Origin of the sequence: Holdemania massiliensis AP2, from assembly GCF_000327285.1 — a bacterium.
Lineage (GTDB): Bacteria > Bacillota_I > Bacilli_A > Erysipelotrichales > Erysipelotrichaceae > Holdemania > Holdemania massiliensis.
In genome coordinates, this window is record NZ_HE998567.1 from 563,036 (window position 1) to 620,706 (window position 57,671).

At 46.6% G+C, this 57,671-nt stretch carries 53 protein-coding genes; 7 read left to right on the forward strand and 46 right to left on the reverse strand.

Going from position 1 to position 57,671, the window contains the following annotated elements; all coding sequences use genetic code 11:
- The first annotated feature begins 137 nt into the window (after nt 1-137).
- The 4 genes from BN162_RS02680 (at nt 138) to BN162_RS02695 (ending at nt 2,593) form a co-directional block, all read left to right on the forward strand.
- Nucleotides 138-809 carry a zinc metallopeptidase gene (locus tag BN162_RS02680; protein WP_020223519.1) on the forward strand — a complete coding sequence of 224 codons (672 nt, stop codon included), beginning with the start codon at nt 138-140 and terminating at the stop codon, nt 807-809.
- Nucleotides 810-898: 89 nt separating this feature from the next.
- Nucleotides 899-1,648, forward strand: a complete 750-nt coding sequence (locus BN162_RS02685) for a sugar isomerase domain-containing protein (protein ID WP_020223520.1) — start codon at nt 899-901, stop codon at nt 1,646-1,648.
- Between the two features lie 117 nt (nt 1,649-1,765).
- On the forward strand, nt 1,766-2,014 hold the full coding sequence (locus BN162_RS02690) for a hypothetical protein (protein WP_020223521.1): 249 nt from the start codon (nt 1,766-1,768) through the stop codon (nt 2,012-2,014).
- A gap of 114 nt (nt 2,015-2,128) precedes the next feature.
- Nucleotides 2,129-2,593: a hypothetical protein gene (locus BN162_RS02695; protein ID WP_020223522.1), complete on the forward strand. Its 465-nt coding sequence runs from the start codon at nt 2,129-2,131 to the stop codon at nt 2,591-2,593.
- Between the two features lie 292 nt (nt 2,594-2,885).
- Here BN162_RS02695 and deoB read toward each other — a convergent pair whose 3' ends face one another.
- The 12 genes from deoB to nusB all read right to left on the reverse strand — a co-directional run bounded on the left by deoB (nt 2,886) and on the right by nusB (nt 15,595).
- On the reverse strand, nt 2,886-4,067 hold the full coding sequence (deoB, locus tag BN162_RS02700) for a phosphopentomutase (RefSeq protein WP_020223523.1): 1,182 nt from the start codon (nt 4,065-4,067) through the stop codon (nt 2,886-2,888).
- The gene (locus tag BN162_RS02705) at nt 4,057-4,974 is read right to left on the reverse strand and encodes a tyrosine-type recombinase/integrase (protein ID WP_020223524.1); all 918 of its coding nucleotides are present in this window, start codon (nt 4,972-4,974) and stop codon (nt 4,057-4,059) included. The genes deoB and BN162_RS02705 overlap by 11 nt, the downstream gene beginning before the upstream one ends.
- Before the next feature lie 34 nt (nt 4,975-5,008).
- The gene (locus BN162_RS02710) at nt 5,009-5,629 is read right to left on the reverse strand and encodes a stage II sporulation protein M (RefSeq protein WP_020223525.1); all 621 of its coding nucleotides are present in this window, start codon (nt 5,627-5,629) and stop codon (nt 5,009-5,011) included.
- Between the two features lie 45 nt (nt 5,630-5,674).
- Nucleotides 5,675-6,871 carry a DNA polymerase IV gene (gene dinB, locus BN162_RS02715; protein ID WP_020223526.1) on the reverse strand — a complete coding sequence of 399 codons (1,197 nt, stop codon included), beginning with the start codon at nt 6,869-6,871 and terminating at the stop codon, nt 5,675-5,677.
- A 190-nt stretch (nt 6,872-7,061) separates the two neighbouring features.
- Complete coding sequence (gene spo0A, locus BN162_RS02720; RefSeq protein ID WP_020223527.1) at nt 7,062-7,907, reverse strand: sporulation transcription factor Spo0A; 846 nt, start codon at nt 7,905-7,907, stop codon at nt 7,062-7,064.
- Nucleotides 7,908-8,070: 163 nt separating this feature from the next.
- On the reverse strand, nt 8,071-9,075 hold the full coding sequence (gene spoIVB / locus BN162_RS02725) for a SpoIVB peptidase (protein ID WP_020223528.1): 1,005 nt from the start codon (nt 9,073-9,075) through the stop codon (nt 8,071-8,073).
- 172 nt (nt 9,076-9,247) lie between these two features.
- Nucleotides 9,248-10,918 (reverse strand): DNA repair protein RecN, encoded by a 1,671-nt coding sequence (gene recN, locus BN162_RS02730; RefSeq protein WP_020223529.1) that lies wholly within the window; start codon nt 10,916-10,918, stop codon nt 9,248-9,250.
- A 24-nt stretch (nt 10,919-10,942) separates the two neighbouring features.
- Entirely contained in the window at nt 10,943-12,808 is a 1,866-nt protein-coding gene (gene dxs / locus BN162_RS02735) for a 1-deoxy-D-xylulose-5-phosphate synthase (protein WP_020223530.1), read from the reverse strand.
- A 24-nt stretch (nt 12,809-12,832) separates the two neighbouring features.
- On the reverse strand, nt 12,833-13,675 hold the full coding sequence (locus tag BN162_RS02740) for a polyprenyl synthetase family protein (protein ID WP_020223531.1): 843 nt from the start codon (nt 13,673-13,675) through the stop codon (nt 12,833-12,835).
- Nucleotides 13,672-13,893 carry an exodeoxyribonuclease VII small subunit gene (gene xseB, locus BN162_RS02745; RefSeq protein ID WP_020223532.1) on the reverse strand — a complete coding sequence of 74 codons (222 nt, stop codon included), beginning with the start codon at nt 13,891-13,893 and terminating at the stop codon, nt 13,672-13,674. Before xseB ends, BN162_RS02740 begins: the two co-directional genes overlap by 4 nt.
- Nucleotides 13,890-15,221 (reverse strand): exodeoxyribonuclease VII large subunit, encoded by a 1,332-nt coding sequence (xseA, locus tag BN162_RS02750; protein ID WP_020223533.1) that lies wholly within the window; start codon nt 15,219-15,221, stop codon nt 13,890-13,892. The genes xseB and xseA overlap by 4 nt, the downstream gene beginning before the upstream one ends.
- A complete protein-coding gene (gene nusB / locus BN162_RS02755; protein ID WP_040451131.1) occupies nt 15,218-15,595 on the reverse strand; it encodes a transcription antitermination factor NusB in 378 nt (125 codons plus the stop codon). Before nusB ends, xseA begins: the two co-directional genes overlap by 4 nt.
- 141 nt (nt 15,596-15,736) lie before the next feature.
- Here nusB and BN162_RS02760 point away from each other — a divergent pair, with 141 nt between their 5' ends.
- Together BN162_RS02760 and BN162_RS02765 are read left to right on the forward strand one after the other, a co-directional pair.
- Nucleotides 15,737-16,294: a DUF5662 family protein gene (locus tag BN162_RS02760; RefSeq protein WP_020223535.1), complete on the forward strand. Its 558-nt coding sequence runs from the start codon at nt 15,737-15,739 to the stop codon at nt 16,292-16,294.
- Between the two features lie 326 nt (nt 16,295-16,620).
- Complete coding sequence (locus BN162_RS02765) at nt 16,621-18,222, forward strand: hypothetical protein (RefSeq protein ID WP_020223536.1); 1,602 nt, start codon at nt 16,621-16,623, stop codon at nt 18,220-18,222.
- A 204-nt stretch (nt 18,223-18,426) separates the two neighbouring features.
- Here BN162_RS02765 and BN162_RS02770 read toward each other — a convergent pair whose 3' ends face one another.
- The 16 genes from BN162_RS02770 to BN162_RS02840 all read right to left on the reverse strand — a co-directional run bounded on the left by BN162_RS02770 (nt 18,427) and on the right by BN162_RS02840 (nt 37,145).
- Nucleotides 18,427-20,532, reverse strand: a complete 2,106-nt coding sequence (locus BN162_RS02770) for a LamG-like jellyroll fold domain-containing protein (protein WP_020223537.1) — start codon at nt 20,530-20,532, stop codon at nt 18,427-18,429.
- Between the two features lie 56 nt (nt 20,533-20,588).
- Nucleotides 20,589-21,827, reverse strand: coding sequence for an amidohydrolase family protein (locus tag BN162_RS02775; protein WP_020223538.1), 1,239 nt, complete (start codon nt 21,825-21,827; stop codon nt 20,589-20,591).
- A 155-nt stretch (nt 21,828-21,982) separates the two neighbouring features.
- Complete coding sequence (locus BN162_RS02780; protein ID WP_208854735.1) at nt 21,983-22,864, reverse strand: nucleotidyl transferase AbiEii/AbiGii toxin family protein; 882 nt, start codon at nt 22,862-22,864, stop codon at nt 21,983-21,985.
- A gap of 56 nt (nt 22,865-22,920) precedes the next feature.
- Nucleotides 22,921-23,547, reverse strand: a complete 627-nt coding sequence (locus BN162_RS02785) for a DUF6088 family protein (protein ID WP_020223540.1) — start codon at nt 23,545-23,547, stop codon at nt 22,921-22,923.
- Nucleotides 23,548-23,627: 80 nt separating this feature from the next.
- Nucleotides 23,628-23,771, reverse strand: coding sequence for an HAD hydrolase family protein (locus BN162_RS18540; protein ID WP_020223541.1), 144 nt, complete (start codon nt 23,769-23,771; stop codon nt 23,628-23,630).
- Nucleotides 23,772-24,123: 352 nt separating this feature from the next.
- The gene (locus BN162_RS02790; protein ID WP_020223542.1) at nt 24,124-24,960 is read right to left on the reverse strand and encodes a Cof-type HAD-IIB family hydrolase; all 837 of its coding nucleotides are present in this window, start codon (nt 24,958-24,960) and stop codon (nt 24,124-24,126) included.
- A gap of 118 nt (nt 24,961-25,078) precedes the next feature.
- Nucleotides 25,079-26,386: a glutamine-hydrolyzing GMP synthase gene (gene guaA / locus BN162_RS02795; protein ID WP_020223543.1), complete on the reverse strand. Its 1,308-nt coding sequence runs from the start codon at nt 26,384-26,386 to the stop codon at nt 25,079-25,081.
- 96 nt (nt 26,387-26,482) lie between these two features.
- Nucleotides 26,483-27,985: an IMP dehydrogenase gene (locus BN162_RS02800; RefSeq protein WP_020223544.1), complete on the reverse strand. Its 1,503-nt coding sequence runs from the start codon at nt 27,983-27,985 to the stop codon at nt 26,483-26,485.
- 144 nt (nt 27,986-28,129) lie between these two features.
- Complete coding sequence (lpdA, locus tag BN162_RS02805) at nt 28,130-29,479, reverse strand: dihydrolipoyl dehydrogenase (protein WP_020223545.1); 1,350 nt, start codon at nt 29,477-29,479, stop codon at nt 28,130-28,132.
- A complete protein-coding gene (gene lplA, locus BN162_RS02810) occupies nt 29,473-30,465 on the reverse strand; it encodes a lipoate--protein ligase (RefSeq protein ID WP_020223546.1) in 993 nt (330 codons plus the stop codon). Before lplA ends, lpdA begins: the two co-directional genes overlap by 7 nt.
- 3 nt (nt 30,466-30,468) lie before the next feature.
- Nucleotides 30,469-31,899, reverse strand: a complete 1,431-nt coding sequence (gene gcvPB, locus BN162_RS02815; protein ID WP_020223547.1) for an aminomethyl-transferring glycine dehydrogenase subunit GcvPB — start codon at nt 31,897-31,899, stop codon at nt 30,469-30,471.
- A complete protein-coding gene (gene gcvPA, locus BN162_RS02820; protein ID WP_020223548.1) occupies nt 31,896-33,218 on the reverse strand; it encodes an aminomethyl-transferring glycine dehydrogenase subunit GcvPA in 1,323 nt (440 codons plus the stop codon). The genes gcvPB and gcvPA overlap by 4 nt, the downstream gene beginning before the upstream one ends.
- A gap of 3 nt (nt 33,219-33,221) precedes the next feature.
- Entirely contained in the window at nt 33,222-33,605 is a 384-nt protein-coding gene (gcvH, locus tag BN162_RS02825; protein ID WP_020223549.1) for a glycine cleavage system protein GcvH, read from the reverse strand.
- A gap of 94 nt (nt 33,606-33,699) precedes the next feature.
- Complete coding sequence (gene gcvT, locus BN162_RS02830) at nt 33,700-34,782, reverse strand: glycine cleavage system aminomethyltransferase GcvT (protein WP_020223550.1); 1,083 nt, start codon at nt 34,780-34,782, stop codon at nt 33,700-33,702.
- Nucleotides 34,783-34,890: 108 nt separating this feature from the next.
- Nucleotides 34,891-36,915, reverse strand: coding sequence for a ferrous iron transport protein B (gene feoB, locus BN162_RS02835; RefSeq protein ID WP_020223551.1), 2,025 nt, complete (start codon nt 36,913-36,915; stop codon nt 34,891-34,893).
- Complete coding sequence (locus tag BN162_RS02840; protein WP_020223552.1) at nt 36,912-37,145, reverse strand: FeoA family protein; 234 nt, start codon at nt 37,143-37,145, stop codon at nt 36,912-36,914. The genes feoB and BN162_RS02840 overlap by 4 nt, the downstream gene beginning before the upstream one ends.
- A gap of 141 nt (nt 37,146-37,286) precedes the next feature.
- On the opposite strand from BN162_RS02840, the gene BN162_RS02845 reads away from it, so the two are divergent.
- A complete protein-coding gene (locus tag BN162_RS02845) occupies nt 37,287-38,993 on the forward strand; it encodes a proline--tRNA ligase (RefSeq protein ID WP_020223553.1) in 1,707 nt (568 codons plus the stop codon).
- Between the two features lie 29 nt (nt 38,994-39,022).
- Here the strand turns inward: BN162_RS02845 and BN162_RS02850 are convergent, their stop codons facing one another.
- The 18 genes from BN162_RS02850 to BN162_RS02930 form a co-directional block, all read right to left on the reverse strand.
- On the reverse strand, nt 39,023-39,379 hold the full coding sequence (locus BN162_RS02850; protein ID WP_020223554.1) for a cyclic-phosphate processing receiver domain-containing protein: 357 nt from the start codon (nt 39,377-39,379) through the stop codon (nt 39,023-39,025).
- A gap of 233 nt (nt 39,380-39,612) precedes the next feature.
- Entirely contained in the window at nt 39,613-40,353 is a 741-nt protein-coding gene (locus tag BN162_RS18265) for a TIGR04076 family protein (RefSeq protein WP_020223556.1), read from the reverse strand.
- Nucleotides 40,350-41,177, reverse strand: a complete 828-nt coding sequence (locus BN162_RS02860; protein ID WP_020223557.1) for a PfkB family carbohydrate kinase — start codon at nt 41,175-41,177, stop codon at nt 40,350-40,352. Before BN162_RS02860 ends, BN162_RS18265 begins: the two co-directional genes overlap by 4 nt.
- Before the next feature lie 25 nt (nt 41,178-41,202).
- The gene (locus tag BN162_RS02865; RefSeq protein ID WP_020223558.1) at nt 41,203-41,712 is read right to left on the reverse strand and encodes an NUDIX hydrolase; all 510 of its coding nucleotides are present in this window, start codon (nt 41,710-41,712) and stop codon (nt 41,203-41,205) included.
- A gap of 358 nt (nt 41,713-42,070) precedes the next feature.
- Complete coding sequence (locus BN162_RS18270; protein ID WP_020223560.1) at nt 42,071-42,220, reverse strand: hypothetical protein; 150 nt, start codon at nt 42,218-42,220, stop codon at nt 42,071-42,073.
- A gap of 246 nt (nt 42,221-42,466) precedes the next feature.
- On the reverse strand, nt 42,467-43,738 hold the full coding sequence (locus BN162_RS02870) for an alkaline phosphatase family protein (RefSeq protein WP_020223561.1): 1,272 nt from the start codon (nt 43,736-43,738) through the stop codon (nt 42,467-42,469).
- Nucleotides 43,731-44,297 (reverse strand): AAA family ATPase, encoded by a 567-nt coding sequence (locus BN162_RS02875; RefSeq protein ID WP_020223562.1) that lies wholly within the window; start codon nt 44,295-44,297, stop codon nt 43,731-43,733. The genes BN162_RS02870 and BN162_RS02875 overlap by 8 nt, the downstream gene beginning before the upstream one ends.
- A gap of 67 nt (nt 44,298-44,364) precedes the next feature.
- Nucleotides 44,365-45,702, reverse strand: a complete 1,338-nt coding sequence (locus BN162_RS02880) for an extracellular solute-binding protein (protein ID WP_020223563.1) — start codon at nt 45,700-45,702, stop codon at nt 44,365-44,367.
- Nucleotides 45,703-45,749: 47 nt separating this feature from the next.
- Nucleotides 45,750-46,589, reverse strand: coding sequence for a carbohydrate ABC transporter permease (locus BN162_RS02885; RefSeq protein WP_020223564.1), 840 nt, complete (start codon nt 46,587-46,589; stop codon nt 45,750-45,752).
- Nucleotides 46,590-46,603: 14 nt separating this feature from the next.
- Nucleotides 46,604-47,524 carry a carbohydrate ABC transporter permease gene (locus tag BN162_RS02890; RefSeq protein WP_020223565.1) on the reverse strand — a complete coding sequence of 307 codons (921 nt, stop codon included), beginning with the start codon at nt 47,522-47,524 and terminating at the stop codon, nt 46,604-46,606.
- Entirely contained in the window at nt 47,517-48,569 is a 1,053-nt protein-coding gene (locus BN162_RS02895; RefSeq protein ID WP_020223566.1) for an ABC transporter ATP-binding protein, read from the reverse strand. The genes BN162_RS02890 and BN162_RS02895 overlap by 8 nt, the downstream gene beginning before the upstream one ends.
- A gap of 159 nt (nt 48,570-48,728) precedes the next feature.
- Entirely contained in the window at nt 48,729-49,658 is a 930-nt protein-coding gene (locus tag BN162_RS02900) for a transketolase family protein (RefSeq protein ID WP_020223567.1), read from the reverse strand.
- On the reverse strand, nt 49,651-50,472 hold the full coding sequence (locus BN162_RS02905; RefSeq protein ID WP_020223568.1) for a transketolase: 822 nt from the start codon (nt 50,470-50,472) through the stop codon (nt 49,651-49,653). The genes BN162_RS02900 and BN162_RS02905 overlap by 8 nt, the downstream gene beginning before the upstream one ends.
- 254 nt (nt 50,473-50,726) lie before the next feature.
- Entirely contained in the window at nt 50,727-51,398 is a 672-nt protein-coding gene (locus BN162_RS18850) for a hypothetical protein (RefSeq protein WP_020223569.1), read from the reverse strand.
- 224 nt (nt 51,399-51,622) lie between these two features.
- Nucleotides 51,623-52,816 carry a polysaccharide biosynthesis C-terminal domain-containing protein gene (locus BN162_RS02915; RefSeq protein ID WP_020223570.1) on the reverse strand — a complete coding sequence of 398 codons (1,194 nt, stop codon included), beginning with the start codon at nt 52,814-52,816 and terminating at the stop codon, nt 51,623-51,625.
- Nucleotides 52,817-52,866: 50 nt separating this feature from the next.
- Entirely contained in the window at nt 52,867-54,042 is a 1,176-nt protein-coding gene (locus tag BN162_RS02920; RefSeq protein ID WP_020223571.1) for a UDP-N-acetyl glucosamine 2-epimerase, read from the reverse strand.
- 27 nt (nt 54,043-54,069) lie between these two features.
- Nucleotides 54,070-55,107: a polysaccharide biosynthesis protein gene (locus BN162_RS02925; RefSeq protein ID WP_020223572.1), complete on the reverse strand. Its 1,038-nt coding sequence runs from the start codon at nt 55,105-55,107 to the stop codon at nt 54,070-54,072.
- A gap of 62 nt (nt 55,108-55,169) precedes the next feature.
- Nucleotides 55,170-56,984 (reverse strand): phosphotransferase, encoded by a 1,815-nt coding sequence (locus tag BN162_RS02930; RefSeq protein WP_020223573.1) that lies wholly within the window; start codon nt 56,982-56,984, stop codon nt 55,170-55,172.
- Nucleotides 56,985-57,671: the final 687 nt, after the last annotated feature.

The window sequence follows — 57,671 nt, forward strand, 5'->3', positions numbered from 1 at the left end:
ATCCGATTGAAATGTTTACGCAATTAGCTGTTCAAACAGTACAGTTTATGATAGAATGTCAAAATCAAATAAGACTCAAAGAGTTTCGGATGTACGATTCAGTTTGGGTTACACTAGAAAAGAAAGGAGTGAGGGTTATGGATTGGATTCTCTATTTAGCAGCGATCTTTTTAGTGATGTTTTCACAAATAAAAGTTCAGGGTGCTTATACCCGTTATCGGCAGGTCATGACGCTGCGTGGATATACCGGGGCTCAGGTGGCCCGGCGAATTCTCGATGATCATGGACTGCAGGAGGTGCGGATTGAGCCGGCCCAGGGCGGAGCCCTTTCTGATCACTATGATCCCAAAGCCAATGTTGTCCGCCTGTCTCAGGATATCTATGCCAATTCCAGCATTGCCTCCGTTGCCGTTGCCGCTCATGAATGTGGTCATGCGATTCAGCATGCTGAAAATTACGGCTTTATCACGCTGCGCAATTCAATTCTGCCGTTTGCGATGGTTTCCAGTCAGCTTTCCTGGGTGGTCTTAATCCTTGGCTTGTTGTTTAGTTCCACCGGGCTTTTCTACACAGGCATCGTGATGTTAAGCTGTGTTGCGATTTTTCAGCTGGTAACTTTGCCTGTGGAACTGGATGCCTCCAAGCGTGCTATGGCATTGGTGTTTGAGGAAGGCTTTGTCGTTCAGGAAGAACGCAAAGATATTAAAGCCATGCTGAGCGCCGCGGCTTTCACCTATATCGCATCATTGATCTCCTCGGTGCTGCAGATTCTGCGGCTGCTTCTGATCTTTAACCGCAATCGTGACTAGATAGAAATGCTCCTCAGTCTCCGGATTTACTGCCGGAGGCTTTTTGTTTTCAGCCGGCATGTTATAATAAACAAAAGGAGGCACGAATTATGAAAGTTTGGCAGCAGTATCTGGAAGAAGAAATTAGGGCTTTGCGTCAAATTGAGAGCACGCAGCAGGAGGCTATCGAAAGCGCTGCACGAATTTTGGCGGACTGTACGAAGAAAGAAGGAATCATCCGTGTTTTCGGATGTGGTCATTCTCATCTGATCGCCGATGATGTTTTTTATCGTTCTGCAACTTTAGGGAATGTCCAGGCTGTATTGGAAGAAGCGGTGACCGGGAATACGCAGATTACAAAGTCAGGGTTTCTGGAAAAGATGGAAGGGTATGCAGAAAAGATCATTGATTACTACCGCTTCGAACCCAACGATGTAGTAATCTGCATTTCCAACTCAGGCAACAACGCGGTTACGTTGGAATTCGCAAAGATCTGTCAGGAACGGGGTTTTCCTGTCATTGTTTTGACGAATACAGAATACTCGGCAACCTTAAAACCGCGGCATTCCAGCGGCAAGCATCTGATGGATTTCGGTGATGTTGTCATCTCCAACTGTTCGGCCATCGGCGATGCTGCCGTGGCAATTGAAGGTCTGCCAATGAAGGTTGGATCTACCTCTTCCATTCCGTTCATTTTTCTGATCAATGCGATTCTAGCAGAAGCTGTTGATCTTTGCGTGAAAGAAGGCTTTATTCCGGATGTTTATTATAATGGATCACTGCGTGTAAACAATCCAGCCTTGGGTGAACATAATTTTGCGATCATTGATAAATACTTCTATCGAATGCGTAATTTATAAGTTCTGATTACGACACATTTTGAAATCTGACCAAAAAAAGACAATGTTGGAATTCCATTGCCATGATATAATAGAGTTAAGAAATCAAATGAAAGTGTCGTTAAGAGAGGAAATGTTATGAAAAAAGCGTTGAAGATTATGGGTGTTGTTGCTTTGACAGGCGCGGGAATCTATGCGTGCAACTACTACAAGCAATACAGAAGATTTAAAAAAATGGAAGAGCGAATTGAAAATTTACCGCTACACAAGCTCCAGGAAGCCGTCAAAGAAAGACATCCGAATCCTAATACCGTCGTTGTGGAAGTTTCAAAGAGGGCAGGGTTGTGGCAGAAATTCATCGCTTGTCTTCATGTTTTATCAGCTTGAAATCTATGAAAGGTTAACAAAAAGTCCAATCAAACTTGGACTTTTTGTTGTATCCTAAGTTAAATTCAATAAGTTCAATAAATAACAAGACGCCGGAAGAAGGGAAGTGCTGCAATGAAAGTGGAAGACCTATTCGTTTGTTTATTAAGGAAAATGGAAGCCTGGATCTTATCTGATATCCCTTTAAGCTTCTCCTGTATTTCATCACTTCTGTTGATTTTTGTTATGCCTGGACCGACGTATTTACTGCTTCATCATCCCGAATGGCTGTTTCAATGGCATGATCTTGATATTCTTGCTTTTTCAGTAGGCTTTGTTCTTTTGGACTTTTGCCTGGGCATCATTGTTGTCCAGCGTTCCATGTCCACAACATCATTGATGGTATGTTGCCGGATGGTGGGCTTTGAGGTGTTGTTTTCAAAGTTCATTGGATTAGCCTTGCTGGAAATCTTTCCGCAGGCCGATCATTTCTTATTTTGGTTGACCGTGCTTATGGGAAGCCTGATTCTGATCTATATGCTTGCCGTCATCAGCCGATTCACTGCGAGCGAAGCTCAGGGATATAATTCTCATCCATAACTTCGCATAATGTATCTTATCCAATATTTTTGTTTCGTTATGAAGAAGAATGCAAAACTGCCGATATCACTTTTATCACTGAGAATGTCATTCATCCTTATTTTATCTGTTTCATGATTGAAAAACTGCCCGAATCATTTTGAGAAACGCTTTTTATATACCGAAAATATGGCGTTGCTTCTTAGCCTTGATCCTGCTCTATAGAAAAGGATGAAATAACAGATCATAAGCTAGGTCTGTTCGTTCATCCTTCTTTCCTTGTTTCGTTGATAAATATCAAGCGGGCTGGATGCTATTTCAGGAATTTTAAATAAGACGTTCCATAAGCCGGCATCGTAACTTCAAAGTTATCCGCGACCGTTGCTCCCAGATTCGCAAATGTATTGGCCAGCGGCAGCAAACCAGAGCCCTGATGAGATGGCGAATAAAGGATCAGCGGCACCATTTCACGGGTATGATCCGTTCCGGTATGACAAGGATCATTACCATGATCGGCTGTGATGATGACTAAATCGTCTTCGCGCAGCTGACTTAAAAAGTTTTGCAGCAGCTGATCATAATCTTCCAATTCCTGTGCATAGCCCTGCGGATTGCGGCGATGCCCCCACTTGGCGTCAAAATCAACAAGATTGACAAAACACAGACCGGTAAAATCCTTCTGCGTTAATTCAAGGGTCTGTTCCATACCGTGGTGGCTGCTTGTAGATTTGTAGGCCTCACTCACCCCTTCGCCGTCAAAGATATCTTTGATCTTGCCGACACTGATCACATCGAAGCCTTGATCTTTTAATTCATTGAGGACCGTTCGGCCGAAGGGTTTCAGAGCCAGATCATGACGGTTGCTGGTGCGCGTAAAATGACCTTTACCTTCACCGACAAAAGGACGGGCAATTACACGTCCAACCTTCCATTCATCCCGCATGGTGAGTTCACGGGCGATCTCACAGCAGCGATACAGCTCCTCCAAACCAAATATTTCTTCATGAGCCGCAATCTGCAGTACTGAATCCGCAGATGTGTAGACGATCAACTCTTTGGTTTTCATATGATGCTCGCCCAGCTCATCCAAAATTTCCGTACCGCTGGCAGACTTGTTTCCGACAATCTTATAGCCGGTGCGTTTCTCCAGTTCGTCGATCAACTCCTGCGGAAATCCGGTTTCCGTGAAGGTCTGAAAAGGTTTATCAATGTAAAGCCCCATCATTTCCCAATGGCCCGTCATTGTATCCTTGCCGACGGAAGCTTCCAGCATCTTTGTGTAATACCCCTGCGGATCGCGCTGGGGCTCAACGCCAAGGATAGGATGCAGATTGCCATAGCCGAGTTTTTCCATAGCTGGCATCGTTAATCCGCCTACCGTCTTCGCAATGTGCCCGATCGTATCCGCGCCCCGGTCGCCGTAACGTTCCGCATCCGGCATTTCACCGCATCCGACGGAATCCATAACAATAGTAAAAATTCGCTTATATTTCATGGTTGTTTTCTCCTTCTTCTTGATCCATTAATTTTCCAAGCCCTTCATCATAAGCCGTCCGCAGCCGATGCCTGTCGATATGCGTGTAAATCTGCGTCGTTGCGATATCGGAATGCCCTAACAGCTCCTGAACACTGCGCAGATCGGCTCCGCCTTCCAACATATGCGTGGCATACGTATGGCGTAGTTTATGCGGTGTGATCGGCTTTTGAATACCAGCCTGGATACATACTGATTTTATCATACTTTCAATTGAAGCAGTAGTTGTTTTCTTTCCCAGTCGGGTAATGAACAGCCAGGAGGTAGGTTTTTTCTGATACAGCGGCCGGACTGTGTCGACATATTCACGCACGATCCGCATCGTCTGCCGCGGCATCGGAACTAAGCGTTCTTTATTGCCTTTCCCCCATACCCGAAGCATGCCCAGTTCTAGATCTATCTGATTCATCGTCAGCTCCGCACATTCACTGACACGCAGCCCGCAGCCGTAGAGCAGCTCCGCAATCGCATGCCAGCGAATATCCTCAGGGCTTTGGCCAAACTGAGCCATCATCTTTTCAATCTCCTGTTTCGTGCAGTACACCGGCAGCGCCTGGGTTTTCTGCAGGTGTTCCAGATATTCAGCCGGATCCGGCTGATCAAAACGAAATGCCAAAAACTGATGAAAGCTGCGGATTGCGGTGATCGCATGATTGACTGAGGCTGAAGCATGTTCGCGGGACAAGACCCGGACATACTCTTCCAGCATTCCGGATTCAATCTCATCGATTTGAACTAACTCTTTTTGCTTCAGAAACTGAAGATACCGGCTGAGTTCATGCTGGTAACCCGAAATTGTTTTTTCAGATTTCGGAAACTGAATTGTGATGTAAATCAGATATTGCTGGAAGGCTTCTTCTAACGTCATATTCTCCCTGCTTTCCAGCTTTATTATACCAGAGTTATTCCATCATGGCGAAAATTTCCATCAGCCGGATGACCAAGGTTGACTTAATCCAGGCGGAAAAGAAGATCAACAGTAACGAAACGATTAAAACGTTGAGCCGGCTGTTAATCAGATGAATGAGCGAAAAATCACTGCGGCTGTAGCCCAGACAGCGTTGGATCAGAGCATAGGAAATCTCCGTGCTGATCACAGAGACTAAAAACAAGGCGATTAAATCGAACAGAATCTGCGGAATCAGCGTCAGCAGGATGCCCAACACCCCTTTCAGCTGATATGTCAGGACATACAAAACACACGAAAAGCCGATCTGCACGCCTTTGGTGAAAACGACAAAGCCGATTAATGGAATACCCGCTAAGGAAAAGCCGAGGAAAAAGACCGCCAGCATAAATAAAATATTCGTAACAAACTGACTCGTAAAAAAAGACTGCGGTTCTACACTGGTGATGACGGTCGTTAATAAGTAAGAAGACAGCCGCTCCACATCCGCGCTGCTGATCCAGCGTGAAAGCAGAACACCGGTGATCATACCAAAAATCAATAAAATAAGCAGAAAATTGATGGAGTTCTTATGCTTATCTGAGAAGTTTTTTAACTGGGGTTTAATTGTTTTCATGATTCCCTCCTGGTATCAATGTATGACGGCCAGCAGAGATTAGACTTATTTCCTGCGCTTGTCCGCAGTTTGGTTTTTAACCAGAGAAGCCGCAGTTGTCAGCTTGCCGCCCAGACTGAGCTGGCGGTTCAGCTGACTGATCAGATCCAGGGTTTCACAGGCAGGATCGACAAGCGGCGCATCAAACAAATTCATTTGAATTTTCTGGTCATGAATGCTGCTTAAGGAACCGACACCAATGCCTAAATGCCGCATCGGCTGATCTTCATAGTTTTCATCAAACAGCTCCATTGCCAGCTCAAACAGATCTTCACTGCGGTAAATTGGATGATCCAGCTTGCGCGAGCGGACATTGGTATTAAAATCGAAATAGCGTATGGAAATGGAAATGATCGTTCCCATCTTATCTTCTTCAATCATCCGCTCACTGAGCTTATCTGCCAGTCTGCGAAACAGCGCCCGTACTTCTTCTTCCGTAGAAAAGTCGTAGTTGAGCGTCGTTGACTGACTCATAGACTTGATTTCCGCATCGCTGATGATCTCACGATCATCCTCGCCGTTGGCCCGCTGGATGTAGGTTGCCGTATTCTTACCCAACAGCGGACGTAAGATCTCCGGATCCTTGACATTCGCCAGATCCCCAATTGTTTTAATCCCCAAAGCTTTCATCTGCGGCGCCGTTTTCTTTCCAATTCCGCGCATCTCCTCGATCGGCAGCGGCCACAGCTTGACCGGCACTTCCTGCTTTCTTAAAACAGTGATGCCCATCGGTTTTTTCATATCGCTGGCCATTTTAGCCAGAAATTTATTTGGGGCCACACCGATCGAGCATTTTAAATGCAGATCGCTGAAAAGCTCCTGCTGCAGCTGCCAGGCCAGATCCAGCGGTCGGGAAAAGCGATGAATCGCAGTGCTCATATCAGCATAACATTCGTCAATACTGGCTTGTTCAACCTGATCGGTATATTTCTTCACATAACTGATGAATTGTTCGGAAAGCTGCTGGTAATAGCCATGATGACCTTTGACGACGACTAATTGTGGGCAGAGCTTCAGCGCTTCTTTGATCGGCATTGCTGAATGGACGCCAAACTGTCGGGCTTCATAGGAGGCGGTAGAGACGACGCTGCGCTTGCTCATGCCGCTGACAACGACAGGCTTGCCCTGAAGAGTAGGATCCAGTAGAATTTCAGCGCTGGCAAAAAAAGCATTCAGATCAATATGATAGATCACTCGTCCCATCACGCTCTCCCCTTTCCTTATTCCTATCCTATTCCTGCTATAAATATCCGTCTGCGATCAAAAAAGACAATCTCTTTGCGGCAAACAAAAGCGAACTATCCAACAATTCAACTGTTCTTAATTATAGCATGAACTTGAACATCTTTCATCTTCCGTAAGAAAAAAACGGAAGATTTCTCCTCCGCTTCCCTTAACCGATTTTCGTATAACTATTCGTATAACTATTGGAATTGTTTTTGATGCGATGCTCTAAACGGAGTTTATCGGCAATCATTGCAATGAATTCCGAATTGGTCGGCTTTGCTTTTGAGGCGCTGATCGTGTAGGCAAAGATCTCATCAATGGCATCGATATTGCCGCGGTTCCAGGCGACTTCGATCGCGTGGCGAATGGCCCGTTCCACCCGTGAGCTGGTCGTCATATAGCGCCGGGCTATTTCCGGATAGAGAACCTTAGTAATCTGGCCGAGATAATCTACATTCAGATACGTTTCCAAAATTGCCGTCCGTAAATACATATAACCTTTGATGTGTGCTGGAATGCCGATTTCATGGAGAATTTCGGTAATCTCCCGCTCCAGCTGCAGACGCATCATGCGTTCATCATCAGGATCTTCCTCAGATGGATTCTGAGCTGTTGTTGGAGCTGACACCTTATTTTTCTGATAGCTGCAAATTTGAACAATCTTATCGCTGAGAGTCTTGGGTTCGACAGGTTTCATTAAGAAATAATCCACCTGATATTTCTGCATTTCTGCTGCCATAAAATCGTTGATCAAGCTGGAAGTACAGATAATTTTCGGCACTTGAATTCCTTCTCGGCTCAATGTGCTGAGTACCTCCATGCCGTCCAGTTTCGGCATGATGCAGTCCAGGACTAAAACGTCCGGATGACTCATGCGGATCCGCTCCAGGCATTCTTGTCCATCTTTGCAGCTCGGTAAAAGCAGCCAATCGTTTTTCTTCCGCAGTTCTTGTTCCATTTGTTGTCTAATTTCGCTGCTGCTTTCACACAGCAGGATTCTGATCTGTTTCATTCTGTTCACTCCTCTGTTCGTTGTTTCCATTTTATGGAATTTCAATTGAAAAAGAAGTCGAAACGGGTCGAAGTCCACGGAAAAGTTTCTGCTTTTTTGCCTGTTTTTGAACTCAAGCGAAAAGAAATGCCTGAATTTCAGGCATTTCCTTAGTTTCTGTCTGTTATTCGCTTTGAGCTTCCTGCAGCATCCAATCAATATAGATGCCGTAACCACTTTCGGGCTGACTGGTAACCATGTGCGTTACCGCTCCGATCAGTTTTCCGTTTTGAAGAATTGGAGAGCCGCTCATTCCTTGAATAATACCGCCGGTTTGATTCAATAAAGCCGGATCCGTAACCTGAAAGCGTATTCCTTTTACGGCTTGTCCGTTTTGTTTTCGCACTTCTGTGATTTGAATGGAATATCGTTGCGGGATTGTGCCCTGCACCACGGTATAAATTTCTGCCAGCCCTACCGTGGCTTCCTCGCGCGAGGCTACAGGCACGCTGATAGAAGTGGAAGGATAGGTTTGGACTTTCCCATACAGACCATAAATCGTATTCTTGCTGACCGTCCCAATCGGAATTAAACTATCCGACTGGCAGATTTTTTCACCCGGATTGCCAGAACTGGAACGGCGAACCGAAACGACGGTAGCTTCGAAGATCTGTCCCATGGTGACGTCCGCAGGACGGCTTTGACCTTCTTCAGCGATTTCATGTCCCAATGCCGCAAAGGTTTGCGTTGCCGGATCATAGTAAGTCATGGTTCCGACGCCTTTAATCTTATCTTTGACGTACAATCCGGTCTTAAATACTTTCTCTGATGCCAAATAACAGACAAACAAAGAAGCAGCCTCACGCTGCCCGTTACGGATTACAGTGACAGGAACTTGATTTCTCTCTTTCTGCAGCGTTTTCAAATTGGCAAATAACTCTTCCAGAGAAGAAACCTGTCTGCCATTGGATTCAATAATCCGGTCCCCTACCTGTATCGTCCCTTCCTTCGCTGCGGACAACGTTTCCCCATTGACTTCAAAATCATACATTCCACTGACATAAACGCCTTCGTAATTGACTGTGATCGCAATTGTATCGCCGCCCAGAATCACCGTTTTCTCCTGAGCTTGTATCGGCAACAGCGTTAACGTCAATAGGAAGGCCGTTAAACCCAAAAACCTTCTCATGGCCTCACCTCCGCAGTACTGATAGTATGGCATTCCGCGGATTTCGTTATAGCCTGAAAATCTTACCAAAGCCTGAAAAGCAGGCTCTGATCCGGTTGTTTAGTTGATTTTGAAATGATGAAATTCACTCAGAAACTGACGTATCTTCCCCTGTGTTTGTGAAAAAGCACGGTCAGTTTGACCGTGCCTCATTCACTTTCATTTGATTGCGCTGGAATAATTCCTGGGCGGCCTGACGAGCGGTAAGCGACAATTCGCCCTGAGAAATCAGCGCCAGCTGATCAATGCGCTCATCCTCACTCAGCCGCTGAATTTGTGTCTCTGTAAAATCCTGTCCTTGGCGTTTAGTCACATGATAGTGTTGATCTGAGCACGCTGCAACCTGCGCCAGATGCGTTACGGAAAAAACCTGGGCATCATGGGCCAGCAGACTCATCTTCAAACCGATCGCCGTAGCCACCTGGCCGCTGACGCCGGTATCAATTTCATCAAAGATGACAGTCTGAATGCCTTCTAAACGCGTAAAGATCGTTTTCAACCCGAGCATTAACCGGCTTAGTTCCCCACCGCTGGCAACCTGGGTCAGCGAACGCACCGGTTCGCCTGGATTCATGGAAATCATAAAGTCTGCTTCATCCAGACCATGAATTGAAGGCTTGGCCTCTTTCAGATGCAGGACAAAGCGGGCATGCGGAAGCATCAGGTCATGCAAATGAATTTCGACTTCCTTCTGCAATGACAGAGCTTTCTGCTGCCGCACCTGACGCAGCTTCAAGGCGGTTGCTTCAAACTGTTGATAGGCTGACTGAACCTGCAGCTGCAGCTGCTGCAGATATTCCTGGCGATGCTCCTGCTGATCCAGCTGCTGCCGGAAGTTCGCTTCCTTTTCCAGAATTTCATCCAAACTGCGGCCGTATTTTCGTTTTAACCGGTTGATTTCAAACAGCCGGCTTTGGACTTCATTGATCTGTTCCTCACTGAACTCCAGGGATTCAAAGTAGCTTTGCAGCCGCTCTTTTAAATCCTGCAGTCCATAGTAATGCTCGTTAAGCGCCTCGCTGATTTCGGCCAGCTCCTTTTCTTCCGGAAAACCACCGGTCAGCCGTGCTGCCTCATAGAGCTGTGGTACAGCACTTTGTTCCCCATCGAGGATTTCGAGACTTTCCGCCACCCGCTGATAAATTTTTTCCCGGGCGGCAATGCGGTGCTCAATCGCTTCCAGTTCCTCGTCTTCCCCAGGTTTTAACTGAGCCTGTTCGATTTCATTAAGCTGAAAGCGAAGAAATTCCAAATCTTGTTCGGCTTTAGGACTGCGGGCTTCCTCCAGCTGATCCTTTAGCTGGTGATAGGTTTTAAATTGTTCTTTCACTGCAGCGATCAGTTCATCCTCATCCAGATATTGATCCAAAAGGTTCAGAAAAGAGCTGCGGTTTAACAAGTATTGCGTATCGTGCTGCGAATGAATGTCAATTTCATGCGATAACAAGTCACGGATTAAATTTGCTGTTGTCACCCGATGATTTAACCGCATCTGACTTTTGCCTTCGGCACTGATTTCCCGGCTGATGACTACGTCTTCATCGCCGTCAAAACCTGTTTCCTGAAGCATCGTCAGCACCCGGGGATTCTGGGTAAAATCAAAGACGCCTTCGATCAAAGCCTTTGCTTCCCCTTTTTTGACAAATCCTGCTTGGGCCCGCTGGCCGCAAAGCAAGCTGATTGCATCGATCAAAATCGATTTGCCCGCGCCGGTTTCGCCTGTAAACACACTGAAGCCCGCATCAAAATCCAAATCGGCCTCATCAATAAGAATGAAGTTTTTGACATACAGATGTTTAAGCATCAGCCTTCCTCCTTCCGGAATGATTTATGACCCGCAATATTCTTTTATCACATCAAACAAGCTCAGGATATCAATGCCTTCCAGCCGCCGGATTTTATTTAAGGATCCCTGCGGAACATACGTGTCGCCAATCCCGACCCGACGGATTGTCAGGTCAGCCTGATGATCTGCCGCCCATTCCAGAATCGCGCTGGAAAGACCGCCGGCCAGCATGTCTGTTTCATAGACGATCACTGGTTTTCCCTCTTCAGCCAGCTGCATCAGCATCGCTTCATCCAAAGGCTTGAAGAAGCGGGCATTGACGACTTTGACAGGCAGTGAATTGGTTAAGACCTTGGAAACGACCTTATCGACATCCGACCCATAAGTCACAACGGTGCAGCAGTGATCCGGTTCCTCGTTCACGATGCTCCAGCTGCCGATCGGAATCGGTTCGGCTTGGGGCAATTCGTTATACAGCGCTGTGCCACGAGGATAGCGTAAGGCCATCGGATGGGATTGGGCAAATGCGGCAGCCATCAGCTGCTGAGCTTCTGCAGCATCCTTCGGCTGCGCCAGAATCAGATTCGGCAGTGACCGCAGGATCGCGATGTCGAAGACGCCGTGATGGGTGTCGCCATCCTCCCCTACTAAGCCAGCACGGTCAATGCCGATCACAACCGGCAAATCCATCCGGCAGATATCATGATTAATCTGATCGTAACAACGCTGCAGAAAAGATGAATACAAGGAGATAAACGGCCGCTTGCCGCTGATCGCCAGGCCTGCACAGAAGGTCGCGGCGTGTTCTTCGGCAATGCCGCAGTCAAAAGAACGTTCCGGATAGACCGCAAAGAACTTCTCCAGCTTGCTGCCGGTAATCATCGCCGGGGTGACCGCAACGATATCCTTGTTTTCTTTAGCCAGCCGAATCAATGTTTCGCTGATCACTGAAGACCAGGAAAGATAGCCGGCCGGGGTGGATGACAAAGGCTTTCCGGTCGCGGGATTAAACGGTCCGACGCCGTGCCATACACCTTCCTTGTCCTCCTCACAATAGGAATAGCCCTTTCCTTTTTTCGTCAGAACATGGACGACGACAGGCCCCTGATGCGATTTGGCAACGTTTAAAATCTGAATCAAACTCTTGATGTCATGACCATCGACCGGTCCTAAATATTCCAGACCGAATTCACCGAAAACACCTGTATCAATGACCCCTTTTTTCACAGCGTCTTTCATATTCTGCAGACCCGACAGAACAGCCTGACCGACATTGTTGCGGTTCAGCGCTGTCTTGAGATCATTTTTGAATGTGTTATAAGGCTTGGAGGCCCGCAATTTGGCAAAATTTTGGGTTAAAACGCCGACATTTTCCGAAATCGACATGTTGTTATCATTAAAAATAATGATGATATTGCGCTGTTCGCTGCCAATTTGATTCAATGCCTCCAACGCCATCCCGCCGCCCAGAGCACCATCGCCGATCACCGGAACAATGTGATATTGTTCATGGTTGAGATCCCGCGCAACGGCCATCCCCAAGGCTGCCGACAGCGAAGTTGAAGAATGGCCGGCTTCCCAGACGTCATGTTCGCTTTCCGTCCGCTTTTCAAAGCCGGACAGACCTTCATACTGCCGCAGCGAATCGAACCGGTTCGCCCGGCCGGTTAATATTTTGTGGGTATAACATTGATGTCCCACGTCAAAAAAGATTTTATCCTGCGGCGAATCAAACACCTTATGCAGTGCGATGGTCAGCTCAACAACACCTAAATTGCTGGACAGATGTCCGCCGGTCTTGCTGACATGATCAATCAGAAACTCCCGAATCTGCTGCGCCAGGGCTTTCAGCTGCCGCTGATCCAGATCTTTCAGAAAGGAAGGATCCTGTATATCGGTTAAATCCATTTCCGCTAACCTCCTTATCTTCACTTAATACTGCCGGAATTCCATTGCGTCCAGAATCGCGATCAGCTGCTGCGTGTTCATGTCCATCTGACGAATCGCATCACGCGTCTGCCGATAGACTTCAGTCATCGCATCCTGCGCCTGGCCTAATCCCAATATTGTGACATAAGTCGATTTTTTATTGTCCAAGTCGCTGGCTGATTTGCCCAGCTCCTTGCTGCTTTTGGTAACATCCAGAATATCGTCCTGAATCTGAAAGGCCAGGCCCATTAAAGCGCCGATACGCCGCCATTGCGAAATCGCAGCGTCCTGTCCGGCTAAAATAGCTCCCATGACCAAAGGCGCCGTAAACAGACAGCCGGTTTTATAAAGATGAACTTCCTTCAGCTGTTCCAGCGTCACCGCCGCACTGTTTTCTGCTTCCAAATCTTTAATCTGGCCGAGGATCATCCCTTCGGCACCGCCGGCAGAAGCTAATTCCTTTACGATTTTCAAGGTTTTCATAGGATCCGCGCTGCTTTCTGCGGCGAGTGCAAAAGCCTGCGTCAGTAAACCATCGCCCGCCAGGATAGCCGTGGCTTCATTAAACTGCTTATGGCAGGTCTTGCGGCCGCGGCGGTAATCATCGTTGTCCATTGCCGGCAGATCGTCATGGATCAGAGAATAGGTATGCATCATTTCCAAAGCTCCGGCAGCCATGAAACCATCCTTTGCAACTAAGCCATAACCTTCCATAACCGCAAACAACAGCTGTGGGCGCAGCCGCTTCCCCTTTCCCATCAGCGAATACTCCATCGCTTCGCTGACTTCAGAGTGTTTCAGCAGCCGGCACTGACGCTGCAGGAATTCTTCAAATTCATTCATCATTCGTTTTCACCCTGACCTTCCTTTGTCTGGTGGCGAAGCATCAGCTCCTGGACTTTATTTTCATAGCCCTGAAGCTGTGTATCTAGATCCTGAACTAAATTCAAGCCTTCCTCAAACAGTCCGATCGCTTCTTCCAAAGCAATTTCATTTTTCTCGAGCAGCGATACGATTTGATCAAGCCGATCCATGGATTGTTCAAATGTGGGTTTCTCGCTCATGCCTGTTCCTCCTTTTCCTTAACGACAGCCGTGATCTGGCCGTCATGCAGACGAATCTGCATTTCTTCCTGAATTTTTACTTCCTGTACGGAACGAACCAAATGTCCGTTCTGCGCGATCAGGCCGTAGCCTCGCCCCAAAATTTTCAATGGAGAATAGGCATCCATCAGCCGGATCTTTTCTTTCAGCTGCTGCTGGCGAAGCATCAGCTGTTGTTTCTGATGGTGATTGAGATTCAGCCGCAGCTGTCCTAAACGCTGCTGCTGCAGATAGACATGCTTGGATGTCTGGTTCAGCAGAATCGCGCTGACCTGATCTAAGCGCGCCCGTTGGGTGCGCACGCGCTGACTGGTGTTCTGCAGTCTTGAAGTATTGTAATCCAAACGCATTTGAACCGGCTGAAGCAAAGTCATCGGATCTTGGAAAATCCGGCTTTCAGTCTGCTGCTCATAACGCTGCCGCTGCATCCGTAGTTTTTGATGAATCAAATAAATCAGCTGCTGACGTTGCCGCAGACAATATCCCTGGACTTCCGCCAGCTGCGGCGTTGCCATTTCGGCAGCCCCGGTTGGCGTAGGCGCCCGCCGATCGGCAACCAGATCGGCAATCGTAACGTCGACTTCATGCCCTACACCGCAGATCACCGGCGTCTTTAGATTCGCCAGTGTTCGGGCTACGCACTCCTCATTGAATGACCATAGATCTTCGATGGATCCGCCCCCACGGGCTAATATCATAACATCAAAGTTCAGTGCATCCGCCTGTCTCAGCGCCGCGCAGATCTGAGCCGCTGCCCCTTCACCCTGAACCAGTACCGGAATTTCGCTCACCTGAGCAACCGGCCAGCGCCGTGCCAGCGTCGTGATCACGTCCTGCCGGGCGGCCGTGTTTTTACCGGTAATGACAACGATTCGCATCGGATAGACGGGAATCGGCTTTTTTCTGGCGGGATCAAACAATCCTTCGTTATGCAGCCGGCGTTTGAGTTCTTCAAATTTTAAATACAGATCGCCTAAGCCGGTCGGCTTCATTGCCGTAACATAAAGCTGAAGCTGTCCGCTGGATTCAAAGATCGAGGTGTTGGCCTGGACTAGGACAGAGTCGCCCTCTTTCGGCTTGAATTGGCAGCGAACGGCGTTGGAAGCAAACATTACGCAGCTGATTCGGGACTTCTCATCTTTTAATGTAAAGTACCAATGTCCGCTGCGATGAGCCGTAAAATTGGATATTTCACCGGCAACGATCACCCTTTGGATCAAAGGATCCTGATCCAGTTTTCCTTTCAGGTAGCGGACAAGGGCGCTGACGCTCAGCTGCCGGTTTCTCATATTCTGTCCAATACGCCGTTAATCAGTCGATACGCTTCATCATCGCAGTAATCTTTTGCTAACCGCACGGCTTCATCAATAATAATCGCTGCCGAAGCTGTCTGATGATCCAATTCACTGCACGCTAAAAGCAGGATTGCCTGTTCGAGCACACCTAAGCGCTCAAAATTCCAGTCCTTTAAAGTCTCGTTAATGTATTGAATATATCGTTTTTCATTGTCCAAAGTATCCAGAATCAAAATATGGCCGAAATCGTCCAGCTCTTCTGGTTTCATTTCCATCACTTCTTCAATGATTTCATCTATCGGTTTGTTCAACAGACGATGCTGATACAAACAGATCATCGCTTTTTCTCTACAACTATGTCGGTTCATGTTAACCCTCCGCTCATTGTATTATTTTAGCATGAAAAACGGTTTGGCGAAACTCTTTCTCATGCCTTTTTACGGACTTTTGATTTGCCTTTTTTTTAACATTCGTATAGAATGGAAAACAGAACAGAAAGAAGGATCGATATGCGTTCTGCCTCATTCCCCGCTCGGTTATGGGGACATTTCAAGACGATTACGCTGCATAAGCTGCGGGTCACGCGGCTGTGTTTTAAAATGGGATTAATCAAACAGGGGCTGCTCCATGATCTGTCCAAATACAGTCCGATCGAATTCTGGTCAGGCGTCCGTTATTTTCAAGGATACCGCTCACCCATTGACGCTGAAAAAGAAGCCAAGGGTTATTCTGAGGGCTGGCTGCATCACAAAGGACATAACAAGCATCATTGGGAGTATTGGATTGACCGAAACAAGCAATGCGCCGGGCTATTCTGCGTCGAAATGCCGAAGCGCTATGTCGCGGAGATGGTCTGCGATCGGATCGCGGCCTGTCAGACATATCAGAAAGAAAAATATACGGATGCTTCCGCAATCGAGTATTTCCAGCGTGGCAGTGATCGCCAGTTCATGCATCCAGAGACTGCCGCTTTGCTCCAAACATATTTAGAATGGGTAAGGGATGATGGGATTGATGCGGCTTTTAAAAAGATAAAACAAGACTGGCGTAGAACGAAATCTAACTAAATAAAAGTTCTTACAAAGCTTGAGAGATTCCGATAAATCTTCGTGCCGTCAAATTGAGCAGTTCACCGCGGCTGCTTTTTTATTTACGCTCTCTAACACCCGATTTCTTTTTTCTTCCATCTTTCAGCTGTCAATCCTTACATAAAGCTGGCTGTCAAAAATTCCATTTTGAAGAGAAAAAAGATAATTCTAGCGCTGAAAAGAAAACTTGTCGGTTCTCAATCTACGCTTTAAAATGACAAGTGGAAAAGCTCTGTTCTGCTGAAAGCATGAAATCCACTCCCTTTTCAATGGATTTTGGCCGAACAGCTAGGATGAGGTCCTGTATGCGACATGTCGATTTAACCCAATTACCTCGGGACAAGCGTAATTATATTGCCTGGAATCAGGCCGCAGGTTTTCAGATTCCGTTTATCTATGATCATCTTCGCGGTGAAATGACGATTCTCCAAGCGAACAAAGGAAAACATGGGGAAGCTATCCTGGAGATTGAATTTGAGAATCGAATTATTCACTCGGTACCTGCCAGTTCTGTCAAAAATTGCATCCTGGGCCGGATTCTTCAAACCCGTTCTTTTGATTTCGTCACCGTTATCGGGCAGCAGTTTCAAGATGAGCGGCGCCATTATCAGATTGTTGGTCAGCGGCGCGGCGTTCTGAAATCCAACCCGCAGGCGACGCAGCGGGAAGTAGAAATTCTTTGTTTTTTGTGCGGGGCAAAAACATGGATGGCGGAAGAGCGGGTATTGCCGCCAAAGAACTGTGCATGCCGCCGATGCCGATATTCCCCATTGTCCGGAAGGCCTTCCATTGTCGAAACCGATCCCTGGATGATCCCGTTCTTTCCTGGTGGGATTGCGCAGGCCAGACAGTACACGCACGGTCAGAATCAGAAGCTTCGTTTTCGCTGTCCCTATTGCGGGAAAATAAGGGAAAAAGCGATCGCGATCTCAACTTTAAGCCGCACGCATTCGATCGGCTGTGCCTGTTGTTGGTCGGTTGGCCGTTCCTTTCCTCATCGGCTGATTAAATGTGTTTTGGACAGTCTTAAAGTCCCATATATTCAGGAAGCTTCAAGAAAAGATCTGCCTTGGGCTCAGACGTATTCCTATGACTTTTATTTACCTGAGCTGAATGCGATCATTGAAGCCCATGGGAAGCAGCATTACGAAGAAGGAACAGGTTATTTTAAGAATGCGCTGAAAAAAAACAGAACGGCCGACCTCCATAAGAAGCAGCTGGCTTGTGATCATGGAATTCCGCCTTTCCGATACATTGAGATCAACTGCCGAAAGAGTGAAACAGAATTCATAAAGAATAATCTTCTCCGCTCTCCCCTGCCTGCACTTCTGAACAGCGATCTGACGGAGCTTGATTGGCTGCAGATAACAAGAACTGCCTGGAAATCAGAGAAATTAAGTATCCTTGCCTACAGTCTCGATAATCCAGACAAATCAGTGCGAAATATCGCAAAGCATTTCGGGGTTGGCCGGGATCTGGTCAAAGAGGTTCAAGTCAGCGCCGGCATTTACGATGCCGCCAAAGAGCGAAAGCTGGGTGTAAAGCGTCAGCAGGCATTCTACGCTGATCGAACAAAACTGCGGGATGAAAAAATATGTCAGCTTAAACGCAGTCATCCCCAATTCTCTACGCAGGATATCGCTGAAAGGGTGGGGATGGAGCGGCATGCGGTATATCGGATTTTACAGCAAAAGGGTCTCTATGACGATCAAACTGAGAAAGCAAATAAGCATTTAAAAATTTCTGCTTCCCGGAAAAGAATAAAAGACTCTGAGATTCGGCAGATCTGCCAGCTCAAGCTCGATAATCCTGAGATTTCAGCACGTGAAGCAGGACGAATGACCGGTCATGGTCATAGTACGATTATGCGGATTTGGTCTGATAACCAACTCATTAAGTGCCGATAACGATCCAATGATAGCGAAGTTGAATCAGACTCAGAAAACATCGCTCAGTGAGCAAAGTTCAGCACAAAACAGCGATTCTCTGCAATCTCATCATGATATTGAAAAAACGTCTCTGTGCTTTCGTCATCAGATAATCTGAAACAGAAGCAAGAAACGTTTGAATGTCGGTTTGATTTCAAAAGACAGATCCTGAATCACTCAAGATCAGTTGTATGCCTGCAGGATGCGATCGAGTTCTTTCTGGGTAACCGGGATCGCGGAACCATGCCGGACATCTTCATTCGGCAAGGTGTATTCCCCTTCCGCAAGCCACTGAAAGTCTGCGGTTTCGCCAAGCTGAGAGAAGCGGGCAATATAGAAGCATTGATTCGGGTAATTGTCAACGTAGAGATAGTACACTCCCGGCTCATGCAGGGACGGCAGCGTAAACGGACCTTCAATATATTTGCGATTGTAGATAAACAGGTCGTCATAGCGGCGTGTAAAGCCCTGACTTAAATCCTGAGTGCTCGTATAGAAAATTGTCTGTGCGGCTTCGCGTTCATCTTTATAAAGCATCCAATATTGGCCATGCATGCGCAGAATCGTGCCGTCAATCACTTTGTAGCCCGGATTAAACAGCGCCATCGGATAAGTAAATGTCGCGAAATCCTGAGTCGTTACCGCAAACATCGAACCGCTCTTGGGATCCTGCGCATCGGAATAATAGATCACATAATCCCCTGTTTCAGGATCATACGTCATTTCTGGAGCCCAGGCCCGGCTTCCGGTACTGTATAAGCCTTTGTCAAACCAGGCCACGCGATGCAGTCCATGATCGCTGAAATTCACCAAATCTTCGCTTTTCCAGACATAAATGGATGGATTGTCATAGCCTTCTGTCGCTAGAATAACAAACTTTCCTTCTTTGTCACGGCCGATAAACGGATCCCGCACACGTCCGGTTCCCAAATTGCTGGTTAAAATGGATTTTCCCTGATTGAGGTCAGTCCAATGCAGACCGTCCTGACTGTAGGCAAACTTTCCGGTTTCCTTGCCGAGATCGCCATTAAAGTAGGACAGGATGTAGCCGGCATAAGCATCGAGGACAACCGCGTCCATCGTCAAAGTATCCTTGAGTTCTCCCTGCATCAGCGTCGCTTCCAGCTGTACAGGGACGCGTTCCTCTTCCGGATGGGTCTTGATCAGAACGTTCTTTTCTAAACGCAGATTACCGCTGATGACCTTCCATTCAATCTGGCTGCCATTTTCTGCGATCGTGGGCAGTGAGCTTCCAGCGTTCAATAGTGTTCCTAATGTAATCGGCAGCGCTTTGACATCACGCAGCAGCTTGGTCGCCGGTGTTTCAGCGCGGATTGTGATCAGATAATCGCGTTGGAATGAACGATTCTTGACTTTCGTTGTCAAGGTCAGCGTCACTTCCTGATCCCCTTGTTCAACCGTGGGTTTTGTGATCACTCCGGCATTGTTCTCCACCTTTAAAAACGTGGGATTGCTGCTCGTCCATTGCGCTTCATACTGACTGTCCACTTCCGGATACAGCGTTAAATTTTCCTGCAGATCTTCCGCATTGGGGATGGTGATTTCACTGAGCAGAACTTCGGGGTAAAAGCGGTCGAATTCATCTTCAACCTCCGCTGCACTCAACGCTTTTTTACGGATTTGGAAGTCCTGAAACTGTCCTTCCATACAATCGCCGTAAGCAATCGCATCCTTGCCGACAACCAGCCACGATTTTTCGATTTGATTGATTGAGGCTCCGATCTGACCGTTCATCGCTGGCTGTCCGTTAAGATAAACGGATACCTGAGTTGCTTGGAAGACTAGCACGACTTGGTTGTAGCGATGGGTGTTCAGGGTAAATTCACTGTTGGAAATCAGCCATTGTTCCTGTCCTTCCGCCTTCATCTGCAAAGCCATCCCCTGCAGTGTACCCTCTTCCCGCGCGGTCAGATTGGTCAGCTTCATGATCTCCGCCTGATCATTGACGACGGAAATCAAAGGCAAATCCGGGACATTGGTTGCTGGTTTGATCCAGAAACTGATTGTTGCCGTATCACTGCCATTTAAGATCGTGCTTTCCATCGTATGTTCCGCATCATTCGTCAAAAGATAAGCATCCATCTTAATTCCTTCCCGCCATGTCCATTCCGGGGCTTTGGTGGAATTGTAATATTCGACTTCGGCCGTATCCACGGCCTGACTGGTGTCGGTAATGTGGGTGGTTTTTGTATTTTTTTGACAGCCGCCGAGCAGGCAAAGGCTCAGCAGTGAAAGAATCATCTTATTGAGTACTGACAGAGAAATCATTCCTTTCTTCTATTCTTTCTTCTTAGTATACAAGAAAATAAGCATGAACACCATGCTTACTTAAGGGTTTCGGCAACCAGTTTCTTCATTAACTGACGCTGTTTGGCAATGAGTTGAGTTTCATCAAGACCGCATAACTGTCTGTTTTTGACTTTCCAGTTCCCCGCAACCATGACGTGTTCAATCCATTCTGATCGTCCGTCAAAGATCAAGTTCTGCAGGACATCGCTGAAATCGGACGTACTGATTAAAGGCTGAAAGTCAGGTTCATGAAGCCGCAGGAAGATCAGATCGGCCTGCATCCCGGGTTTCAAAATTCCCGTCTGCGGCCAGCCACTGCAGCGAGCACCCCATTCGGTTGCCATTTTCCAAACAGTTTGTGCAGGATTTGGGACATGTTGATCACGCAGAAGTAAATATTCCAATTTCATGACATCCATCATCTGCAGTCTTCCCCAATCGGTGCCAAGTCCGATTTCAATATCGTTATCGAGCATGATTTTTAACGGACTGACGCCATTCTGCGATTTTAGATTGGAGATGGGACAGTTGATCATTCGAACGTGGTTCTGTGCCGCCAGCTGAATCGCTTCTTCCGAGGCTTTGCAATTATGAATTAAAACGCTATGTTCGTCCAATAATCCCGCCTGGACATAAGCTTCGATGGTGTGCGCATAGTCCTTCGATTGAATTGTTTTTACGGCCAGTTCGGTTTCCATACAATGCGCCTTAAATAAAGCTGCAGGATAATTTCGTTTCCATGCTTGCGCCTGGGCGCAGGCTTCCACGGACCATCCGCTTTCTTCCGGCAAAGGCAAAGCGGTTCTCAATAAGGGCTGATCGTCTAACTGAGAAGGATTGTCAGCTTCCAAAGTTAAACGTATCCCGCTCAACTCCCCTGCCTTTTTCTTCGCTTTATAATCCTGTTGGAATAAGCGGCAGTCAAAAACGGTGGTTATCCCCTGTTTCAGCATGGAACTGTATTCATACAAAGACAGCGGGACGCGTTCTTCCTCAGTACATTGACCCAATGCTCTGATAAAACGTTGCTGAATCTGGCCCTGGGGTGAATCATTAAGCCATTGAGCCACTGGCATATCCATAAACAAACCGTGGGTGACTGTACTTGTACCATGAAAATGGGCGTTCACCATTCCAGGAAGCACCAGTAAATCATGGCAATCCAGTTCATCACCGCCATCATCAAAATCGACAATTTGATCGGAATGCAAAAAGAGATCTTGCTGAATCAGATGCGATTGTGAGTCAAGCTGCCAGACATTTTTTAATTTCATTGTCATCTTCCTCATCTATTTCCTTAACCAAAGTATACCATATTCTCCTGATTCTTGGCTTTGGATTAAAGTAAAAGATGAGTCAGCTTCAACTCATCTTGATCTATCTGATTCTCTATATAACAGTCTCGTTATTTCACTTTCATATGTGAAACTTAGCTACTTCTTATTACTCTATTTAACTCAACTTCATATTCTTTTATTACACTTACGATTTTATCAAAGGATATTTTTTCACCAAATAACATATTCTTCATGCTATCGTAATCTTTAGAAAAGATTTCTAATCCATCAGCAGCAGGAATCAGCTTTAGATTTCCAGACATAATATCATCATACTTTGCCCAATTACTTGCATAAAATTTCTTTTTAAAATCAATCACCGATTTTAACAGATTTAAGTTCTCAAAACTTTTTTCTTTAATATCGGTCAATAACATTTTATATACATCATAGAAATGTCTAGAATATCTTGTCGGATAATTCCCATTGACTCTGTTCGTTTCTCGATGAAGTATTGTGATTTTTTCGTAAAATGTTCTTAAAGAGTCAACGGCTACGACTTCAATGTTTTCGTTAAATACATTAGAATACACTTCTTCAATATATGTTTGTATTCTCCTTTTGCTTGCAGGAATAGGCTCAGCTAAACTCCCAATTTCTAGCCTAATTACTTGTAATACAGAGCTATTCTGATGGTTTTTAGGATAATCAAAGCAAATTGTCTGTTCATCAGTTTCATCAATATAAAAACGATAATTTCTGTCTTTTAAAATTTCTTTAAAATCTTTTTGAAGTGTCGGCAAAAATACGCCACGAAGAAAAACTTTCGTGTCATCATTTAACTTGTCATTGAATTTTAATTGCTTGGTATTACTTCTATCTTCATAAGGCTCTAGACTACCATAGCCCATAACCTTCCAATCCAAAGCCAAATCTATATCTTCTGAAAACCTTTCTATCAACTTATATACTTTCGATAGACTTGTACCGCCTTTGAAAATAATAGAGTCTTTATATTTAAAATCTTTAAACAAATACTTTAAAATAATACAAACCCATAAATGTGTTTTGAATAACTAATTCCAACTCTTCACTTGAAATTTGTAATAGTTTGCTCGTCATTTTTCTTTTGTATCCTTTCTAAAACCTCTTGAATCCAAAAAGGTAATTTTAAAGTATCCTTTAACAAATCTTCACTAATATTTTTAGAAAAAATTGTAAATTTTTGAATATCATTATTGCTAATGTTATTTTTTCCAATCGCTTTAATGGCTTGTATCAGAATAGATAATTCTTTTGAATAAGAGGTGATATTTCTATTTGTTGTGTGTTTAAAAATAATCTTCTTATTCCTATAAAGATATTCTCTGTACGGTCCATCAGAAATATAAACATATTCGTTAGGCACTTGTGTAGAAAGGCCTGTGTAATTCAAGGCTGTATCCCCGGTTGGCGATATTGTCCACGAAAATTTATCTGCAATCTTATCGGCAACAGCGTTTGTATCTGGATAAGAATATTCATTTAAAATCTCACTAAACTTAGGCTTTGTATATAATCCATCAATAAGTCTAGTAATCTTACCTTCTTCATTTAAACGATATAAAATGGATTTGATTGTATTTTTTGTTCCCAATCTGTAAAAATCATGAATCGAATAAATTTTACCTTTATTTTCAGTCATAATGTTTTCTATTTGAGTGGAAATCGAATTCATTTGCATCGCCTCCTTGCACCTATAATTATATACTTTTGGGTGCATACAGTCAATTTAAAAGAAATGATTTTCTCTTTCAATCACGCTTGTCGAAGGAGCTGTTCCATCATTTTGGCTGCACCGTCTTCACGATGCGATAAAGCGTGATGACGAACCATGGCTATGACTTCATCCGTCGCATTAGCAACCGCTACATTGTGATAAACAGCCTGAAGCATAGGCATATTTAAATATCTCTTTAGTATGAATACTATTAATAGCTTTTTCAAATTGATCACATAATTGAACTTCGTCTATGAACAAGTAATTATTTATTATTTCATCGTAATGTTCCAAATTGAAATCATGCAATATCATCACTATTGACCAAAATCAAAAAAATTCATTTTTGGTCAATAGAATCGTTCTTAGAGGCAAAATTTTCTTATTTATTTAAACCGTATAGATAATATCTGCATCAAGGTGAAGCACAAACTAAAAATAGAGAATATAAAAAGCACCTCACAAGCAATAGTAAGCCAGCAAAGAGGTGCTTTGTCCAACCTATCTTGATCAGACAAACGTTTTTTGCTTCAATTAAGCTTGTCCAAGGAGCTGTTCCATCATCTTGGCTGCACCGTCTTCACGATGCGATAAAGCGTGATGACGAGCCATGGCTAAGACTTCATCCGTCGCATTGGCAACCGCTACACTGTGATAAACAGCCTGAAGCATAGGCAGATCATTGGCGTTATCCCCACAGGCTACGGCTTCTTCCGGCGTGCAGTTCAATTGCTGCATCACCCACCGCACAGCATCGCCCTTGTTTGCTAACGGATGCAGAATCTCCAAATTTGAAGGATGTGAAGATGTTAATGAAATTCCCTTCTCCTGCGATAATAGATCGATCAGAGCCTGCTTCTTCTCTGGAAAATCCCGGCTTGTAATGAAATGAATTTTGGCAATCTGAGCATCTGGCAAAGTATCCAGGAAATCCTTACCCGATTCCCAAATTCGATTCTTTAAAATGTTCTCTAAATAAGATCCGGCAATTTTCAGCGCCTTTCGATCATCCAAAATCGCCAGATGACTATGCAGATGTCCTTCAATCAAACAACTCCAGTGTGGATTCATTGGTTCTGCCAAGGTCAACAACGCTTTAGCTTTGGAAGCGGGAAGCGTATTGGAAACTAACGTTTCTCCAGTCTGATTATCAACGATCAGTCCGCCATTAGCCGTTACGATCCAATGAATTTTCTTTTGTTGGCGCAGCCATTGAGGAATCTCACTTAACGGCCGGGAGCTGCATGGAACAAACTCCACACCGCTCTCTAAAATCCGGCTCAGGATTTCTTTTGTTGACTCAGAAAGCTCAAAATGTTCGTTTAACAAAGTGAAGTCTAAATCTGTTACAATTAAGCGAATTGAATTCATAAGTTCTCCTTTATATTTTTTCATAAACTGCGCAGTTTTTAAACTAAAATTAATGATATAAGAAAATGCAGACAATAAGCTAAATTATCTGCATCAATAAGATGAAAAGTTAAAAACCCTATTCCCACTCTATTGTCGCGCAAGGTTTCGGTGACAAATCATAACAAACCCGATTCACGTTGGCAACTTCATTCAGGATACGATCCGTAATCCTGCTCAGCACCGCCCAATCGATTTGTTCAATCGAAGCCGTCATCGCATCAATCGTATTGACAGCCCGAATAATCACCGGATATTCAAAACAGCGCGCGTTGTTCTTAACACCAACAGACTTGAAATCAGGGACAATCGTGAAATATTGCCAGACTTTCTTATCTAAAGCCGCTTTGGCAAACTCTTCACGCAAAATCGCATCAGATTCCCGCACCGCTTCCAGCCGTTCTCTTGTAATCGCGCCTAAGCAGCGAACACCCAATCCCGGTCCTGGGAACGGCTGACGGAAGACCATCTCATACGGCAAGCCTAATTCCAGGCCGCATGCCCGGACTTCATCTTTAAACAGATAAGTCAAAGGCTCAACCAGCTCAAAGTTCATGTCTTCCGGCAAACCTCCGACGTTATGATGCGATTTGACAACCTTTGCCGTTTTGGTTCCTGATTCCACGATATCCGGATAGATCGTTCCCTGCGCCAGGAAATCAATGCCTTCCAGCTTCCGTGCTTCTTCTTCAAATACACGGATAAATTCCGCACCGATAATCTTCCGCTTCTGTTCCGGATCGGCAACGCCTTCCAGCTTCGTTAAGAACCGCTCGCTGGCATCCACATAAATCAGGTTGGCCTCCATCTGATGACGGAACACATCAATAACGCTCTCCGATTCCCCTTTGCGCATCAAGCCATGATTGACATGCACGCAGACCAGCTGCTTGCCAATCGCCTTGATCAACAAGGCTGCTACAACCGAAGAATCGACCCCGCCTGACAAGGCTAACAAAACTTTGCGGTCGCCTACCTGGCGGCGGATCAATTCAATCTGATCGGCGATGAAGTTTTTCATATTCCAATTCGCTTCAGCGTGGCATTTTTCAAACAAGAATGTCTTTACAATTTCCTTCATTTCCGCTTCATCCGCTGGCCATTGCGCGAGGCTGTCCGCACACTTCGTTTTCGCATAATCGACGGCCAAGACAGGAACTTGCGCCGCATAGACATGATCGCCGACTTCAATCGCCTTTCCGTCTACGATGTTCAGCGGACCGCCGTTTAAAATGATGCCTTTGACGTTATCCAGCTTCGCTAATTCTTCCTTGGTGATGTCGTGCGGCTTGATCTCACTGTATACACCTAAATCACGGATCATCCGCGCCAGCACGGTATTTTCATCGCTGCCTAAATCTAAGATTAAAATCATATCCTGTTTCATTGCTCTTCCTCCTTCAAATTGTCATGCTCGCTGCTTTCTTTCAGAAAAAGACCGGAGTTCGCTTATCCGATCTTTTTACAGGGTCAAGGGAAAAATTTATTTCATTGAGCTTTTGTCTTTAACGATGACGTCATGCGCTCCACCTTCAACAATCGAGGTTGCGGAAACTAACGTCAGCCGGGCATTCTGCTGCAGCTCAGGGATGGAAAGCGCACCGCAGTTGCACATCGTCGATTTCACCTTATACAATGTCAAGGTGACGTTTTCCTTCAGCGTCCCCGCATAAGGAACATAGGAATCAACGCCTTCTTCAAAGCTGAGCTTCTGCGCGCCGCCCAGATCATAACGCTGCCAGTTGCGGGCACGGTTGCTGCCTTCGCCCCAATACTCTTTGACATACGTGCCGTTGACCATCAATTTGGTTGTCGGCGATTCTTCAAACCGGCTGAAGTAGCGGCCAAGCATGACAAAGTCTGCGCCCATCGCCAACGCTAGGGTAATATGATAATCGTAAACGATACCGCCGTCAGAACAGATTGGAATGTAGATGCCTGTTTCTTCAAAGTATTCATCACGAGCTTTGGCAACCTCGATTACCGCTGTCGCCTGTCCGCGGCCAATGCCTTTGGTTTCACGCGTAATGCAGATGGAACCGCCGCCAATTCCCACTTTAATGAAATCCGCCCCGCTTTCCGCCAGGAAGCGGAATCCTTCACGGTCCACAACATTGCCGGCTCCCACTTTTACGCTGTCACCATATTTCGCACGAATCCATGAAATTGTACGCTTCTGCCATTCGCTGAAGCCTTCCGAGGAATCAATGCACAGTACATCTACGCCCGCTTCAACCAAAGCTGGAACGCGTTCCGCATAATCGCGGGTGTTGATGCCGGCGCCGACGATGTAACGCTTGTGACAATCCAGCAGTTCATCCGGATTTTCCTTATGCGTAGCATAATCCTTACGGAAAACCAGATATAAAAGATGCTGGTTCTCATCAATAATCGGCAGCTGGTTCAGTTTGTGTTCCCAAATCAAATCATTGCAGTCCGACAAGGTATCGCTCTCATGCCCCACGATCAGCTTGTCGTAAGGCGTCATGAATTCCGCAACCTTGGTTTCCGGAGCCATGCGGGATACACGGTAGTCACGGCTGGTCACCATTCCAACCAACCGGCCATTTGCGGTTCCGTCCTCGGTTACCGGCATCGTGGAATGTCCTGTTTCCTCGACCAGTTCGAGTACCTGAGCCAATGTCATATCCGGTGTAATGTTGGAATCGCTGACAACGAAGCCGGCTTTGTGATTCTTGACGCGGGCCACCATCGCCGCCTGACTTTCAATCGACTGTGAACCAAAGATGAACGAAACGCCGCCTTCCTTAGCCAAAGCAACGGCCATCCGGTCATCGGAAACTGCCTGCATGATCGCGCTGACCATCGGAATGTTCATTTCAATCGCAGGTTTTTCGCCTTTTTTGTATTTCACTAATGGTGTCTTTAAACTGACTGACGTTGGAACGCACTCGCTGGAAGAATAGCCTGGAACTAACAGATATTCGCTGAACGTATGAGACGGTTGATCATAGTAATATGCCATAATTTCGCTCCTTTTCCCTTTTGTATTATCCATGATTATAATGAAATTATGCCCCAAAGTAAAGGATTAAATGAACCGTTTTGAAAATTTTTACAATTCTTACGAGAAAAGGCGGTTTTCCGGTAAAGGAAAGTCCGCCTTCACTTAACGTAAACGAGAGTATAAGGTATGGATTGCGTGCTGATCCACATCCATCAGTGCTTCATGCAGCGCTTCGCTCCAGGTCGGATGCGCTACAATGACCCGCTGGCAGTCATCCACCGTTAAATGCAGACTGACAGCCTGAGCGATCGTGCCAATCCAATCGCTGGCATGCGCCCCGACGATGATTCCGCCTAATATCTGTCTTGTCGCGGCATCCGCAATCAGTTTGACAAAACCGCGCGGGGCTTGTTCGATCATTGATTTGGCATTGCCCAGCGTACTGGTCTTGCCAATAAGGATTTCTCTTCCCTGCGCCTGTGCTTCTTCCTCGGACAATCCGACCCAGGCTGCTTCCGGATGGGTATACAGACAGGAAGGAATGCACGTCAGATCAAACTGCGGCTTCCGCCCCAGCATCGCATCCACAGCATTGATAGCCTGAGCACTGGCCAGATGTGCCAGCTGAATCTGACTGGCCACATCGCCGGCGGCATAAATCGTTGGAATTGAGGTCTTTCCGCAGGCATCGGTTACCAAGCGGCCGCGCTCCTGTAACAGTTCTAGATCACAGTCACACAGCACCGGTTTACGTCCGGTTGCGGCGATGATCCATTCACCCTGAGCTGTCTGCGGTTTCTCTTTTTCGAGATAGTCCACCTCCGACGCCCGAATCTGCGTGATGGAAACATCGCAATGAATCTGGGCCCCTCGCCGTTTCAGGATCATCTGCAGGTTCTGCGCGATTTCCCGATCCGCCTGAATCAACGGCCGTGGTGCCGCTTCTAAAAGCGTTACAGCCACGCCAAGATCCAATAACAGATCCGCAAACTCCAGACCAATCACCCCGGCGCCAATGATGACAGCCTGTTTAGGTAAAGGTCTGTCCCAGGCCAGCACCTGATCCGAGGTCATCGCGTGTTCGATTCCTGGAATCGGCGGAACAGAGGCTTTCGAGCCGGTTGCGATTAAAATGTGCTCGGCCTCGATTGTTTCGTCGTTGACACATACGGTCTGCGCGTCAATGATTCTAGCTTCGCCTGTGATATATTGAATTTGATTGCCTTTGATCAACTGAGCAATCCCCTTCTGCAGTTTGGCAACGGTTTCTTCCTTTTGCCTGCGCAGTTGGTCGCTGTCAAAGTCAAAAGCCGCGTACTGCGCCGCTGTATGCAGCTGATGGGCTTGGTATAACAAACTTTTAGTTGGAATGCAGCCGCGGTTCAGACACGTGCCGCCAACCTGATCTTTTTCAATTAAAACAACCTGCATCCCGCATTGCGCCGCGTGAATGGCCGCTTCATAGCCGGCTGGACCGGCGCCGAGAATTACAAGTTCAGTTTTGATTACCATGTAGACTCCTGCCCTTCTATTTCTTGACTGATCCATGCGATGCACTCTGGGATCAGCGGATGTTCTGCGGCGGCCCTTAAGGCGCACGAATGCAGCGCCTCTGGAATCAGCGGACAATCCTGAAGCAGCTCTTGCAAGGTGCTGATCGCCGCTTCATCCATCGCATCGCTGTACAGCCGGCAGGCTGTAATCCGCTGCGGCTGCAGCTGCAGCTGAACCTGAATCTCGCCCCATCCAAAGCGTTTCTCAAGGCACAGATCAGCCTGGAATTTATCTGGAAGCAGCCATGCTTCACTTTGATATTCGTTAGCCAGCTGCCGGATTTCCGTTAGTTGCTGCGCTGTCCATGACCAAGGCGTCCCCGGCTGACCATAAACCTGCTGCATCGCTTCCCGCAGCGCTGTTTTAAGCTTGTCAATCGTGATGTCCGGAGCACATTCTTTCAAATTGATGATTCGCCGGCGCACTGAATCAACGCCATTGCCTTTTAGTTTTGCCTGGGAAACCCGCAGATATCGGCCTACCTTTTCACCATCGGTATCCACCAGCAGCGTTCCATGGTGGAAGCTGCCGTAAGGACCATGATAAAAGGCATTGCCGGAGAACTTGCGCCCTTCCACCGTCAGATCATTGCGGCCGGAGAACTGCGCGTTAATCCCGAATTGCCGCACCGCCTGCAGAAGCACAGAGCATTGTTTATGCAGATCAAATTGATCGGAGGGCATCAGGATTGTGAAATTCAGATTTCCCAGATCATGGTACACCGCTCCGCCCCCGGAACAGCGCCGGGCCAGCAATCCACCATCCTGCCGCAGCGCCGCTAGCCGGCACTCCTTTAACGGATTCTGATTTTTGCCGATCACGACGGTATGTTCGTTCTGCCACAAGTACAGGATAAGCTGTCCTTCAAGATGATCGCAAAGCCATTTTTCCATCGCTAAATTAAAGTAAGGGTCAAAAGTCTGACCCTCTGCAAAATACAACATCGTTTATCCGTTTTCCTTCTGCCAGCGCAGGATTGGATGCCGAGCTGCCTGAACTTCATCAATGCGGCCAATCGGCGTCATCTGCGGACAAGCATGCAAAGCCTGGGGATCCTGAGATGCAAGATCGAGCAGTTCGTTTAAGACGCGCACCGCTTCATCCAGCACCGCCTTCGGTTCGGTTTCCGTCGGCTCGACCATCAAGGCTTCCTCGACGATCAATGGGAAATACATCGTCGGCGGATGAATGCCGCGGTCGATCATACCTTTGGAGATATCCATGGCATTGATCCCCAGCTGCTGATGCTGGCGCTTCAACGTCATGACAAATTCATGCATGCATGGCTGATCCACCGCCATATCGTAGCGCCGGCTCAGTTCATGTTCAAGATAGCGGGCGTTGAGCACAGCCACCTGACTGGTTTTGCGCAGGCCTTCTTTGCCTAAGATCATGACATACGTCAAAGCGCGGACCATCACGCCGAAATTGCCATAAAACATCTTCATTCGGCCAAGACTCTCCGGACAATTCTCATGAATCTGACCGTTTTCAATCCGCGGTGCAGGCAAATAGTCAATCAGATGCTTTTTGACGCCGATCGGCCCGCTTCCCGGTCCGCCGCCGCCATGCGGCGTAGAGAATGTTTTATGCAGGTTCAGATGAACGACATCAAAGCCCATGTCGCCAGGACGAGCAATTCCCATGATCGCATTCAGATTGGCGCCGTCATAATAAACTAAGCCGCCAGCATCATGAATGATTTGGGTAATTTCCAGAATATCTTTTTCAAACAGACCCAGGGTATTCGGATTGGTCAGCATCAGCGCCGCCGTCGTTTCATCGGCCATCGCCCGCAAGGCTTCCACATCGACATTGCCCTGTGCGTTGCTTGGAATCTGCTTCACCGTGAAGCCGGCCATAACCGCGCTGGCCGGATTGGTTCCATGAGCCGAATCCGGAACGAACACAACTGTCCGCTGATCTTCATGATGACGTTTTAAATAGTTGCGGATTGTCATTAATCCGCTGAATTCACCATGCGCCCCCGCCGCCGGCTGGAAACAGAAAGCATCCATACCGGTGATTTGGTTCAGATAGTGTTCCAACGTTTCCATTACTTCCAGACAGCCCTGTACATCTTCTTGAGGCGCCAGCGGATGGATTGCCGTAAAGCCTTCCAGATTCGCCGCCTCCTCGTTGACCTTTGGATTGTACTTCATCGTACAGGAGCCTAACGGGTAAAAGAGATGATCTACACCTTTCACGCGCAGGGAACATTCGGTATAGTGGCGCACAACTTCCAACTCGCTGACCGAAGGCAGCTGCGGCTTCTCTGTGCGAAGCGGAGTATTTAACGTGTAGGCAGGGACCTGCAGCTGCGGCAGCGCAACGCCGCGATGACCTTGACCCCCGCGTTCAAAAATCAGCTGACTCATGCGGCCACCTCCCCGATCAGTTCAACCAGATGATCCATATTCTCCTTGTTGTTCACTTCGGTCGCGCACCACAGAATTTCATGATCATTCAAAGGCAGACCGCCCAAGATATCATGATCTTCCAGATGCTTTAACAAAACGCGGCTTGGCACGTCGCTGACCGTAACAAATTCATGAAAGAACTCGCCGGTATATTTTAATTTCAGCGCGGTTTTCTGACACAGCTGTTCAGCCAAATAGTGAGCGTTGCTGATGCAGTGCGTTGCGACCTGTTCAATGCCTTCGGTTCCCATCGCGCTGCAGTAAATCGCCGCTCTTAAAGCGCACAGCGCCTGATTGGAACAGATGGAGCTGCTGGCTTTTTCCCGCCGGATATGCTGCTCGCGGGCCTGCAGCGTCAGAACATAGGCACGCCGGCCTTGATGATCGGTACTCTGACCGACAATTCGGCCCGGCAGCTTGCGCATCAGCGATGAAACGCTGGCCATAAAGCCCAGGTATGGGCCGCCGAAATTCAGCGGCATGCCCAACGGCTGACCTTCACCGACCGCAATCACGGCGCCGACTTCCTTGGCCGACGGCAACAGCGCCGCGGCAATTGGATTGATGTGCAGAATGCCTTTGACTTTCTTTTCAGCTGCCGCCGCAAACAGTGTCTGGGCATCTTCGATTAAGCCGAAATAGTTTGGCTGCTGCAAAAGCAGACAGGCCGTATCCTCACTCAAGGCTTCCCGCAGCACAGCCTCTTCCAAAACACCGTTTGGACAGTCCAGCACGGCGATTTCCATGCCGTACGCTTCGCCATAGGTGCGGATGACCTGCAGAATCTGCGGGTGGACGGAAGAAGGAACCAGCACGCGGCGGTGCTTCGGATCCCGGCACATTAACAGCGCCTCAGCCGCGGCTGTCGCTCCGTCATACACACTGGCATTGCTGACATCCATGCCGGTCAGCTCACAGATCATCGTCTGATATTCAAAAATGGACTGAAGCAGACCCTGGCTCATTTCCGCCTGATATGGCGTATAGGCCGTTAAAAATTCACTGCGCCCCGCTAAGGCATGGACAAGACTGGGGATGTAATGCCGATAGGCTCCGGCGCCGCGGTACAGATCTTCATAGATCCGATTATGGGAGGCCATCTTTTTGATCTTGGCCAGTGCCTCAAATTCGCTCATGCCGGACGGCAGATCCCAGCCATCTTCCTGTAACAGAACCGCCGGCGTCAGATGATCGGTTAATTCATCTAAATCTTTCAGCCCCAGAGAATCCAGCATCGCCTGCAGTTCTTCGGGACTGGATGCAATGTAATCGCTCATGGGCTACTCCAGCGTCGTCAGGTATTCGCTGTAAGCTTCCGGACTTAGCAGGTCTTCCAGACCCGCGACGTTTTCCAGCACGCAGATCCAATTGCCGTAGCAGTCTTCATTCAGCTTTTCCGGTGCATCGATCAGTTCCTCATTGATTTCCTTGATCGTTCCGGCGACCGGCGAATAAATTTCACTGACAGCCTTGACGGATTCAACATCGGCTAACGCCCCTTCTGCTTCGACTTCCTCGCCGGCGGGATGCATGTCGACAAACACGATATCGCCCAAGCTGTCCTGGGCATAGTCGGAAATACCGATGCGGGCGGTGCCGTCAGGCAGCGTTTCAACCCATTCATGAGACTTGCTGTAAAGTAAACCTTCTTTTACGACTGACATGTTGTATGTCCTCCTTCATTTTTTATTTATCGTCCCAGCCGCGAATTGAATTCAATCCTCATTGAAGCGGCTGCAGGTTTTTGATTGCGGTGATTTATTTTCGCTTATAAAACGGCATCGCGCAGATCACGGCTTTCATGCTGCGTGCACCATGCACGACTTCGACTTCCAAGCCTTCCTGGACATGATCGACATCGACATAGGCCATCGCAATCGCTTTGCCCAGCGTCGGCGCCATCGTGCCGCTGGTAATGTGACCGATCACAGCTCCGTCTTTTTGCACTTCATAGTGCTCACGGGCAATGCCTCGATCCAACAGCTGCAGACCGATCCGGGCTTTGGTCAGCCCCTTTTCCTGCATTCCCTGCTTGCCGATGAAATCCGCTTTGTCCAGCTTAACGGCAAAGTTCAGTCCGGCTTCCAACGGTGTTGTTTCGCTGCCCAGCTCATGCCCATACAGCGGCATAGCCGCTTCTAAGCGCAGCGTATCGCGCGCTCCTAAACCGCACGGAATCAAGCCGAACGGCTCACCCACTGCCATGATCGCTTCTGTAATCGCCAGCGCATCTTCATTCTGCATGTAAATTTCCACGCCGTCCTCACCGGTATATCCGTTGCGGGAAATCAGACATTTCTTCCCCGCCAGTTCAATTTGATCGGTGAACCAGTACGACTTCGCCGGCAAGGCCGACAGATCGGCGAGCTTGCCTAAGATTTCAATCGCTTTGGGTCCCTGCAAAGCAACCTGCGAGATCAAAGACGAAACATTGCGCAGCTTCACGTCGTGGTGACAGTTCTGGTTGAACCATTCCCAATCCTTCTGCTTGTTGGAAGCATTGACAACACATAAAAAATGCTCGTCGTCAAAGCGGTAGACGATCAAGTCGTCCACGGTTCCGCCATCCGCATAACACAGACAACTGTAACGCATCTGGCCATGTTTCAGATTGGCGATCTTGTTGGTCAGCAGATGATCAAGATAAGCGGCGGCTTCCGGTCCTTCGACAAGAAATTCGCCCATGTGCGAAACGTCGAACAGTCCGGCTTGTTCGCGCACAGCCTGATGCTCCTTGATGATGCCGGTGGGATACTGGACGGGCAGCCAGGTGTCGGCAAATTCGACAAGTTTGCCTTGGTGCTTCTGATGAAAGTCGTATAACGATGTTTTTTCTGTCATCCTCGGTTTCCTTTCCTTTTCAGGTTCCTCTTGTAGTTTTATTATAGCGAATATGAAAGCGCTTTTCTACATAGTTCTGCACTTCACAAGACAACTCTGTTCTTTTTCCTATCGAATCATCGACAGCCAATACAAAAGCCGTCCCAGCTGAAACAAAATCAGACTCATCCCATACGGCAAAAGCACCATGATCGCGATCGACTTCAGCATCAGTTTCGTTCCATACTCCTGGCGCAGTGCATTGAGCGTCATGATGCAGGGAATCGAAAACAGACAGTAAACAAGAAAACTATAGGCCCGCAGTTTTCCCAACGGATCGTCAAACAGCCTGCCGATCTCACTGATGAGTCCGGCATCCTGCCCTTCCTGACTGAAATCAGCCAGATGCACCACGCTGTTTTTTACAGCCTCCCCCAGTCCCAGTACGAGATTTTTTGATTCCTGGGCGAAATCCAGCGGTGCCTCGACCTTGTCCCGCAGCACTGAAGCCAGAAAGCCAACGACCGTTTCCTTGGCGGCAATGGAGCCCGGCAGACTGGCCACCAGCGGCCACTGCGTGCCAAAACCCAGCGGCTGGTAGATCACAGAGGCCGCTTTGCCAAACTGAGCGGCATAGGAGGTCGTAATTTCACCGCTTGGAAAATAAGTCAGTCCCCACAGCACCGTCATGGCTAGCATCACGACCGTCATCGCCTTGCGGGTATAATTCTTGACTTCCTGCCTGACCTTGTTGAACACCACTTTTAAAGAAGGTCGGCGATAAACCGGAAGCTCCAGCACCATCCATGGCTGCCGACGCTGCTCTGGTAAAGACAAAATCAGGGATAACACCAGCGCACTGACCAGACTCAAGCCGTACAGTGTAAACACGATCACCCCGCCCTGGCCGGGAAAAAACGCGGCCGCAAACAACAGATAGATCGGTAGCCGTGCGCCGCAGCTGATTAACGGGACGACCAGCGCCGTGCGCCGGCGGCTGCTTTCTTCTTCAATAACACGGGTAGCCATGACCGCCGGAACATTGCAGCCTAAGCCTAAAAGCAAAGAAACAAACGCCTTGCCGCTGCAGCCAAACGGCCGCATCAGCCGATCCATCAGGAAAGCGATCCGCGCCATATAGCCGCTTTCTTCCAGCAGCCCGAGAAAGAAATAGAGAAAGGCCATGAGCGGCAGAAAGCTGAGTACGCTGCCGATCCCCGCCAAGAGTCCATCGCACACCAGCGAGCGCAGCCATGCCGGCACTCCAGCTAGCAAAAGCTGACAGCCATGCTGCATCCAGAGCGTCAGCTGGTTCAGCCAGCCGACATACGGCGAGCTTCCGTTATAGATCAGCATCAGCATCGCAAAACTCATCGCCAATAACAGCGGCAGCCCCCAAATCCGATGCAGCAGCACGGCATCGATCCGCCTGGTTTTTAACAGCCGGCGCTGCGGATCCTGACGAACATGACTCATCAGACTGTCAATCGCCTGATACAGCGCCTGATGCATCGCCTGCGGCTGGGCCTCGCACAGCTGCATGTAGGCTTGCTTCTGCAACGCAAGCGAAGAAGCAAACGGCTGAGCCAGCTGCAGTGTATTGACCTGTCTGACCCACGCTTCTTCCAGCGGTTGGGTTAACAGCGGCCGATATCCCGAAAACGGTTCTTTCAGCATGGCTAAGATCGTTTCCTTCACCTGGCCCACAGCCTGCTTATCAAATGCGCTGACGCACAGGATCGGACAGGCCAGACGCCGGCTGAGTTTGACAGCGTCGATTTCAATCCCATTCTTCAGCACTTCATCGTAAAAGTTAAAAATCAGAATCATCGGAATCTGAAGCATTCTTAATTTTAAGGTCAGACGCAGTGCCCGCTGTAAATGCGTCGCATCCAGAACGTTGATCAGACAGTCGACCGGCTGCGATTCCAGAAAATCCTGCGTGATCTGTTCCTCATTGTTGGTTTTCTGCAAATCATAAATCCCCGGCAGATCGATCAGTGTCAGTTTTTCCGATCCCCATTGAACCTGAGCCTGTTTGCGCTCGACCGTGACGCCCGGCCAGTTGCCAACCTCAAACCCAGCATCGGACAGTGCGTTGATCCAGGCTGTTTTCCCGGCATTGGGATTGCCGACAAACGCCGCGGTCTTCATGGGTTGGTGATCAAAGCGACTTCAATCTGTGCAGCATCGGGACGGCGCAGAGCGATCAGACTGCCGCCGACACTGTACTCGATCGGATCCAGCAGCGGCGCTGTCCGGACGCATTCAATTTCTTCCCCAACCCGCAAACCAAGTGCTTCTAAGCGGATCACTACCGCCTGTGACAAAGTCATCGAAGTGATCAAGGCCCGCCTGCCTGGCGTTAATTGTGTTAGTTTCATCGCTTGCTCTCCTTTCTTTATTAGACTATGCTTGCAAAAAGCCCTTCCTTCCGCGCAAATTTCGACATTCCCCAGCTGGTATAACGGACAGATTGTGGTATAATCAAAAAGGTTCATTTTGAAGAATAGGAGAGAAGTGTTATGAGATTAAGTCAAAGTTTCTTTGCGACTCTGCGGGAGAACGTAAAGGATGAAGATTCCGTCAGCGGTAATCTGCTGGTTCGTGCGGGCATGATCAAAAAAAGCTCGGCAGGAGTCTATATGTACCTTCCCCTTGGGTATAAAGTACTGAAGAAAATTGAAAACATCGTGCGGGAAGAAATGGAACGGGCAGGAAGTCAGGAGCTCTTGATGCCGGCGCTGATTCCGGAAGAAGTCTATGTCGCCTCCGGGCGGCGGGACAACTTTGGTTCCAGCATGTTTTCGCTCAAGGACCGCTTCAACAAAAGCTATGTTCTCGGCCCAACCCATGAAGAACTGTTTGCGGTGGCCGCAGGCATGAAAATTCGTTCCTATAAAGACATGCCGTTCAATTTATATCAGTTTCAGACCAAATACCGCGATGAAGCCCGTCCGCGCTACGGTTTGATCCGAGTGCGTGAGTTCATCATGAAGGATGCTTATTCCTTTGATAAGGATGAAGCGGGAATGGACGTCGCGTATCAGAAGATGTTTGACGGATACAAACGGGCGTTTGACCGGATGCACATGGATTACAAGATTGTCCGCGCGGATACCGGCGTCATGGGCGGCTTATTGTCCGAGGAATTCCAGGCGGTAACGGAAATCGGTGAAGATGTTCTGGTGCTGTGTGATCAATGCAGCTTTGCCTCCAATCTGGAAGTGGCTTCCTGCAAAGACGAGGGTCTTGACAGTGATGAAGCGCACTTGCCGAAAGAATTAGTGGAAACGCCGAACGCCCGGACGATTGAAGAAGTGACGGAATTTCTGCAGCAGGATGCCCAGCGGTTCGTCAAGACCTTGATTTACAACATTGACGGCAAACCAGTGGCGGTCATGGTCCGCGGGGATCGAGAAGTCAATGAAACCAAGGTATTGAAATTGGTCGGCGGTTTGGAAATCGCTCTGGCTGAGCCGGAAATGGTCATGCAGGCAACGGAAGCCAAGGTAGGATTTGCCGGCCCGATCGGTCTGCATTGTCCGTTAGTGATGGATGTTGAGGTTTCACACATGGCTAACTTCATCACCGGCGCCAACAAGACGGGTTATCACTATATTCATGTGAATCAGGAAGACTTCAAAGCGGATTATACCGCGGATGTCCGGCAGATCATGGAAGGCGATACCTGCCCGGTTTGCGGCGGCAAGATCGTATTTAAAAAAGGCATTGAGATCGGCAATACCTTCAAGTTGGGAACAAAATATGCTCAGGCGATGAATTTGGAATATCTGGATCAGGAAAACAAGCTGAATCCGGTCTGGATGGGATCGTATGGCATCGGCATCGGCCGCTGTATGGCAGCGCTGGCGGAACAGCACAGTGATGAACACGGCTTATGCTGGCCGATCAACATTGCCCCATATCCAGTAGCGATCGTCATCATCTCCAAGAAGGATGAACAGCAGGTGGCCGCGGCTGAACAATTGTATGCCCAGCTGCAGGCGGCCGGAGTTGAGGTCATGCTCGATGATCGTGACGAACGTCCAGGCGTCAAGTTTAAGGACATGGATCTGATCGGAACCCCGATCCGGCTGACTGTCGGCAAGAAAATCGGTGAAGGTCTCGTTGAGATGAAGCTGCGCACAGCGGAAAAAGCAAACGACGTTAAAGTCGATGAAGTTGTCAGCCAAGTTCTCGAATTGATCCGCTGCGGTCAAACCCGATAAAACGCAAAAAGAGTGACCCTGAAATAGAATCAGGAATCACTCTTTTTTATTTGAATTGTATGGGGTTCAATAACAATCGGCACAGACGGCAGCTTCCAGGTTAACAGGCTGAGCATATTGGCCCTTCCATAGTGATTATCCGTATGCAGAACGATCTGCTTCAGATCAACAGCCTGAGGTTGTTGAACAAGCCACAGACAGAAGTCATAGCCGGTTTGCGGTGTCCCAAGATCATAATCCAAGGACACAAGATCATAGGTGTTTTCCGAAAAGAACTGCTGGGCCTGCGATACTGTTTTCGCAAGGGCGAACTTGCAGTTTTTCAGCGAAGAGGCATACTGCGGCAGACGCAGATCATCCAGATACAGACATCGTTGTTTTGTCATCGTTTCCCCTCTTCTTTCCCCTTTCACCAGACAATCTTACAAAACTGTGAGAATTTTGTCACGTCGATCCATGGTAGAATCCTGAGGATCGGCATAGAATAAAGTCAAAGGAGGAACATCATCCATGAAAACATTCCTGGAAGTCATTACCGCGCTTTTCAGCAGTCTTCTGTTCTTCCGCCGGAAGACCTCGTTCCGTATCGGTCAGGTTCCAAAGCGAAGCCAGCTGTGATTTACGATCCGCGATAAACCAGAACGCTTTGATCTTCGTAGTCGAAGCGTTTTTCGATTTGAAAATGCAGGCTTTCCAATAAATTCTGACACGCCTTATTTTCCATAGCCACATACGCCTGCAGGGTTGAAGCACGCAGCCGATCGTGTGCATACACCTTGGCCCAGCTTAACAATTCCCGGCCATAACCGCAATGCCAGAACGGCTCATCTAAAAACAGCGTCACATCCCGCACAGTCTCACAGTCGCTTTGCTTTAAAGCCAGAACCCCAACGGCCTGCAAGGTTTGCTTTGATCTCACAAGCCAGGCCTGGTTGATTCCTGAAGTCAGCTGTAAGATCAGATCGACCGCTTCTTGATAGGACTTCAGCGTATCAAACCGCATATACTTTGCGACCGCGTCTTTGCCCGCGATGTTCAGCACATCTTGCGCATCTTTAACGGTCAGCGGTCTCAATTCCAGTCTTTCACTGTAACAACTCGTGATTTTTTCGATGCGATAGACGTTGATCGTCTCCACATCCGGACAGCAGAACACGGCACGATTTTCTGAATTTCCGGGGATCTGTCCTCCATAACGCAGGATATCGACATACGGAAAGGCGACATGCATCGCCATCGGACACAGCTGTCCCCGTTCACTATCAAAGTCGTAGCAGTCCCCAATCCGATGTCCTCGATGGCATCCCATTGGGCCTTTGCGGTCAATCAGCGTGATGATAATCTCGGCCCGCGAGCTCATGCCTTGGCCGCCTGACTTTCAGCAATTGCCGCTTCCACCCGCAGTCCGCGAAACAGATCTGCGTTATTTTGATTTGCCTGAATCAGCTGCTCGACCTCATGCATCGCTTTCTGACAGGCCTGTTCCAACGTTTTCTGATGCAAGAGCTCCCCAGCCAGCACCGCTGAGAATACATCTCCGGTGCCGGGGATCCGTACATCAATCATCTCATACGGCAGATCAAAGCGGACGCCCTGATGATCCCGGCCGCACACATAATGTCCGCCGTCTTCCGTCAGAACAACGCTGGTTATCACGGCAGCACCGCAGCCCAGTTCCAAGAGTTCATCCAGCAGCTGTTCCTTTTGCGATGGCGTTACTTCTACACCCCAATCCGAATGTCCGCACAGCAAAGCGGCTTCGGTCAGATTGGGTACGATGAGGTCTGCACAAGAGGCAAGCTGCCGGCGTAGTTCAACAGCTGCAGGGTCGACGCCAGGATACAGATGCCCTTCATCGCCTAAAATCGGATCGACAATTTTTATCGCTTCCGTCTGACTAGCAAACAACCGCTTGATTAGATCCACCTGCTTTTCAGAAACCAAAAAGCCTGTGCAGATGCAGTCAAAGTGAAAGTTAAGAGCCTGCCAAGCATCCAGTGTCTTTACCATGAAGTCGGTCGTGTCGTGAATATCAAAAATACCGTAATCCAGCGTATTGGAGACCAGGGCTGTCGGCAGATTATGTACGATATGTCCCTGCGCTGACAACAGCGGAATCATCACAGACAAAGCCACCTTGCCTACACCGCACAAATCATTGACTAGTAAGATTTCTTTTTCCATTCTCTTTCCCTCTCTTGTATTTTTCTTATTCTATCCTATCTTGGAATCCGCCTGGGGTCAATTCATTTTCTGTGATCAGCGTCAGCTGTGACGGCAAATCCGGCAGTGCCTTTTGAATAAACCGCGGGAACAAATTGATTTCCTGGATCTGGGAAAAAGGGATCCACTCAAAAGTATGCGTCCGTTTTCCTTCTTCAACTGAAAAGGTCTGATCTTGAATCAACCGTTCTGAATTGTTCGGATTCACTAAAAAATACAGGCAGAGTTCATGGAATTTTTCCTGGCTGGATGATTCCATGAAAAAGCTTTGACAAAGCCACAGTGGCCGGAGAATCTCAGCTTCTATCTTCAATTCCTCTTTCAGCTCCCGCTGCAGCGCGGCTTCCGCCGTTTCTTGAAATTGAATCCGCCCGCCTGGCAGATAGGCATACGGCATTGCCTCATCACGCATAATCAATAGTGCTTCTTGATGAATCATCACTGCGCACACCCGGATATTGAAGCGGCCTAAGTCAGTTCTAAATGTCAGATCCATATCACACTCTCCCTTAGATTCACAGCAATATTATACCATGTTTAGCAGTACAACCGTCTGTTTCTATCACATGGATCCCAGAGTTAAAAAGCAATAATTTTCTAACTTCAATCTAAAAAAACTTATTTTTCTGTTTGTCGATATCGCTTAGAATGGGTATTTTTATATAATTCGTTTTATCCGCTTGATTTTCTAAGTGATCCATTGTAGCTTTATCTTCTTTCAGATTAAAACGAAATGCAAACGATTTATAAAACTTTTTCTTATATTTGCTGTCATAAGCAGCCTGATTAAATGACTTTTTTCCATTGTTTTTTATCTTCTTTTTGCATATAATAGAGATGGGAAAGAGAAAGGCTCAAAATAAGCCAATCTCTTTAAGAAAAGGAAGAATCACACCGATTAAACTAATAATTGCCGTTATTAGTTTAATGATTTCAATAACCAGACTAATTTGTTCTTGGCTATTGGGTGTGGTTCTTTTTTTCTTGCCCTTGGACTTTCCCATCTCTTTACATCCTTTCCTCGGGCAACTCAAGTTTAACATGGGCAAGTCTATAACTCAATATTGTTTTAACTTACTTGAGTTTAAAAAACAGGATATAATCCTGCTGCCTAAACCTTAACTTCCAGAAATTGAATCCCTAGAATAGAAAACAAGGATCGACAAACTTTGTGGTTCCCCTCAACAGAAACTGATTCGTCTGATCCTTGCTTATTTTTCATCCTATTTCATTTTTTCTGATTGGACAACCTAACGCACGACATCCAGCGGACATCCGTCAATATTCTCCATGGTAATTCCATAGATCTTCATGATCGTCGGCGCTTCATCAACAAGCTTGGCGCCGCTGATCTGCGTGCCCATTTTGATATCCGGACCGCTTAAGATAAACGGCGGTTTATCACCTTTGGTCGGCAGATGTCCATGGGTGGCCACGGAAAATTTATAGTCGGAGTTATCGACAGATTCAATGAGTTCCCCCTTCAGATTTTTACCGAAGGAAACGGTAGTTGCGGCTTCGATGACAAACTGGAAATCCCCCTGCATATGCCACTGAGCCAAGGCTTCCTCGGCTGTCCAGATCTTTTCAATTTCCTGCGGATACTGCTGCTGAATTTCCGCCAGAATGGAAGCTGCGGTTTGTAAATCCATTCCCGGACCGACATGAATGTGGGCGGAGAAAGCACACGATTGGGCGTAAAGCCGCCAGCCTGTGATTTTCCCCTGATCATCGACATCGATCAGTCCCCGGTCATAAAACAGCTTGTTCAGATTAAACAAATGTGAAACATTGATCTGCCCGTGATCACCGAGAATGACGATATTGGTCTTGTCCAGTAAGTTCTGACTCTTCAGGGCTGTGATCAGCGTTCCGATTTTCGTATCGACAAACCGCAGTGCTTCGTTGACTTTTTCAGCCTTTACGCCGTTTTGATGGCGCTGATGATCCACGTAGGAAAAATGAATGAACATCAAATCCGGCTGGAACATTTCGATGATCTGAGCCCCGCAGTGTTCGGCATAGTTGTCAAATTCCGGTGTCAGCATCCATTTCAGGCGGTGCTTGTTGCGTTCAAAGATTTCCTTCACCGCCGGACTGTTCGCCTGCGTGCAGATTTCAGTCGGATCATCCTGGATCGTCGGTGCCCAGATTTCCGCGATATTGTAATCCGCCGGTGCCCCGGCCATGACCGGCCAGGTTACAGTGGCCGTGCTTAAGTCCGCAGCTTTGGCATAGTCCAGCATCGTCTTGACCTGAATATCGCTGTACCACCAATTCCACTGCGGTTTTGGAACATTCACCTGCAGATGTTCGTTATGCACGATCTGATGCTTATCCGGATAACAGCCAGTCATGATTGAAACATGGCAGGGATAGGTCAGCGTCGGATAGATGCATTCGATATCACGAACCTGCGCGGCGCCTTTAACAATCGGTCCCAAATTCGGCAGCGTTTCCATGAATGGAATATCGTCGCTGATCAAGGCGTCAATTGAAATCACCAGTGTCTTTTTATTCATGCGTTCCCTCCTGTTTTTCCGCCATCATCGCCCGCAGCTGCTGCTTCCACGTATTTTCTTCCACCTGCACCTCTGGAATTACCTTGCTGGCTTCATCGAGAAAATGCAGATATCCCCGCCCCATCGCACGGCCTTTTTCCGTATGCATATCATAGACAAAATCCGGCAGCTCAATGCATTGCGGATCGTTTTCCAGCTTTCGCTTGATCAGACTTTTCAGATTGCAGGAATCGCGGTTTTTATCACACAGGCATAAATAGCGGACAGCGTGCACCGTAAACATCCAGCGATCCGATTCGCCATATTCAAAATCCTTGCGGAAATGATCGAGACTGTCAATCACCGGCGCGGCCTGCGGCTGACCCATGCCGATATCCTCGACACAGATGGCTTTCAGCCGCTTCCACACAAAGTCCTCCAGGGCTTCGCTGCTGAGGCAGCATTCCATCGCCACAGTCGCCGCCGCTTCCGTTTCAGCCCGGCGAATCAATTTCTGCATAGCCGAGATCAGCTCCTCTGCTGCATATCCATGTTTGGTTTTTAATCCTTTCAGATTCATGGCTTCCGCCTCCTTTCATCAAAGAAAAGGGAAGAGAAGTCTTTTTCGCTCCCCTTCCCGATTGTGGTTATTTTAAGCTGTTCAGGCAAGCTTCAATCGCTGCTGCCGGATCTTTGAAGTTCACCAGAACTTCATCCATCATCGTCTTCACGGCTTCATAGACAGCGCTGGATGTGTAATCATCCGTCGAGAACGCTGGCAGGAAGAAATACGCATCCGACTGCGCCGGACCGGAAATCTTTGTGTCGTTGGTTCCCGCTTCGACAAACGCTTTATACTCAGCATCATCGACAACGCTCTGACGAATCGGCAGATAACCGGTGTTCAGCGTCATCGGCAGATTGGATTCCTTGCTGGACATGAATTTGATGAATTCATAAGCCGCATAGCTCTGTTCTGCATTGCCGGACTGATTTAAAGCAGCCAAGACATAGCCGTTGGAAATGACCTGCTTGTTAGCGGCATCCGCCTGCGGAATCGCGGCAGAAGCCCAGACAACCTGCTCCGGATCCGCAATCTTGCTGGAAATGTACTGGCTTTCAACTGTTCTGCCGATATACATCGGAACAATGCCGTTGGCAAACGGACCAGAGAAGAACATATCTTCACCCGCCAAACGGAAGTTGCCGTTCTGAATGTTTTCCTGCATGTAGGTCAGCGCTTTTACGGCAGCTTCGCTGTTGAACAACAGTTCGCCTTCCACATTGGTATAATCGCCGCCAAACTGCTTGGTCAGCGTAATAAACATATCCGCCGGATAGTCTGTTCCAAATGCCGGTTTGCCCGTGATCGCCTGAATCTTCGCCGACGTTTCAGCCAGCTCATCCCAGGTCGTCGGAACCGTCAATCCGTTGTCGTCAAAGAACTTCTGGTTGTAGTACAGCACTTCCGTATACATTGTAAACGGCAGAGAATAGGTTCCCGACACCGAATAATTCGCACCGAAAGTTCTGAAGGACTCATAGATATCCTGATAATCACTCATGCCGACAGCCGCGTCGCTGATATACGGCGCCAGATCCACAACCGCCTCGGAAGCAAGCAGATCTTCAACATACGTCTGTTGAGACAGAATGACAGCCGGGGCATTCTTCGCTTTGACAGCGCCGACAACCTTGTTGTTGACTTCCGCGCTGGAGCCCTGGTTGATCGCCGTAACGGTAATGCCTTTTTCCTTGCCGACCGTGCTGTTGAATTCCTCAACGCGCTGGTTGACGATCTCCTCCTGGATGTTGGTGCAGTTGTGCCAGAATTCGATGCTGATCGGATTAGTAATCTCTGTGACGAGCGCGGTCGGTTCCTGGCCGCCGTTTTCCGGTTCATCGGCCTTGCCGTTGTTGGACGAGCAAGCGCCTAAACCGAGAATCATCATCAGAGAAAGAATGCTGATTAAGCCTTTTTTCATAGTTTCTTTCCTCTCTTTACTTTTTATATCAAAGGGACAGCGTCAAGCTACCCTTTAATACCTCCGCGGGCTACGCCGTTAATAATCTGTTTTCTAAAAATCAGATAGAAGACAACCATCGGCAGAATAACGACACAGGCGCCGGCCATCTGCAGGTTGACAAACGACGAAGCGTCATTGTTGAAGTACATCAAGCCGGTAGTCAGCACACGCTTGCTTGGACTGTTGGTGACCATCAACGGCCACAGGAAGGAATTCCAGGTCGTGATGAAATGCAGAATCGAGATCGTCGCAATCGCATTCTTGCTCATCGGCACCATCACCTTCCACAGATAACGCCAATCGCTGCAGCCGTCAATCTTAGCCGCCTTGTATAAGATCGGCGGCACCTGCATGAAATATTCCCTCAGCATGTAAATATAGAAGCCGCTGGCCAGCGTCGGAATAATGATGCCCTGGTAAGTATCCAGCCAGCCTAAATGCGAAACGGTCACATAATTCTGAATAATCAGCAGCTCCGTCGGTACCATCATCGTTGACAGAAACAGCCAAAACCAAAACTTTTTGCCTTTAAACTCCAGCACCGAAAAGGCAAAGGAGGCCAGCACCGTGACCACAACTGCCAGCAGCGTGGAAATCGTGGCAATGATGACGGTATTGATGAAATACTGACCAAACGGCGCCGTGTCAAACACAGTCTTGAAATTGACTGCCATCCATTCCTTTGGGAACCAGATCGGCGGAATCCGAATCGATTCATCCAGCGTTTTAAACGCGGTTAAGATCATCCAGATGAAAGGGAACAGCATCGTAATCGCTCCAGCGATCAAAAAGGTATATTTCAGCACCTTGGCGATCAAGGCCGGCAGCTTGTTTTTCTTTTTCATTTCGCTTCCCCTTTCTAGTTATAATGGATAAACCGCTTGGAGACTTTGTTCTGGATCATCGTTACAACAGTGATAATGATGAACAGGATAATCGCGGCAGCCGAGGCATAATGCACCTGATTGCGGTTATAGAACATATCGTAGATGTAGTAAACCACGGTGATGGCGCTGTTGGCTGGTCCCGCCTGTCCGGAAAACAGGGAGAAAATCTCATTGTACAGCTTAAAGGCATAAATGACCGAAACCATGATAACCATCCACAGCGTCGGCGAAAGCAGCGGCAGCGTAACATGAAAGAATGTCCGCAGCTTGCTTGCCCCGTCAATTCTTGCGGCTTGGTAATATTGTTCGTCGATCTTCTGAAGACCGGCCAGAAACAGCACGATCTTAAACGCCAGACCGCTCCAGATATAAAAGATCGTCACCGCCCAGATTGCCAGTTTGGGATCCGACAGCCATTTCATCGCCGGGATGCCAAACAGTGTCAAAAAGTAATTGATATAGCCGTATTCCGAATGGAACAGCCAGCGGAAGACAATGCCGATCGCAATGATTGAGGTCACATACGGCAGAAAGTAAACCGTCTGAAAGACACCTTTAAACTTCACTTTGGAGTTGATCAATACCGCGATCACCAATGCGATGATCAACGATATCGGCAGACCCACGCCAAAGATGATCAGCGTGTTTTTTAACGCCAGCTGAAACGACGGATCCAGCAATACATGTTCAAAAGCTTTGAAGCCGAACCCCTTGCCAACCTCTGTCAGATAATTGTATTTCGTATAGAAACCCATCCGAAAGACCTTGAACAGCGGATACAGAACAAAGACAAGCATCACCAGAATGGCCGGCGATAAATACAGATAAGCTTTGTAACGCTCATAAAATTGCTTGAATTTCGAGCGTTTTCGCACCGATGGAACCTTACTCATAGTTAAATTCCTTATTCAGCCGCTTTCCGGTTTCCTTGTCAAACAGATAGATACGCTGACCTTTGATCGCCAAGGAAAGCGGAGCCCCGGCCTGAACAAGATGCACGCTGTCGATCAAAGCATGCACCGGCGTATCATTCAGCTTGAAGGTAATCAACTGATCCCGGCCGCGGATTTCCACGGATTCCACCAGGACTGTCATTTCCTTGCCCAGCGTAAAGGATTCCGGCCGAACGCCTGCCAGAACAGGACCGCTGACGTCTTCCTGAACAGCATACTGCGTTTCATTGAATAAAATCTTTCCGTCTTCGGCGTTCACTTCCACAAAATTCATCGGCGGATTTCCCAAGAATCCGGCCACAAACTGATTGACGGGTTCCAGATACATCCGCTGCGGGAAACATTGCTGCTGAATCACACCTTTTTTCATCAGCACGATCTCATCGGTGATGCTCATGGCCTCTTCCTGATCATGCGTAACAAAGATCGTCGTTACCCCGGTTTCTTTCTGAATCCGACGAATTTCTTCCCGCATTTCCAAACGCAGCCGGGCATCCAAATTGGACAACGGTTCATCCAGCAGTAAAACTTTCGGCTGTTTGACCAATGCCCGCGCAATCGCTACGCGCTGCTGCTGACCGCCGGAAAGCTGAGAGGGTTTACGCTTAAGCAGATCATCGACCTTCACCAGCTTCGCCATTTCCATGCACCGCGCCAAAGCTTCCTCTTTTTTGACTTTGGCATTGACCAATGGAAACATAATATTCTGCTGTACCGTCATGTGCGGATAAAGCGCATAGTTCTGAAAAACCAGGCCGATTCCGCGTTCTTCCGCAGGAACATCTGTAACATCTTCCCCATCAAAATAAATCTTCCCGGACGTCGGTTGTTCCAATCCTGAAATCATATACAGGGTTGTCGATTTCCCGCAGCCGGATGGTCCTAACAGCCCGGTTAAGGCTCCGTCTTTAATCGTTAAATTGACATGATCAACCGCAACGGTCTGACCAAAATCTTTCACCAGATCGACTAATTGGACTTGCATGTTTCCCCTCCTGAATTAATCTATTTTTATTGTTTACATCATGAACATTATAAAGCATTTTATCGGATGCGTAAAGAAATCAGAAAAGCTTTCCCTGTTAAATTTTGATAAAAAAAGTAAAAAATCCTGGCTCGCTTTTAAACAAACCAGGACTTGTTTCTATTTTAAATTGTTGACAACGGCTTCAACGATGGCATCGCTGTCCATTTTGTATTTATGCAGCAGTTCTGCCGGTTTTCCGCTTTCACCATAAACATCCCGCTGTCCTACACGAACAAGCTTGCGCGGACATTGTTCACTCAGAACTTCCGCAACCGCACTGCCTAAACCCCCAATAATGCTGTGCTCTTCACAGGTAACGATCAGCTTCGCTTTTTCCGCATAGCGAACGATCGTTTCAGCATCAATTGGCTTAATCGTATGAATATTGATCAAAGTCGGTGTAATGCCCTGAGCTTTCAGGCTCTCACAGGCTTTCATGGCTTCCTGAACTTCCAGACCGGTCGCCAGAATGACGACATCCCGTCCTTCCTGCAATACGTCCGCTTTCCCAATTTCAAAATGATAGTTTTCATCATGAATCACTTCCACGGCACTGCGGCCTAACCGCACAAAGCAAGGCCCCTCAATCGCGGCCACCGCTTTGACAGCCGCTTCTGCTTCCACGGCATCGCACGGACAGATGACCTTCATGCCCGGAATACCGCGCATTAAGGCAAGATCTTCAAACGTCTGATGCGACGCGCCGTCTTCGCCAACTGAAATTCCTGCGTGCGAAGCACAGATCTTCACGTTCAGCTGCGGATAACCGATGCTGTTGCGGATTTGTTCATAAGCCCGGCCGACCGCAAACATCGCAAAACTGCTGGCAAATACCGTGTTGCCGCAGGCCGCTAAACCTGCAGCGACTGACATCATATTGCCTTCCGCAATACCCATGTTGCAATGACGCTCTGGTGCTACTTTCTTAGCCATGCCGGATTTCGTCGATCCGCTGAGATCGGCATCGAGCACGACGATATTTTCATTTTCACTGACCAGCTCCGCCAGTGCTTTTCCATAAGCTTCCCGAGTTGCAATCTTAGCCATTGATCTGTTCCTCCAATTCCTTAATCGCAGCTTCTGCCTCTTCCGGCTTTGGCGCTACACCATGCCAGTTTGCCTTATTTTCCATGAAGGAAACCCCTTTGCCTTTTACTGTATTGGCCAAGATTAAAGTTGGTTTGCCCTTGCATTCTCTGGCTGCTGTATAAGCGGCTTCAAGCTGATCGTAGTCATGTCCGTCGACTTCGATGACATTCCAGCCAAAAGCTTTAAATTTTGTATCAAAAGGAGTTGGATTCATGACGTCGGTAATCTTACCGTCAATCTGTAATCCGTTGAAGTCCAAAATCGCAACAAGATTGTCTAATTTGTAGTGGGCTGCGGCCATCGCTGCTTCCCAGATCTGGCCTTCTTCACTTTCGCCATCTCCCACCAAGGCATAAACACGGAAATCCTGATGATGGATTTTATAGGACATCGCCATGCCGACTGCGCAAGATAACCCCTGTCCCAACGATCCTGTTGACATGTCCACCCCTTTGATGCTCATGTTCGGATGTCCCTGGATCTCAGAATCGATCTTTCTAAAGGTCATCAGATCTTCCTGTGAAATAAACCCTTTTTCCTTTAAAACAGAATAGAGAACCGGAGAAGCATGTCCTTTGGACAAAACAAATTTATCGCGGCAGACATCGTTGACATTTTCCTCGTTAATCTTCATTTCATTAAAATACAGAGAAACCAGAATTTCTACTGCCGACAAGGATCCGCCTGGATGGCCCGACTGTGCTGCACAGGTCATGCGAACAATATTTTTGCGCACTTCCGCAGCAATCTTCTTCATTTCAGTTTGATTCATTTCCTTCACTCCTTTTAGCCTTCCCTATTCTATCATTATTGGTACGGATTGTAAAAAAGAAAACAGGAAATTTTCACAAAATAAAAAAATCACAGGCAACCTCTGTAACGCAATCAGACGATTTGATATCTTTTTGTAAGTTTATCCAAATTTCCAGTCAAAAACCTAGATCATCAAATATCACACTTGTATCAATTTAAAAAGATTCTGATATAATTATTCAGCTCTAGAAGATAGCGATTTTAACTGAGTGACTATTGATTACTTTTTGAAACGTATAAAGATTGGTTAAAAATTAAATGATAAAGATAACCTGCTCCAAATACACCCAACTTTTTCGGACCACTAACCTTTCCTTCCAATTCTATCGCTTTTTCAAATGCCAGTTCCACGGTAGCTTTCGTAATCGACTTCTCTTTCCGGCTCACAAAGAGTTCTCCGCTTTTTATACAGTATGTAAACTTCAATCCCTTTGCAGTATAAAACGGGTAATCTTCAAAAGTGATCAGCGCATTCCATAAGTTCTCTACTGTCATGTTTTCACATAGCACTTTACCTACCTTCTCCCTCTTGCGATATTTTCTGATCCGCTGTGCAGTCATAGAAATCTCATTTGCTTTATGAACCATTTTACTGTGGGGAAGATAAGAATGAACAGAGGCTCTCGACAGACCCGTAAGCAACATGATTTCTTCTACTGACTTACCCTTCTTATAGTATTCATTCACCTTGTCTGCAATCTCTGATTCATACACCCCAGCTGTAATCAGAAGTTTTCGAACTTTTATCGGATTAAGTCCCAATTCATCCGCAATAATGCTAAGCGATGGATCCGGTTGAGAGGCACCATAGATAGAAACCACGGTGTCTAAAAGCTCCTGCATCACTTTCGCTGGATCATAGTTTCTCTCTTTTGATCTTGCCAATAGATTCACCTCTATTTACGTTTCAATCTATATGATAATAAGCTTCACAGGAGCATTTCCACTCCTGTAAAACTACATCCTTTTTGCCACTTTTTTATTGAAACTATTTATCTTTGCAAGTATAACACATCAGCTCTTGGCTTTTTATAATCTGCCTCTTCTGTATATTCTGTTTAAAAACCTATTTTTTACTATTTCTCTCAAAAGCTATCACAAACAGATTATCACACAGCCTCAAAAAATGTATCCGGTCTATTCGGATTGAAAATCTCATTGCAGGTCATCACCGTTACAAGATTTTCTGTCTCACTGAGATTGATAATATTATGTGTCCACCCAGGAATCATATGAACCGCTTCAATCTTGTCGCCGCTCACCTCAAATTCCACGGTCTCGCCTGTATTAATATTGCGTTCCTGAATCAGCCCGTGTCCAGCCACCACAATAAACAATTCCCATTTACTGTTGTGCCAGTGTTGACCTTTGGTAATTCCAGGACGGCTGATGTTAATAGATACTTGTCCGCAGTCCACGGTATGGATAAGCTCAGTGAAAGAACCGCGATCATCTACATTCATCTTCAAAGCATATTTGAACTTATCGGTTGGCAGATACGTGAGATAAAGACTGTAGAGCTTCTTTGCGAAAGAACCTTCGGGCATCTTGGGCATCATAAGTGTGGTCGGTTGCTCTTTAAACTGTTGCAGCAAGTCCACAATTTCTCCAAGCGTCACCTTGTGCGTTACAGGAACACAGCAATATCTTCCCCCTTCCTGCAAAACTGTCTCCACGCCATCAAACTCACAATGGACTTCTTTACCTTCCAGAAGGTCAAACATCCCTTCAACAAGATCATCAATATAAAGCAGTTCCAATTCGGTGTTTCTGTCGTTAACCGTAAACTCCTCATCATTGGCTACTGCCCAACAAAAAGTAGACACTGCAGAATTATACCTAGGTTTGGAATGTCCCATTAAGTTTGGAAAACGATAGACCGCTACCTTTGCACCAGTTTCCTTAGCGTAATCGAAGAATAGTTTCTCGCCTGCTTTCTTACTTCTTCCATATTCGTTATCATAACGACCGACACAAGTTGCCTGAATAGAGGAAGATAACATAATCGTTGCCTTGTTCTTATACTTTTTGAGAGTGTTGAGCAGATCGGATGCAAAGCCAAAGTTTCCTTTCATAAAATCTTCCGGATTCTCTGGACGATTTACACCTGCCAGATTAAAGACAAAATCAGCTTTCTGACAGTATGTAATAAGTTCCTCAGCAGTGGAATTGATATCATACTCATAGATTTCCTCAATTTTGATTTTGGAACGTGTCTTGTTTTTACCGTCTCTGTTATTTTTGAGATTGTTTACAAGGGCGGTTCCCACCATGCCCTTGGATCCTGTTACTAAGATATTCATCTTGGTTTCCCCCATCTTTGTTTTTTGGCAATATACTGACAATATTTTAATTACACGTCTTTTCTCCAAACCATCTTATTAACTATCCCGACATAGCTCTGAATGATTTTAACTACCTTGGAACTCACGTTTTCTTCAATATAGTCTGGCACAGGAATACCATAATCACCCGCTTTATTCATCTCCACTGCCGTGTCCACAGACTGCAAAAGCCCTTTCTCATCAATCCCAGAAAGAATAAAACAGGCCTTGTCCAATGCCTCAGGACGCTCTGTAGATGTACGAATACATACAGCTGGGAATGGATGACCGATACTGGTGAAGAAAGAACTTTCCTCAGGCAGTGTTCCGCTGTCAGATACGACTGCGAAAGCATTCATCTGCAAACAGTTATAGTCATGGAAGCCGAGAGGTTCATGTTGAATTACACGTCTGTCCAACTGGAAGCATGACGCCTCTAAACGCATACGACTGCGCGGATGACATGAATACAGGATTGGCATATCGTACTTTTCCGCCATTTTATTAATTGCATTGAAAAGACTAAAGAAATTTTTCTCCGTATCAATGTTCTCCTCACGGTGAGCAGACAAGAGAATATACTTGCCCTTTTCAAGGCCAAGATGATTATGGATATCTGATGCTTCTATCTCTGCCAGATTGTTATGAAGTACTTCTGCCATAGGAGAGCCTGTAACATATGTTCTTTCTTTTGGAAGTCCACACTCAGCAAGATAACGACGTGCATGCTCGGAGTAATCCATATTCACATCAGAGATAATGTCTACAATTCTACGATTCGTTTCTTCTGGAAGACATTCGTCTTTACAACGGTTTCCAGCTTCCATGTGGAAGATCGGAATATGCAATCGCTTAGCACCGATGACAGATAAACAGCTGTTTGTATCTCCAAGCACCAATACTGCGTCGGGCTTGATTGCCACCATCAGCTTGTAACTTTGAGCAATGATGTTGCCACAAGTTTCTCCTAAATCCTCACCTACAGCATTCAAATACACATCAGGATCAGCAAGCTTGAGATCCTTGAAGAACACACCGTTGAGGTTGTAGTCGTAGTTCTGGCCAGTATGCGCAAGAATTGTATCAAAATATGTACGACATTTATTGATTACTGCGGATAAGCGGATAATTTCAGGACGTGTGCCAACGATGATCAGCAGTTTTAGTTTACCGTTGTTTTTCCAATTTATATTGGTATAGTTCATACTGTTTTCTCTCCCCCTACGGTCTTACTATGCATCTTTTGCAAGTTCTTCCTGAATATATGCAAGTGAAGCAATCTTCGCCTTGGTTTCTTCCACAGTGAGATGCTTTGTGTTGTTAGAGTTAAATTCACTCAGCTTTGCTCTTTCTACATTACCCTTCGTAAAATACTTATCATAATTTAGACCTCGCTTATCACATGGTACACGATAGAAGTTCCCCATGTCAATCGCATGAGCACATTCCTCATTTGTCAGAAGCGTTTCATACATTTTCTCACCATGACGTATTCCAATAACCTTAATATCCTCTTTTTTACCACCAAACAGTTCGCACACCGCTTCTGCCTGGGTCTGAATGGTACAAGCGGGCGCTTTCTGAACGAGAATATCCCCAGCCTCACCATGCTCAAAGGCGAAAAGAACAAGGTCAACTGCTTCATCAAGAGACATAATAAAACGGGTCATGGTTGGCTCAGTCAGTGTAATTGGATTGCCATTTCTAATTTGGTCAATCCACAGTGGGATGACAGAACCACGAGAACACATTACGTTACCGTAGCGGGTGCAACAGATCTTTGTGGTAGAGCTGGTACGTGCTTTCGCCACAATGACCTTTTCCATCATAGCTTTAGAAGTACCCATAGCATTTACGGGATATGCTGCCTTATCAGTAGAAAGACAAACAACATTCTTAACACCTGCTTCGATGGCTGCAGTCAGAACATTCTCAGTTCCGATCACATTCGTCTTAACTGCCTCAATCGGAAAAAACTCGCAGGATGGAACCTGTTTCAGCGCTGCTGCGTGGAATATGTAGTCAACGCCATGCATAGCGTTCTTAACTGATGCAATGTCTCGAACATCACCAATGTAGAAGCTGATCTTATCAGCCACCTCCGGCATTTTAGCCTGGAAGTCGTGGCGCATATCATCTTGTTTCTTCTCGTCACGGGAAAAGATGCGGATTTCTCCGATGTCTGTCTTAAGAAAGCGGTTGAGTACCGCATTGCCAAAGGATCCCGTACCTCCAGTGATTAATAGGGTTTTATTTGTAAATAAGGTCATCTTGATCTATTACCTCCACATTTACTTAGCCTTAAACTTTTCTGCACTAATGATTTACTTAATTAGTCAATAACACCATACATCTTTTCATATCTTTCCAAGCACCACTCAGCCAGTTTCTTAGACTGTTTAAAGAAGAACAACATCCAGTCGCGACTGCTTTCATTAATGCTTTCCTTATATAGTGCCCAGCCGACATAGTACCAATTATGAATCGCAGAATACGCCATCCAGTGGATATGCTCTTTTTCTGTTGCGGGACGACCAAAGTACGCCTCAAGAATATCCATAATCTTAGGCTCATCCACTTCGTATTCAAGTCCAGCAATAACACGGCCAAAATCGTATCCTGGGTCATTGTACCCAGCAAACTCCCAGTCTATGATATCAAGTGTGGTATCTGTACGAAGAACATTATCAATATTGATATCATTGTGGCACATAGTATGCTGAATTCCATCTAAATCTGCATACTTCTGCAACTTGCGCATCATTGTCCATTCTTTCTCGAACACCTTGAAAAGATCCCCCTTCATCTTTGATGCTTCTTTGAAGAGACGTTCGCACTGATAGATAGGGTCGTAATCATATTCTTCTGCATTCGGTAAATCAACACCAACATCGTGGAAAGCTTTTATTTTTTTTGCCACAGCCTTCATTAGTTCTACATCTTCATAGTACACACCGTGAAGATCATGACAATTTTCACGAAACTTAGAAATTTTCACACCAGACTCATCAATGTACACATAGGTATCATCAGCGTGTGCTTTTGCTGCCAACTTTTGAGCCAAGCATTCATTTTTACGATAGATAAAAAACTGACTGCTATCACCCGGATACCGGAAAATATAGCGTTCACCACGAATCACAAAGGTAAACAGAATGTTAGTCAATCCTTTTTGCAGAATAATAATATCGCTGATCTCATCTTCCTTGCAATTTAGCACTTCACAAATCTTCTGATTAATCCGTCCACTAACATTCCCAAGGAACAATCCTTCAATGTTCTGAATTTCTTGAATTGAGTCAAACTCATACAAGAAGTCAGCGGAATATTCACGTACATACATATCAAAATCATCTGCATGACGACTGATGAACTCTTCCCAGAACAGTGCAGATACACGGAAATCATCGATTTCGTCATTCATGTATTTTACTAATTTACGGCTCAGCTCTTTGTCTATGTATGCATGACCGTAAATACATTCACCACTCTTCGCTCCGCTGTACACATTTAAGATTCTACCAGAAGAATTCTTGCGAACAAGAAGTTCATTATGTGCGTTTTCTTTGTATACAGTTGCATGGAAAGAATTATATTCATACTGAGAGAAAGGGTTTTCCTCAAAGTAATTATCGCAGTTCAAAATATAAGTGCTTCCAAGATGCTTCCTTGCTATATATAGCGAATAGATATTATTCTTCTTCAGATCGGGGTTGATTTCAAGGTTCACGCCCCACTTGTCCTGCAAAAAGAAATACAATTCTTGCTTGTATGCAATTACAACAGTAATATTCTGAATACCAGCTTCACGTAATTGACGAATCTGACGTTCAATCAATGTCTCACCGTTCTTCATGAACAATCCCTTAGGCATAGAATATACTGACTTTGCTGAAATATCCGAGCCGCCAGCAGCAAGAATTACTGCATTCACAACTTTAAGAGTAGAGATTTCATCCAAGCCATTTTGTGTTACTTTATCATTTGCAATGAAGCCTTTCTTTTCCAACCTTGCCTTCAAATCAGAAACTTCTTCTACAGACTTAAACACATAATAGTGCTTATTCTCGTAGATTTTCTCTGCTGTAGTGATATCTGCACTTTTCATCATCGTGCGGATCACTTCAAACTCTTTATAACTGATCATTTTACGTTCTCCTTTTAAAATTATTTTCTGATTTCTTTATTTTTAATTGTTGTACGATTAAATAAACTGCAAAGAATTTAAGATCCTCTTGTGATGTTATCTTAAAATCATTTTCAATTCTTTAAAATACAATAGATTTACTAAATCCATACATGAGTAATATCGGTTTCTAATGGGTCGATCATATTCTAATTTCACCTGACATTAAAGTGACTAAGGAATATACAATCAAATCATCAAAGCCTCATATAATACCAACTAATAGGAATTTTATTCGTTATGTACTCACTCGCACACAATAAACACGAGTTCGCCAGAATTGTATCCCCTTTTACTTAGCAAACTCTTATTTAATCTGAAATAAAATCATTATCCAAAAATTATGCTATAATCATATGAATCAAAACAATGTCATCGGATGAGTAGATTACTCGCAACGCGCAAATATCATTTTGTTCTGAGGCAAAAATATTATTACGTCTATATCTATTTATTTTAACTTATCGTTTTTTATGTTACATCTATCTAACAGAGCCAAATGACATTTCACAAAAACAATTATGCTTTTAAAACTTTTCCTATATGTGCAGAATAATTATTTTACACTGTATCTCATTAAACCGTTTAGAACACTTGCAACTTTCAAATAGACAATCTCCTAAACAACTTAGTTCTACCTTTTATTTT

Coding starts and splice junctions, on each gene's coding strand:
- BN162_RS02680 (WP_020223519.1), top strand. CDS start 138: ATGGATTGGATTCTCTATTTAGCAGCGATCTTTTTAGTGATGTTTTCA.
- BN162_RS02685 (WP_020223520.1), top strand. CDS start 899: ATGAAAGTTTGGCAGCAGTATCTGGAAGAAGAAATTAGGGCTTTGCGT.
- BN162_RS02690 (WP_020223521.1), top strand. CDS start 1,766: ATGAAAAAAGCGTTGAAGATTATGGGTGTTGTTGCTTTGACAGGCGCG.
- BN162_RS02695 (WP_020223522.1), top strand. CDS start 2,129: ATGAAAGTGGAAGACCTATTCGTTTGTTTATTAAGGAAAATGGAAGCC.
- deoB (WP_020223523.1), bottom strand. CDS start 4,067: ATGAAATATAAGCGAATTTTTACTATTGTTATGGATTCCGTCGGATGC.
- BN162_RS02705 (WP_020223524.1), bottom strand. CDS start 4,974: ATGACGTTAGAAGAAGCCTTCCAGCAATATCTGATTTACATCACAATT.
- BN162_RS02710 (WP_020223525.1), bottom strand. CDS start 5,629: ATGAAAACAATTAAACCCCAGTTAAAAAACTTCTCAGATAAGCATAAG.
- dinB (WP_020223526.1), bottom strand. CDS start 6,871: ATGGGACGAGTGATCTATCATATTGATCTGAATGCTTTTTTTGCCAGC.
- spo0A (WP_020223527.1), bottom strand. CDS start 7,907: ATGAAACAGATCAGAATCCTGCTGTGTGAAAGCAGCAGCGAAATTAGA.
- spoIVB (WP_020223528.1), bottom strand. CDS start 9,075: ATGAGAAGGTTTTTGGGTTTAACGGCCTTCCTATTGACGTTAACGCTG.
- recN (WP_020223529.1), bottom strand. CDS start 10,918: ATGCTTAAACATCTGTATGTCAAAAACTTCATTCTTATTGATGAGGCC.
- dxs (WP_020223530.1), bottom strand. CDS start 12,808: ATGGATTTAACCGATATACAGGATCCTTCCTTTCTGAAAGATCTGGAT.
- BN162_RS02740 (WP_020223531.1), bottom strand. CDS start 13,675: ATGATGAATGAATTTGAAGAATTCCTGCAGCGTCAGTGCCGGCTGCTG.
- xseB (WP_020223532.1), bottom strand. CDS start 13,893: ATGAGCGAGAAACCCACATTTGAACAATCCATGGATCGGCTTGATCAA.
- xseA (WP_020223533.1), bottom strand. CDS start 15,221: ATGAGAAACCGGCAGCTGAGCGTCAGCGCCCTTGTCCGCTACCTGAAA.
- nusB (WP_040451131.1), bottom strand. CDS start 15,595: ATGAACCGACATAGTTGTAGAGAAAAAGCGATGATCTGTTTGTATCAG.
- BN162_RS02760 (WP_020223535.1), top strand. CDS start 15,737: ATGCGTTCTGCCTCATTCCCCGCTCGGTTATGGGGACATTTCAAGACG.
- BN162_RS02765 (WP_020223536.1), top strand. CDS start 16,621: ATGCGACATGTCGATTTAACCCAATTACCTCGGGACAAGCGTAATTAT.
- BN162_RS02770 (WP_020223537.1), bottom strand. CDS start 20,532: ATGATTTCTCTGTCAGTACTCAATAAGATGATTCTTTCACTGCTGAGC.
- BN162_RS02775 (WP_020223538.1), bottom strand. CDS start 21,827: ATGAAATTAAAAAATGTCTGGCAGCTTGACTCACAATCGCATCTGATT.
- BN162_RS02785 (WP_020223540.1), bottom strand. CDS start 23,547: ATGAATTCGATTTCCACTCAAATAGAAAACATTATGACTGAAAATAAA.
- BN162_RS18540 (WP_020223541.1), bottom strand. CDS start 23,771: ATGCCTATGCTTCAGGCTGTTTATCACAATGTAGCGGTTGCTAATGCG.
- BN162_RS02790 (WP_020223542.1), bottom strand. CDS start 24,960: ATGAATTCAATTCGCTTAATTGTAACAGATTTAGACTTCACTTTGTTA.
- guaA (WP_020223543.1), bottom strand. CDS start 26,386: ATGAAACAGGATATGATTTTAATCTTAGATTTAGGCAGCGATGAAAAT.
- BN162_RS02800 (WP_020223544.1), bottom strand. CDS start 27,985: ATGGCATATTACTATGATCAACCGTCTCATACGTTCAGCGAATATCTG.
- lpdA (WP_020223545.1), bottom strand. CDS start 29,479: ATGGTAATCAAAACTGAACTTGTAATTCTCGGCGCCGGTCCAGCCGGC.
- lplA (WP_020223546.1), bottom strand. CDS start 30,465: ATGTTGTATTTTGCAGAGGGTCAGACTTTTGACCCTTACTTTAATTTA.
- gcvPB (WP_020223547.1), bottom strand. CDS start 31,899: ATGAGTCAGCTGATTTTTGAACGCGGGGGTCAAGGTCATCGCGGCGTT.
- gcvPA (WP_020223548.1), bottom strand. CDS start 33,218: ATGAGCGATTACATTGCATCCAGTCCCGAAGAACTGCAGGCGATGCTG.
- gcvH (WP_020223549.1), bottom strand. CDS start 33,605: ATGTCAGTCGTAAAAGAAGGTTTACTTTACAGCAAGTCTCATGAATGG.
- gcvT (WP_020223550.1), bottom strand. CDS start 34,782: ATGACAGAAAAAACATCGTTATACGACTTTCATCAGAAGCACCAAGGC.
- feoB (WP_020223551.1), bottom strand. CDS start 36,915: ATGAAGACCGCGGCGTTTGTCGGCAATCCCAATGCCGGGAAAACAGCC.
- BN162_RS02840 (WP_020223552.1), bottom strand. CDS start 37,145: ATGAAACTAACACAATTAACGCCAGGCAGGCGGGCCTTGATCACTTCG.
- BN162_RS02845 (WP_020223553.1), top strand. CDS start 37,287: ATGAGATTAAGTCAAAGTTTCTTTGCGACTCTGCGGGAGAACGTAAAG.
- BN162_RS02850 (WP_020223554.1), bottom strand. CDS start 39,379: ATGACAAAACAACGATGTCTGTATCTGGATGATCTGCGTCTGCCGCAG.
- BN162_RS18265 (WP_020223556.1), bottom strand. CDS start 40,353: ATGAGCTCGCGGGCCGAGATTATCATCACGCTGATTGACCGCAAAGGC.
- BN162_RS02860 (WP_020223557.1), bottom strand. CDS start 41,177: ATGGAAAAAGAAATCTTACTAGTCAATGATTTGTGCGGTGTAGGCAAG.
- BN162_RS02865 (WP_020223558.1), bottom strand. CDS start 41,712: ATGGATCTGACATTTAGAACTGACTTAGGCCGCTTCAATATCCGGGTG.
- BN162_RS18270 (WP_020223560.1), bottom strand. CDS start 42,220: ATGGGAAAGTCCAAGGGCAAGAAAAAAAGAACCACACCCAATAGCCAA.
- BN162_RS02870 (WP_020223561.1), bottom strand. CDS start 43,738: ATGAATAAAAAGACACTGGTGATTTCAATTGACGCCTTGATCAGCGAC.
- BN162_RS02875 (WP_020223562.1), bottom strand. CDS start 44,297: ATGAATCTGAAAGGATTAAAAACCAAACATGGATATGCAGCAGAGGAG.
- BN162_RS02880 (WP_020223563.1), bottom strand. CDS start 45,702: ATGAAAAAAGGCTTAATCAGCATTCTTTCTCTGATGATGATTCTCGGT.
- BN162_RS02885 (WP_020223564.1), bottom strand. CDS start 46,589: ATGAAAAAGAAAAACAAGCTGCCGGCCTTGATCGCCAAGGTGCTGAAA.
- BN162_RS02890 (WP_020223565.1), bottom strand. CDS start 47,524: ATGAGTAAGGTTCCATCGGTGCGAAAACGCTCGAAATTCAAGCAATTT.
- BN162_RS02895 (WP_020223566.1), bottom strand. CDS start 48,569: ATGCAAGTCCAATTAGTCGATCTGGTGAAAGATTTTGGTCAGACCGTT.
- BN162_RS02900 (WP_020223567.1), bottom strand. CDS start 49,658: ATGGCTAAGATTGCAACTCGGGAAGCTTATGGAAAAGCACTGGCGGAG.
- BN162_RS02905 (WP_020223568.1), bottom strand. CDS start 50,472: ATGAATCAAACTGAAATGAAGAAGATTGCTGCGGAAGTGCGCAAAAAT.
- BN162_RS02915 (WP_020223570.1), bottom strand. CDS start 52,816: ATGAATATCTTAGTAACAGGATCCAAGGGCATGGTGGGAACCGCCCTT.
- BN162_RS02920 (WP_020223571.1), bottom strand. CDS start 54,042: ATGAACTATACCAATATAAATTGGAAAAACAACGGTAAACTAAAACTG.
- BN162_RS02925 (WP_020223572.1), bottom strand. CDS start 55,107: ATGACCTTATTTACAAATAAAACCCTATTAATCACTGGAGGTACGGGA.
- BN162_RS02930 (WP_020223573.1), bottom strand. CDS start 56,984: ATGATCAGTTATAAAGAGTTTGAAGTGATCCGCACGATGATGAAAAGT.